Annotated in this window: 55 protein-coding genes and 3 pseudogenes (2 of these 58 only partly in view); 29 read left to right on the top strand and 29 right to left on the bottom strand. The window is 70.7% G+C overall.

The annotated features are described in order from the left end of the window. The 3 genes in view from JAP66_RS27190 to JAP66_RS27180 are tightly spaced (at most 50 nt apart) and all read left to right on the top strand, a layout consistent with a single transcriptional unit that may run on beyond the window. A protein-coding gene (locus tag JAP66_RS27190; protein ID WP_199434696.1) for a (2Fe-2S)-binding protein crosses the window boundary here: on the top strand, positions 1-216 show its 3' end. It extends 282 nt beyond the left edge of the window; the window shows 216 of its 498 coding nt (coding positions 283-498); its start codon lies off the left edge, out of view; it ends in the stop codon at positions 214-216. Beyond that, the gene (locus JAP66_RS27185; RefSeq protein WP_199434695.1) at positions 209-2,545 is read left to right on the top strand and encodes a xanthine dehydrogenase family protein molybdopterin-binding subunit; all 2,337 of its coding nucleotides are present in this window, start codon (positions 209-211) and stop codon (positions 2,543-2,545) included. Before JAP66_RS27190 ends, JAP66_RS27185 begins: the two co-directional genes overlap by 8 nt. Positions 2,546-2,595: 50 nt before the next feature. Next, positions 2,596-3,261: a GntR family transcriptional regulator gene (locus JAP66_RS27180; RefSeq protein WP_235999559.1), complete on the top strand. Its 666-nt coding sequence runs from the start codon at positions 2,596-2,598 to the stop codon at positions 3,259-3,261. A gap of 32 nt (positions 3,262-3,293) precedes the next feature. Here JAP66_RS27180 and JAP66_RS27175 read toward each other — a convergent pair whose 3' ends face one another. The 3 genes from JAP66_RS27175 to JAP66_RS33345 form a co-directional block, all read right to left on the bottom strand. Continuing rightward, positions 3,294-4,775, bottom strand: coding sequence for a sodium:solute symporter family protein (locus tag JAP66_RS27175; RefSeq protein ID WP_199434694.1), 1,482 nt, complete (start codon positions 4,773-4,775; stop codon positions 3,294-3,296). A 4-nt stretch (positions 4,776-4,779) separates the two neighbouring features. Next, a complete protein-coding gene (locus tag JAP66_RS27170) occupies positions 4,780-4,977 on the bottom strand; it encodes a hypothetical protein (RefSeq protein ID WP_199434693.1) in 198 nt (65 codons plus the stop codon). Between the two features lie 168 nt (positions 4,978-5,145). Continuing rightward, positions 5,146-5,316 (bottom strand): BBE domain-containing protein, encoded by a 171-nt coding sequence (locus JAP66_RS33345; RefSeq protein WP_372449014.1) that lies wholly within the window; start codon positions 5,314-5,316, stop codon positions 5,146-5,148. Between the two features lie 5 nt (positions 5,317-5,321). On the opposite strand from JAP66_RS33345, the pseudogene JAP66_RS27165 reads away from it, so the two are divergent. Continuing rightward, positions 5,322-5,615: pseudogene (locus JAP66_RS27165) on the top strand (TetR/AcrR family transcriptional regulator); the annotation flags it as partial. 25 nt (positions 5,616-5,640) lie between these two features. Here the strand turns inward: JAP66_RS27165 and JAP66_RS27160 are convergent. Further along, the gene (locus JAP66_RS27160; RefSeq protein ID WP_199434691.1) at positions 5,641-5,976 is read right to left on the bottom strand and encodes a hypothetical protein; all 336 of its coding nucleotides are present in this window, start codon (positions 5,974-5,976) and stop codon (positions 5,641-5,643) included. 362 nt (positions 5,977-6,338) lie between these two features. Here JAP66_RS27160 and JAP66_RS27155 point away from each other — a divergent pair, with 362 nt between their 5' ends. Next, complete coding sequence (locus JAP66_RS27155; protein ID WP_307849737.1) at positions 6,339-8,024, top strand: glycoside hydrolase family 6 protein; 1,686 nt, start codon at positions 6,339-6,341, stop codon at positions 8,022-8,024. Between the two features lie 78 nt (positions 8,025-8,102). Further along, entirely contained in the window at positions 8,103-9,659 is a 1,557-nt protein-coding gene (locus JAP66_RS27150) for a PQQ-dependent sugar dehydrogenase (RefSeq protein WP_199434689.1), read from the top strand. 145 nt (positions 9,660-9,804) lie between these two features. Here JAP66_RS27150 and JAP66_RS27145 read toward each other — a convergent pair whose 3' ends face one another. Then, positions 9,805-12,408 (bottom strand): glycoside hydrolase family 9 protein, encoded by a 2,604-nt coding sequence (locus tag JAP66_RS27145; RefSeq protein WP_199434688.1) that lies wholly within the window; start codon positions 12,406-12,408, stop codon positions 9,805-9,807. 351 nt (positions 12,409-12,759) lie between these two features. On the opposite strand from JAP66_RS27145, the gene JAP66_RS27140 reads away from it, so the two are divergent. Then, positions 12,760-13,791, top strand: a complete 1,032-nt coding sequence (locus tag JAP66_RS27140) for a LacI family DNA-binding transcriptional regulator (RefSeq protein WP_199434687.1) — start codon at positions 12,760-12,762, stop codon at positions 13,789-13,791. Between the two features lie 36 nt (positions 13,792-13,827). Here the strand turns inward: JAP66_RS27140 and JAP66_RS32455 are convergent, their stop codons facing one another. Both JAP66_RS32455 and JAP66_RS27135 read right to left on the bottom strand, forming a co-directional pair. After that, positions 13,828-13,998 (bottom strand): hypothetical protein, encoded by a 171-nt coding sequence (locus JAP66_RS32455; RefSeq protein WP_235999551.1) that lies wholly within the window; start codon positions 13,996-13,998, stop codon positions 13,828-13,830. Next, positions 13,944-14,636, bottom strand: coding sequence for an alpha/beta fold hydrolase (locus tag JAP66_RS27135; protein WP_235999550.1), 693 nt, complete (start codon positions 14,634-14,636; stop codon positions 13,944-13,946). The genes JAP66_RS32455 and JAP66_RS27135 overlap by 55 nt, the downstream gene beginning before the upstream one ends. Positions 14,637-14,793: 157 nt before the next feature. On the opposite strand from JAP66_RS27135, the gene JAP66_RS27130 reads away from it, so the two are divergent. Next, positions 14,794-15,132, top strand: a complete 339-nt coding sequence (locus tag JAP66_RS27130; RefSeq protein WP_199434686.1) for a YciI family protein — start codon at positions 14,794-14,796, stop codon at positions 15,130-15,132. Continuing rightward, complete coding sequence (locus JAP66_RS27125; protein WP_199434685.1) at positions 15,129-16,370, top strand: RNA polymerase sigma factor; 1,242 nt, start codon at positions 15,129-15,131, stop codon at positions 16,368-16,370. The genes JAP66_RS27130 and JAP66_RS27125 overlap by 4 nt, the downstream gene beginning before the upstream one ends. 386 nt (positions 16,371-16,756) lie before the next feature. Here the strand turns inward: JAP66_RS27125 and JAP66_RS27120 are convergent, their stop codons facing one another. Continuing rightward, complete coding sequence (locus JAP66_RS27120; protein ID WP_199434684.1) at positions 16,757-17,455, bottom strand: hypothetical protein; 699 nt, start codon at positions 17,453-17,455, stop codon at positions 16,757-16,759. Positions 17,456-17,905: 450 nt separating this feature from the next. Between JAP66_RS27120 and JAP66_RS27115 the strand changes: the two genes are divergently transcribed. Both JAP66_RS27115 and JAP66_RS27110 read left to right on the top strand, forming a co-directional pair. Further along, the gene (locus JAP66_RS27115) at positions 17,906-18,550 is read left to right on the top strand and encodes a hypothetical protein (RefSeq protein ID WP_199434683.1); all 645 of its coding nucleotides are present in this window, start codon (positions 17,906-17,908) and stop codon (positions 18,548-18,550) included. Then, positions 18,543-19,925 carry an amidase gene (locus JAP66_RS27110; protein ID WP_199434682.1) on the top strand — a complete coding sequence of 461 codons (1,383 nt, stop codon included), beginning with the start codon at positions 18,543-18,545 and terminating at the stop codon, positions 19,923-19,925. Before JAP66_RS27115 ends, JAP66_RS27110 begins: the two co-directional genes overlap by 8 nt. A gap of 66 nt (positions 19,926-19,991) precedes the next feature. Here the strand turns inward: JAP66_RS27110 and JAP66_RS27105 are convergent, their stop codons facing one another. Beyond that, positions 19,992-21,350, bottom strand: a complete 1,359-nt coding sequence (locus tag JAP66_RS27105) for an MFS transporter (protein WP_199434681.1) — start codon at positions 21,348-21,350, stop codon at positions 19,992-19,994. 129 nt (positions 21,351-21,479) lie between these two features. On the opposite strand from JAP66_RS27105, the gene JAP66_RS27100 reads away from it, so the two are divergent. After that, a complete protein-coding gene (locus JAP66_RS27100) occupies positions 21,480-22,256 on the top strand; it encodes an IclR family transcriptional regulator (RefSeq protein ID WP_199434680.1) in 777 nt (258 codons plus the stop codon). Here the strand turns inward: JAP66_RS27100 and JAP66_RS27095 are convergent. The 3 genes from JAP66_RS27095 to JAP66_RS27085 all read right to left on the bottom strand — a co-directional run bounded on the left by JAP66_RS27095 (position 22,248) and on the right by JAP66_RS27085 (position 24,746). Continuing rightward, the gene (locus JAP66_RS27095; protein WP_199434679.1) at positions 22,248-22,649 is read right to left on the bottom strand and encodes a DUF6578 domain-containing protein; all 402 of its coding nucleotides are present in this window, start codon (positions 22,647-22,649) and stop codon (positions 22,248-22,250) included. The genes JAP66_RS27100 and JAP66_RS27095 overlap by 9 nt on opposite strands. An 81-nt stretch (positions 22,650-22,730) precedes the next feature. Next, positions 22,731-24,011: a choice-of-anchor B family protein gene (locus JAP66_RS27090; RefSeq protein ID WP_199434678.1), complete on the bottom strand. Its 1,281-nt coding sequence runs from the start codon at positions 24,009-24,011 to the stop codon at positions 22,731-22,733. A gap of 261 nt (positions 24,012-24,272) precedes the next feature. Further along, positions 24,273-24,746 (bottom strand): OsmC family protein, encoded by a 474-nt coding sequence (locus JAP66_RS27085; protein WP_199434677.1) that lies wholly within the window; start codon positions 24,744-24,746, stop codon positions 24,273-24,275. A gap of 29 nt (positions 24,747-24,775) precedes the next feature. On the opposite strand from JAP66_RS27085, the gene JAP66_RS27080 reads away from it, so the two are divergent. Further along, complete coding sequence (locus JAP66_RS27080) at positions 24,776-25,420, top strand: GntR family transcriptional regulator (RefSeq protein WP_199434676.1); 645 nt, start codon at positions 24,776-24,778, stop codon at positions 25,418-25,420. A 28-nt stretch (positions 25,421-25,448) separates the two neighbouring features. On the opposite strand, the gene JAP66_RS27075 is transcribed toward JAP66_RS27080, so the two are convergent. The 3 genes from JAP66_RS27075 to JAP66_RS27065 are packed head-to-tail and all read right to left on the bottom strand — an operon-like array spanning position 25,449 to position 28,105. Further along, entirely contained in the window at positions 25,449-26,096 is a 648-nt protein-coding gene (locus JAP66_RS27075; RefSeq protein ID WP_199434675.1) for a hypothetical protein, read from the bottom strand. 39 nt (positions 26,097-26,135) lie between these two features. Beyond that, positions 26,136-27,446 carry a cytochrome P450 gene (locus tag JAP66_RS27070; protein ID WP_199434674.1) on the bottom strand — a complete coding sequence of 437 codons (1,311 nt, stop codon included), beginning with the start codon at positions 27,444-27,446 and terminating at the stop codon, positions 26,136-26,138. Positions 27,447-27,472: 26 nt separating this feature from the next. Further along, the gene (locus JAP66_RS27065; protein WP_307849736.1) at positions 27,473-28,105 is read right to left on the bottom strand and encodes a TetR/AcrR family transcriptional regulator; all 633 of its coding nucleotides are present in this window, start codon (positions 28,103-28,105) and stop codon (positions 27,473-27,475) included. A 134-nt stretch (positions 28,106-28,239) separates the two neighbouring features. Between JAP66_RS27065 and JAP66_RS27060 the strand changes: the two genes are divergently transcribed. From JAP66_RS27060 to JAP66_RS27050, 3 genes are all read left to right on the top strand, one after another. Next, positions 28,240-28,617, top strand: a complete 378-nt coding sequence (locus JAP66_RS27060) for a lipopolysaccharide assembly protein LapA domain-containing protein (protein WP_307849735.1) — start codon at positions 28,240-28,242, stop codon at positions 28,615-28,617. A 236-nt stretch (positions 28,618-28,853) separates the two neighbouring features. Then, on the top strand, positions 28,854-29,054 hold the full coding sequence (locus JAP66_RS27055) for a cold-shock protein (RefSeq protein WP_199434673.1): 201 nt from the start codon (positions 28,854-28,856) through the stop codon (positions 29,052-29,054). A gap of 168 nt (positions 29,055-29,222) precedes the next feature. Continuing rightward, on the top strand, positions 29,223-30,176 hold the full coding sequence (locus JAP66_RS27050; protein WP_199434672.1) for an acyl-CoA desaturase: 954 nt from the start codon (positions 29,223-29,225) through the stop codon (positions 30,174-30,176). 13 nt (positions 30,177-30,189) lie between these two features. On the opposite strand, the gene JAP66_RS27045 is transcribed toward JAP66_RS27050, so the two are convergent. Together JAP66_RS27045 and JAP66_RS27040 are read right to left on the bottom strand one after the other, a co-directional pair. Beyond that, positions 30,190-31,821, bottom strand: a complete 1,632-nt coding sequence (locus tag JAP66_RS27045; RefSeq protein ID WP_199434671.1) for an FAD-dependent oxidoreductase — start codon at positions 31,819-31,821, stop codon at positions 30,190-30,192. Between the two features lie 40 nt (positions 31,822-31,861). Next, positions 31,862-32,773, bottom strand: coding sequence for an AurF N-oxygenase family protein (locus JAP66_RS27040; RefSeq protein WP_199434670.1), 912 nt, complete (start codon positions 32,771-32,773; stop codon positions 31,862-31,864). A gap of 175 nt (positions 32,774-32,948) precedes the next feature. Here JAP66_RS27040 and JAP66_RS27035 point away from each other — a divergent pair, with 175 nt between their 5' ends. Together JAP66_RS27035 and JAP66_RS27030 are read left to right on the top strand one after the other, a co-directional pair. Then, positions 32,949-33,632, top strand: coding sequence for a TetR/AcrR family transcriptional regulator (locus JAP66_RS27035; protein WP_199434669.1), 684 nt, complete (start codon positions 32,949-32,951; stop codon positions 33,630-33,632). Between the two features lie 100 nt (positions 33,633-33,732). After that, a complete protein-coding gene (locus tag JAP66_RS27030) occupies positions 33,733-34,242 on the top strand; it encodes a GNAT family N-acetyltransferase (RefSeq protein WP_199434668.1) in 510 nt (169 codons plus the stop codon). A gap of 13 nt (positions 34,243-34,255) precedes the next feature. On the opposite strand, the gene ccsB is transcribed toward JAP66_RS27030, so the two are convergent. Further along, on the bottom strand, positions 34,256-35,254 hold the full coding sequence (gene ccsB / locus JAP66_RS27025; protein WP_199434667.1) for a c-type cytochrome biogenesis protein CcsB: 999 nt from the start codon (positions 35,252-35,254) through the stop codon (positions 34,256-34,258). A 103-nt stretch (positions 35,255-35,357) separates the two neighbouring features. Next, entirely contained in the window at positions 35,358-35,906 is a 549-nt protein-coding gene (locus JAP66_RS27020; RefSeq protein ID WP_199434666.1) for an ArsR/SmtB family transcription factor, read from the bottom strand. A gap of 75 nt (positions 35,907-35,981) precedes the next feature. Between JAP66_RS27020 and JAP66_RS27015 the strand changes: the two genes are divergently transcribed. Then, positions 35,982-37,217 carry an MFS transporter gene (locus JAP66_RS27015; RefSeq protein WP_199434665.1) on the top strand — a complete coding sequence of 412 codons (1,236 nt, stop codon included), beginning with the start codon at positions 35,982-35,984 and terminating at the stop codon, positions 37,215-37,217. A 296-nt stretch (positions 37,218-37,513) separates the two neighbouring features. Here JAP66_RS27015 and JAP66_RS27010 read toward each other — a convergent pair. Continuing rightward, positions 37,514-38,019 (bottom strand): annotated as a pseudogene (locus JAP66_RS27010) (MarR family winged helix-turn-helix transcriptional regulator). Positions 38,020-38,251: 232 nt separating this feature from the next. Here JAP66_RS27010 and JAP66_RS27005 point away from each other — a divergent pair. Then, a pseudogene (locus JAP66_RS27005) lies at positions 38,252-38,440 on the top strand (nuclear transport factor 2 family protein); the annotation flags it as partial. Positions 38,441-38,480: 40 nt separating this feature from the next. Then, positions 38,481-39,041 carry an LLM class flavin-dependent oxidoreductase gene (locus JAP66_RS27000; protein ID WP_307849734.1) on the top strand — a complete coding sequence of 187 codons (561 nt, stop codon included), beginning with the start codon at positions 38,481-38,483 and terminating at the stop codon, positions 39,039-39,041. Positions 39,042-39,046: 5 nt separating this feature from the next. Here the strand turns inward: JAP66_RS27000 and JAP66_RS26995 are convergent, their stop codons facing one another. Continuing rightward, a complete protein-coding gene (locus JAP66_RS26995; RefSeq protein WP_199434664.1) occupies positions 39,047-39,811 on the bottom strand; it encodes a tyrosine-protein phosphatase in 765 nt (254 codons plus the stop codon). A gap of 214 nt (positions 39,812-40,025) precedes the next feature. On the opposite strand from JAP66_RS26995, the gene JAP66_RS26990 reads away from it, so the two are divergent. Continuing rightward, positions 40,026-40,424 (top strand): hypothetical protein, encoded by a 399-nt coding sequence (locus JAP66_RS26990; protein WP_199434663.1) that lies wholly within the window; start codon positions 40,026-40,028, stop codon positions 40,422-40,424. After that, positions 40,421-40,858, top strand: a complete 438-nt coding sequence (locus JAP66_RS26985; protein WP_199434662.1) for a universal stress protein — start codon at positions 40,421-40,423, stop codon at positions 40,856-40,858. The genes JAP66_RS26990 and JAP66_RS26985 overlap by 4 nt, the downstream gene beginning before the upstream one ends. A gap of 7 nt (positions 40,859-40,865) precedes the next feature. On the opposite strand, the gene JAP66_RS26980 is transcribed toward JAP66_RS26985, so the two are convergent. After that, on the bottom strand, positions 40,866-41,201 hold the full coding sequence (locus JAP66_RS26980; RefSeq protein ID WP_199434661.1) for an ArsR/SmtB family transcription factor: 336 nt from the start codon (positions 41,199-41,201) through the stop codon (positions 40,866-40,868). 149 nt (positions 41,202-41,350) lie between these two features. Between JAP66_RS26980 and JAP66_RS26975 the strand changes: the two genes are divergently transcribed. From JAP66_RS26975 to JAP66_RS26955, 5 genes are all read left to right on the top strand, one after another. Next, positions 41,351-42,130 carry a sulfite exporter TauE/SafE family protein gene (locus JAP66_RS26975; protein ID WP_199434660.1) on the top strand — a complete coding sequence of 260 codons (780 nt, stop codon included), beginning with the start codon at positions 41,351-41,353 and terminating at the stop codon, positions 42,128-42,130. A gap of 17 nt (positions 42,131-42,147) precedes the next feature. After that, positions 42,148-43,545 carry an MBL fold metallo-hydrolase gene (locus tag JAP66_RS26970; RefSeq protein WP_199434659.1) on the top strand — a complete coding sequence of 466 codons (1,398 nt, stop codon included), beginning with the start codon at positions 42,148-42,150 and terminating at the stop codon, positions 43,543-43,545. Positions 43,546-43,548: 3 nt separating this feature from the next. Beyond that, on the top strand, positions 43,549-43,959 hold the full coding sequence (locus JAP66_RS26965; RefSeq protein WP_199434658.1) for a DUF302 domain-containing protein: 411 nt from the start codon (positions 43,549-43,551) through the stop codon (positions 43,957-43,959). A 174-nt stretch (positions 43,960-44,133) separates the two neighbouring features. Further along, positions 44,134-45,045: a universal stress protein gene (locus JAP66_RS26960; protein WP_199434657.1), complete on the top strand. Its 912-nt coding sequence runs from the start codon at positions 44,134-44,136 to the stop codon at positions 45,043-45,045. A 181-nt stretch (positions 45,046-45,226) separates the two neighbouring features. After that, positions 45,227-45,790, top strand: coding sequence for a PEP/pyruvate-binding domain-containing protein (locus tag JAP66_RS26955; RefSeq protein WP_235999549.1), 564 nt, complete (start codon positions 45,227-45,229; stop codon positions 45,788-45,790). A gap of 297 nt (positions 45,791-46,087) precedes the next feature. Here JAP66_RS26955 and JAP66_RS26950 read toward each other — a convergent pair whose 3' ends face one another. The 3 genes from JAP66_RS26950 to JAP66_RS26940 are packed head-to-tail and all read right to left on the bottom strand — an operon-like array spanning position 46,088 to position 47,596. Continuing rightward, a complete protein-coding gene (locus tag JAP66_RS26950; RefSeq protein WP_199434656.1) occupies positions 46,088-46,345 on the bottom strand; it encodes an SHOCT domain-containing protein in 258 nt (85 codons plus the stop codon). A 25-nt stretch (positions 46,346-46,370) separates the two neighbouring features. Then, entirely contained in the window at positions 46,371-46,595 is a 225-nt protein-coding gene (locus JAP66_RS26945) for a PLDc N-terminal domain-containing protein (RefSeq protein ID WP_199434655.1), read from the bottom strand. Next, positions 46,592-47,596 carry an Acg family FMN-binding oxidoreductase gene (locus tag JAP66_RS26940; protein ID WP_199434654.1) on the bottom strand — a complete coding sequence of 335 codons (1,005 nt, stop codon included), beginning with the start codon at positions 47,594-47,596 and terminating at the stop codon, positions 46,592-46,594. Before JAP66_RS26940 ends, JAP66_RS26945 begins: the two co-directional genes overlap by 4 nt. A gap of 140 nt (positions 47,597-47,736) precedes the next feature. Here JAP66_RS26940 and JAP66_RS26935 point away from each other — a divergent pair, with 140 nt between their 5' ends. After that, positions 47,737-49,149 carry a DUF4389 domain-containing protein gene (locus JAP66_RS26935; protein ID WP_199434653.1) on the top strand — a complete coding sequence of 471 codons (1,413 nt, stop codon included), beginning with the start codon at positions 47,737-47,739 and terminating at the stop codon, positions 49,147-49,149. A gap of 69 nt (positions 49,150-49,218) precedes the next feature. Here the strand turns inward: JAP66_RS26935 and JAP66_RS26930 are convergent, their stop codons facing one another. The 4 genes from JAP66_RS26930 to JAP66_RS26915 all read right to left on the bottom strand — a co-directional run. Continuing rightward, positions 49,219-51,528, bottom strand: a complete 2,310-nt coding sequence (locus JAP66_RS26930; RefSeq protein ID WP_199434652.1) for a PQQ-dependent sugar dehydrogenase — start codon at positions 51,526-51,528, stop codon at positions 49,219-49,221. A gap of 98 nt (positions 51,529-51,626) precedes the next feature. Then, positions 51,627-52,481: a sugar phosphate isomerase/epimerase family protein gene (locus tag JAP66_RS26925; protein ID WP_235999575.1), complete on the bottom strand. Its 855-nt coding sequence runs from the start codon at positions 52,479-52,481 to the stop codon at positions 51,627-51,629. A 65-nt stretch (positions 52,482-52,546) separates the two neighbouring features. After that, positions 52,547-53,701, bottom strand: coding sequence for a dihydrodipicolinate synthase family protein (locus JAP66_RS26920; protein WP_199434650.1), 1,155 nt, complete (start codon positions 53,699-53,701; stop codon positions 52,547-52,549). Then, on the bottom strand, positions 53,698-54,760 hold the 3' portion of the coding sequence (locus JAP66_RS26915; protein WP_199434649.1) for a Gfo/Idh/MocA family protein. The gene runs 104 nt beyond the window's last position; the window shows 1,063 of its 1,167 coding nt (coding positions 105-1,167); the start codon falls outside the window, past its right edge; the stop codon is at positions 53,698-53,700. The genes JAP66_RS26920 and JAP66_RS26915 overlap by 4 nt, the downstream gene beginning before the upstream one ends.

Genomic DNA, 54,760 nt, shown 5'->3' with positions numbered 1-54,760 from the left:
AGCAGGCACCACGGCCTGCAGTGCGGGTTCTGCACGCCGGGGTTCCTGATGCTGGCCGAGGCCTACCTGTCCACCGGCCCCGAGGCCGACCCCGACGAGGTGCGCGAAGTGGTCTCGGCCAACCTGTGCCGCTGCACGGGTTACCAGGGCATCGTCGAGGCCGTCACCGAGGTCGCCGCCGAGCGCCGTGGAGAGGCGAAGACGGCACATGACTGACACTCCGGGGCCAGGTGCCGCGCAGGTCGGCAGGCGGGTGCCGCGCAAGGAGGACCACCGGCTCCTGGCCGGCGACGCGCGGTTCGGGGCCGACGTGCAGTTCCCGCGCATTGTGCACGCCAGGATGGTGCGCTCTCCGATCGCGCACGGCACCGTGCTCCGCGTCGATGCGGCGGCGGCGCGCGAGCTGCCCGGGGTCGTCGACGTGGTCACGGCCGAGGACCTGCCCGGTGACCCGCACATTCCGGTGCGGCTCGAGGTCGCGGGAACCGACCTCGGCGAGCGCCTGCAACCGGTGCTCGCCGCCCGCACGGTGCGTTACGTGGGGGAGCCGCTCGCCGTGGTGGTGGCAGAGGACCCGTACGTGGCCGAGGACGCCGCCGAGCTGGTGGAGATCGAGATCGATGAGCTGGAAGTGCTGCTCGACGCCGGCCGCGCGCAGGGCGATGACATCGTCGCGGACTTCGGCCTCGGCTACGGGGACGTGGACTCCGCCTTCGAAGGCGCAGCCCACGTGATCGGGATGGACGTCGCGGTGCAGCGGCACTCGGCCGTGCCGATGGAGCCGCGCGCGCTGACCGTCGGCTACACGCACGCCACGGGCTGCCTGGAGATCTTCGGCTCGACCAAGGTCCCGGCCTTCAACCGCCAGGTCCTCGCCGGGCTTCTCGGCGTGGACGAGGCCACCATCCGGATGCACGCGGTCGACGCGGGCGGCGGGTTCGGCGTCCGCGGCGAGTTCTACCCCGAGGACTTCCTGATCCCGTGGCTGGCCCGCCGGCTGCGGCGCCCGGTGTCGTGGGTCGAGGATCGTGCCGAGCACCTGGTGGCGGTCAACCACTCGCGCGAGCAGCGGCATCGCATCGAGGTCGCGGTGGACGACGAGGGCACGATCCTCGGGCTGCGGGACGACGTGCGCCACGACAACGGTGCCTACGTGCGCACCCACGGCGTCATCGTCCCCGAACTGACACTGGCCATGTTGCCCGGTCCGTACCGGGTCCCCGCCTATGCCGGGCGGGTGCGGGTGGCGTTGACCAACAAGACACCGTGCGGCACCTACCGCGCACCCGGCAGGTTCGAGGGCACCATGGCCAGGGAGCAGCTGCTCGATCTCGTCGCCGCCGAGCTGGGCATGGACCGGGTCGAGCTGCGGCGCCGGAACCTGCTGGCGCGCGAGGAGCTGCCGCTCACCCGCGCGATGCACACCCTTGGCACCGACGTGGTCCTGGACTCCGGTGACTACGTGGGACTGCTCGATCGCGCACTGTCCAGAGTGGACGAGCTCGGCTGGCGCGATCTGCTCGCCAGAGGCCGGGCCGAGGGCCGGGTGCTCGGCCAGGGCGTGTCGATGTTCCTGGAGAAGAGCGGACTCGGCCCGCACGACACCGCGGACGTCGAGATCACCAGCACGGGCCGGATCCGCGTCCATTCCGGTGGCACCTCGCTGGGGCAGGGCATCGAGACCGTGCTGGCACAGGTCGTGGCCGACCAGTTCACGGTCTCGGTCGACCTGGTCGACGTCGTCAACGGTGACACCATGCTGCAGCCCTACGGCACGGGCTCGTGGGCGAGCCGGTCGACGGTGGTCGCGGGCAGCGCGGTGCTCGGTGCGGGCCGGGCCGTCGCCGAGCGCGTCCGCGAGCTCGGGGCGCAGCTGCTCGAGGCGCCGCCGGAGGACGTCGAGATAGCCGACGGCGAGGTCCGCATCCGCGGCGCTGCCACGAACTCCCGCAGCCTCGCCGAGGTCTGGCGGGCGGCGCAGCCGGGAAGCCCGTGGCTGGGGGCGGGCGAGCCCGCAGGGCTGTCGGCCCGCCACCGCTTCAGCGTCGACCACATGACCTACCCCTACGGGGCGCACGTGTGCCTGGTCGAGGTCGACCCCGGCAGCGGCGGTGTGACGGTGCTGCGTTACCTCGTCGCCTACGAGGTGGGCCGGGCCGTCAACCCGGCACTGGTGGAAGGTCAGTTGCGCGGAGGTGTCGCGCAGGGGGTCGGCGGTGCCCTGTTCGAGGAGTTCCGCTACGACGAGTCAGGGCAGCCCCAGTCGACCACGTTCATGGACTACCTGATGCCGACCGCGTCCGAGATCCCGCCCGTCGACGTGGTGCTGTGCGAGGACGCGCCCGCGGCCACGAACCCACTCGGTGCGCGGGGAGCGGGTGAGGGAGGGCTGACCGGTGCGGGGGCGGCGCTGGCGAGCGCGGTGAGCGATGCGATCGGACTTCCGGCGATGACCGGGCTCCCGCTCGACCCCGAGACCCTGGTCGCCGCCATGGCGCGGCCCGCCACGGTACGGGATCGGCTCCGCACGGATGGTATATCATGACATCGCCCACGGGAGATGCGCTCTCGCCAGTCGTGAGAGGAGACCAGGCCTTGCGCTCCAGTGCCGTCGGCGGAATCTCCGGCATGCAGTACTCCTCGAAGAGCGACATCGTCTGCGCCATGTTGCGTGAGCTCATCATCAGCGGAGAGATCGCACCCGCGGAGCCCCTTCGTCAGCGGGATCTGGCGGCACGCTTCGGCGTGAGCCAGACGCCGGTGCGGGAGGCCCTGCGCCGGCTGGAGTCCGAGGGCCTGGTCGTCAACGATCCGCATCGGGGCGCCACCGTCCGGGAGTCCCGCAGCGGCGTCGTGGAGGACAACGCACAGATCCGGGCCGCCCTCGAATCGCTCGGCGCGCGGCTCGCGGCGCGTGCGATCAGTGAGGAGCAGCTGAAGGTGTTGCGCCGGCTCAACGACGAGATGAGGACCGTGCCGGAAGGCGACGAGCGCTACGCCGAGCTCAACCGGGAGTTCCACTTCACGATCTACGAGTCCGCGGCGTCGCCGATGCTGCTGTCGATGATGCGCCTGCTGTGGCAGGCGATGCCCGCGGGGCCGCTGGTGACCCGTAGCCACCGCGAGTCCGTGCGACAGCACGACGAGCTGGTGGACGCGCTCGCGGCAGGGGACACCGAGCAGGCGGCCGCGATCACCGAGAAGCACATCCTGGGCACCACCCACCTGGAGTCGGAGATCGCGCACGGCGTCGGCTCGTGAGTGCGCACGCGATTTAGAACTCGCGTGCGCACTCACGAGGTGGGGATGTGGCCCTTCTTCGCGTGCTGCCTGGCGAGGCTCACGAACTGTTCGGCCTTCTCCGTGGGGGCGGTCGTGAGCAGGCTGACGCCGACGAACAGGGTCAGTGACACCAGCAGCGCCCACACACCCGTGCCCTGCCCGAGCCACGTCGTCGACGTGGACTCCAGGTAGACCACAAGGGATCCGCCGGCGATCACGCTGCTGAGGGCACCGGCCGCGGTGCCCCGCCGCCAGAAGAACGTGCCGACGATGGCCGGCACCATGACGAGCAAGCCCGCCGATGCCGAGACCGACAGGATCGCGATCAGGTCGAGCTGGAGCTGGGCGAACATGTACGCCAGGATCGCGATCACCGGGATCACCAGCTTGCCCAGCGCCAGCTGGCTCTTCTCACCGGCGTCCTTCTTCGCGACGGCGTACACGTCGCGGGTGATGAGCGACGACAACGTCAACAGGATCGAGTCGATCGTCGACACCGCCGCGGCGATGATGCCGATCATCACCAGCAGGCCAAGAGCGGTCGGCACGAGGCCGGACGACAGCAACATCGGCGTCGCCAGGTCCCCGGTCTCCAGGCCGGGGAAGCGGATCGCCGCGGCGAAGCCCCACGTGATGGCGACGAGCGTGTAGATGAAGCCGAAAACCATGAAACCCAGCAACATCCTGCGCAGGTCGACCATCGAGCGAGGGGTGAAGAGACGTTGGCTCACCTGCGGGTTCGAGATGCTGAAGAAGATCCACGGCAGTGTCAGCCCGAGGAACGTGCTGAAGCTGAAGAATCCGTTGCCGGGCACGCTCAGCATCCCGGGATGATCACGTTGGAGGGTGCCGAAGAAGGAGGCGAAGCCGCCCAGCCGGTCGATCACGATCAGCACGACCGCGCTCGCGGTGATCACCATGACGATCGCCTGCAGCGAGTCGGTCCATGCGACCGACCGCAGGCCGGCGACCAGGGAGAACACGATGGCCAGCACCGTTGCCAGGATCGTGCCGGACGTGAACGAGACCGCGCCGTCGGTCATGCCCTGCAGAAGGTAGCCGACCCCGGCCAGCTGGACCGCCGCATAGGGAATGAGGAAGAGGCAGCTCGCCACCGCGGTCACGACGGCGACGGACCTGCTGCCGTACCGCCCGCCGAGGAGCTCGGACGGCGTGATGTAGCCGAACTTCTTGCCCGCCAACCAGAATCGGGGACCGAAGACGACCACGAGTGTCACGCCGCACAGGTAGATCAGTTCGAAGCCGAGCGCGCCGACTCCGCCCTGGTACGCCAGCCCGGCAAGGCCGATCAGCATGAAGGCGCTGTAGGTGGTCGCGCTGTAGCTCATCGCGGACACCAGGCCACCCATGTTGCGGCTGCCGAGGAAGTAACCCGACATGCTCTTCTGGCCACCGCGCCGCGACAGGTAGGCCGTTATGCCCGCGAAGACGACATAGATCGCGATGCCCCACCAGATAATCGATGCGTCCACGATCTCAGTCCTCCCATGTGGAGCTGACGATTGCGTTGATCGCGATCACGACTGCCGTGGACAGGATCCAGAAGAGCATGCTGCCGTACCACGCGTCCACGTCGCTGAGGAGCGTGTACGGAACAGCGAAGCTCGCCAGTATGAGTACCAGTACCAACGTCAGCAGCCATCGCGCCCGCCGGTTCTCCATGGGCTTCTCCATGGGTACTGCCCCTTCCAGGAGGCAAGTTGTATACCAAATTTCATCAATCACACCCGAGATCTTCGTCGCAGTCAATAGCCGCGACACCGAAGTTTCGGCTACCCGGTGGCAGGACCTCTCACCGGAGCATGGAGGGGCCGACGAAGGAGCCGGACCATTGGGCACGGCTCAGGAGGAGTCCGGTGCGGACGGAGCGATCGGGAAGCTGCTGTGGAAGACCTGCTCGGGATCGTAGACGGACTTCAGGGTGCGCAGCCGGTCAAGGGTGGATCCCGGAAGGGCGTCCTGAAGCTGCTGTTCCCCGGTTCTCGTCTCGAAACTGAGGTAGAGGCCGTCCAGATGGGGGCGCCTTCGTCGCGTTGATCCGCAGCGCCGCCTCCGACGAGGACACGGCCAAGCGGCTGTTCACAGCGATGCGCGGTCGCAGCCTCGACGCCTATCGGAGTGTGCTGGACGTGCCCGATCTCGAGAACCGGGTCGAGCTGCTTGCCGCCCACCTGATCGGGGTCACCTTCACGCGCCACGTTCTTCGGGCCGGCCCGCTGGCGGCGATGGCTGACGACGAACTCACCCGCTACCTCGCGGACACCCTCCGAACCATCCTCCTCGGCCCTGCCTCGCCGGGGGCGGGGCCGTAGGCGCACAGCGTGGTAGCCGGTGGAATCACACCCCGGCGAAGCCCTTGACCAGTGTCGTCGCGACCTCGTCGAGATAACTGCCCGAGCGGCGGTGCGTGAAGAGGTTATCCGGTTGCCCGATTGACATGACTCGCACGCACGCGCATTCTGGGAGCGCTCCAAACCGCCGGTAGCCGGAGGAACACGGCATGCGACTGTCCAGAGACGGACCGGCTCGTTCGCGATTGCCGTTCGCCGCGGAGCCACAGCCGAGCGTGGCGCCGTAACCGCGACGTGTTCGCTTCAGGCCGCTTGCCTGCTCGGTGGTCTGGTTCGGCTGTTCGATCTCGTTGCCCGTGCCGGATCGTACGGTGGCGTACACAATTATCGTGCGGCAGAAGCCGGAGCGCGCCGGGCGGCCGGACCGGCGTGACCTGAAGCGGTGCCGAAGGAAGGCGGCCGCGCGAAATGCCGAACCGGATGCTGACCTTGGCGATCCGGCGGGCAATGTGCGCCGAAACTCCGGCGTGAGACTCCCGGTAGGAGTCCTTTTCGGTCAACTTGAGCGCACTTTGCAGAATGACAATTGCTTGGTACGGTCCTGCATGGGAGCGCTCCCAGACTCGCCAGGGAGTAACTCTTCTCCGACACCGTTGTCGAGCGGAACAGTAAGGAGCCGGAATGAAGACAGGTTCTCGAACGCGGAGACGCAGCTCGCGTCAGCCGCATCGCTATCTCGCAGGGGTGTCCGCGGCGATGCTGGCGGCCACCGGTCTCCTCGTCGCCGGGGGTGCGCCGGCGACGGCCGCCGAGCGGGTCGACAACCCGTACGAGGGCGCCGAGGTCTACGTGAACCCGATCTGGGCGGCGAACGCGGCCGCTGAGCCGGGAGGTGACGCGGTCGCCGACGAGCCGACCGGTGTCTGGCTGGACCGGATCAGTGCGATCCACGGTAACGACAGCCCGACGACCGGAAGCTTCGGTCTCCGGGACCACCTCGACGAGGCCCTGGCACAGAACGCCGACCTGGTTCAGGTCGTCATCTACAACCTGCCGGGCCGGGACTGCGCGGCGTTGGCCTCCAACGGCGAGCTGGGCCCTGACGAGCTCGGCCGGTACGAGTCCGAGTACATCGACCCGATCGCGGAGATCCTGTCCGAGCCGGCCTATGCCGAGCTGCGGATCGTGACCACGATCGAGATCGACTCGCTGCCCAACCTGATCACCAACGTGGGCAGCAGGGAGACCGCGACCGAGAACTGCGACGAGATGCTGGCCAACGGCAACTACGTCAACGGTGTCGGATACGCGCTCGCGCAGCTGGGCGCGATCCCGAACGTGTACAACTACGTCGACGCCGGTCACCACGGCTGGATCGGGTGGGAGGACAACTTCGAGGCCAGCGCCGAGATCATGTTCGAAGCCGCCAATGCCAACGGCGCGCAGCCGTCGGACGTGCACGGCTTCATCGCCAACACGGCGAACTACAGCGCTCTCGTCGAGCCGCACTTCGATGTCGACGACGTGGTCAACGGGCAGCCGGTTCGGGAGAACTCGAGCTGGATCGACTGGAACAGCTACGTGGACGAGCTGTCGTTCGCGCAGGCGTTCCGGCAGCAGGCGGTGGAGGAGGGCTTCCAGCCCGACATCGGGATGCTGATCGACACCTCGCGTAACGGCTGGGGCGGTCCGAACCGGCCGGACGGGCCGGGACCGACCACGAGCGCGGACGCCTACGTCGACGGCGGGCGGATCGACCGCCGGATCCAGACGGGCAACTGGTGCAACCAGGAGGGTGCCGGCCTTGGCGAGCGGCCGCAGGCGAACCCGGCGTCCGGAATCGACGCCTACGTCTGGATGAAGCCGCCCGGCGAGTCGGACGGCTCCAGCGAGGAGATTCCGAACGACGAGGGCAAGGGCTTCGACCGGATGTGCGACCCGACCTACGGTGGCAATCCGCGTAACGGGAACAACATGAGCGGTGCCCTGCCGAACGCGCCGGTCTCCGGCCACTGGTTCTCCGCGCAGTTCCAGCAGCTTCTGCAGAACGCCCACCCGCCCATCGGCAGTGACTCCGGTGGTCCCGGTGACCCGGGTGACCCGGGTGACCCCGCAGCTGAATGCTCCGTGGACTACGGCGTGCAGAGCCAGTGGAACAACGGCTACGTCGCCCAGGTGACGGTGCGCAACACCAGCGGCTCGAACCTGTCCAGCTGGACGCTGCGCTTCACCAACCCCAACGGCCAGCAGGTCACCAGTTCGTGGAACGCCACCGTGAGTCAGCAGGGCGACCAGGTGACCGCGACCGGCAGCGGATGGAACGGAGGTATCCCCGCGGGCGGCTCGGTGAGCTTCGGCTTCCAGGGCACTCTCACCGGTGCGCACACCACGCCCTCCGGCTTCACCCTGAACGCGTCCACCTGCGACTGATCCGGCGAGTAGGCGAAGACGGGAGTGGGAGCGCCACCGGGTGCGCCCACTCCCGTCCTGCTTTGACAGGGAGTTCCCATGTTGCGACAAGTTCGAACGGCACTGCTGTCGGTGGGGGTCGGCCTCGCCGTTGCCGGACAACTGATCTCACCCAGCTCGGCGGCCACCACCTCGACGGCGCGGGCCGAGGCCACGGTCCCACCGGAACAGCTGGAGATCACCACCACGGCGGTCGCCTCCGGGCTGCAACGCCCGACCGCCATCGCCACCCCCGACGACGGCAGCGGACGCCTGTTCATCGCCGAGAAGCCGGGCACCGTCCGGCAGTACCATCCCGATACCGGGCTCGCCACGCAGCCGTTGCTGGACCTCAGCGACCGGGTCGACACCTCCGGCAACGAGCGCGGCCTGCTCGGCATCGCCGCCTCGCCCGGTTTCGCGGCCGATCACCAGCTCTACGCCGCCTACACGAGCCTTCCCGACGGAGCCGTGACGCTCTCCCGCTTCACGCTCGACCCCGCAGGTGACGCGGCCGGGTCCGAGCAGGTACTGCTCAGCCAGCCACACAGCGAGTACAACAACCACAACGGCGGGCACGTCACCTTCGGCCCGGACGGCCACCTCTACCTGGCCATCGGCGACGGCGGCCACTCCGGTGACCCGTTCGACAGCGGCCAGGACCTCGGCACCCTGCTCGGCAAGATCATCCGGCTGGATGTCAGCGCGCGGTGCGGTGACCGGGCCTACTGTGTCCCGGAGGACAACCCGTTCACCCGGACGCCCGGCGCGCGCGAGGAGATATGGAGCTTCGGCCTGCGCAACCCGTGGAAGTACTCCTTCGACGCCGCCGACGGTTCACTGTGGATCGGCGACGTCGGCCAGGGTTCGTTCGAGGAGGTCAACCATGTGCCGGCCGGGACCGGCGGGCACAACTTCGGTTGGTCCTGCCGGGAAGGTCCCGCCGAGTTCGACGAGGGCCAGTGCCGGTCCGACGCCGAGTACGTTTCCCCCGTCTTCTCCTACCCCAGTACGGAGGGCTGTTCGGTCATCGGCGGACAGGTCTACCGCGGCGAACGGTACGCCGCGCTGGCGGGCGGTACCTACGTCGCCGCCGACTACTGCTCCGCGACCGTGTGGGGCGTGCGGCCCTCGGGTGACGGTTCGTACGACAGTGCCGTGATCGGCACCTTCCCGGTGCAGGTCACCGCTTTCGGCGCGGACGAGGCCGGCGAGCTGTACGTCGTCAACGACCTGCCCGGCCGGCTCCACCGAGTCTCGTTCGAGGCGGCCGAACCACAGCGCGACTGCAGTGTCCGGTACGAGGTGGACAGCGAATGGGGCACCGGGTTCACCGCCTCGGTGACGGTGCGCAATACCGGGGCCACCGCGGTCGAGGAATGGGAGCTGGAATGGGACTTCCCGGCGGGCCAGCGGATCGCCGGAGCGTGGAACACCAGGGCCGCTCAGCACGATGCGACGGTCTCGGCCAAGGGCGTCGAATGGAACCGTGACCTCCCGATCACCGGGACGGTCTCCTTCGGATTCCAGGCCACGCGGGACGGGCCGAACACGGCACCGACCGCGTTCACCCTGAACGGCGCTCCGTGCGTGAACCTGGCGAGCTCGATGGGCTAGCAACCCGGGAGCGCTCCCATTGTCCTCGTCGGACCTCGGACCCACCACGCGAGGGGCCGCCTGCCAACGTCAACCGGCCGCCAGCAGGTTCTGACGCGGCGAATGGGGGCCTGTCCGGCCGGACAGGCCCCCATTCCTTTCCGTCTCAGCCGCAGGGGACGCCGTTCACGGTGAACGAGCCGGGCGGCGGGCTGCCGCCGTGCCGTGTTCCCTGCACGCCGAAGCGCGCCGAGTCGCCCGGTTCGATGGTGCCGTTCCACGCCGGGCTCTTCGCGGTGACGGCCCTGCCGGCCTGGGTCACCTGTGCGTTCCAGGCGCTGGTGACCCGCTGGTCGCCTGCGTATTGCCAGGCCACGGTCCAGTCCCGCATCGGCGCGGTACCGGTGTTGGCCACGACGACCTCCGCCACGAACCCGTCCGCCCACTCGCTCTGCACCCGGTAGGAGACCGTGCAGGAGCTGCCGCCGGGAGGTTGCGCCGTCGCCAGGTCATCGGTGAACGACGCCATCCAGGCCAGTGGCGCGTTCCAGTTGATGGTCACCTCGTTGGTGGCCCAGGACCCGATGTCGTCGATGTAGCAGAGCGCAGGCGCGCAGCCGGCCAGATGCTCGGCGGCGACCGGATCCTGGATGCCGGTGTTCGGTCCGCCCGCGAGCGACCCGGCCGGTGGGTTGGGCAGCGAGGTGTCGAGCTGGTTCGCCCAGAACCGGTGGTGCTGGTTGCGGGCGTCGTGCTCGCCGTAACCGGTCACGTAGGACCGGTTCAGTGGGTTGCGGCCCAGCAGGTAGTCCCAGCCGGTCAGCACCGCGTCGGCGAACTCGCCGCGCCCGGTCAGGTCATGGGCCGTGGCCAGCACGACCATGTTGTTCAGGACCTGGCTGTTGGAGCCCCAGACGTAGTCGTACCCGGCAGGGGCGTACGGCAGGTCGTAGGCCTCGGCGTTCGCGGTCGCGACGTAACGCTGCGCACCTCGCACCACCGCGTCGCGGACGAACGTGAGCCGCTCGGCGGACAGCTCGCTCGGTACCGTGGCCAGGTTCAGCATGCCGAGCGCCGCCACGGATGCCCAGCCGAAGCCGCCGTCGGTGAACACGTCCGCGTCGTGGTGCTCGGAGGAACTGACCTCGGTCCAGTACTCGCCGGAGCCGGTGGTCAGGTACAGCTCCGCCGCGGCCCAGTAGAACTCGTCGGTCACGTCGGTGTCGCTGTAGGCACCACCACCGACACCGTCGTCCGGGTCGGCGTAGCGTGCCGGATGCGCCTTGGCCGCGCCCCACGCCGTCTCGGCCGCGCGGAGGCACCGCGCCGCGAAGTCGGCGTCGTACCGGGCGAACAGCCGGGCACACTGCGCGCCAACGGCGGCGAGGTTCAGCGTCGCCGCCGTCGACGCCGGATGCAGTTCCCGCCGCTCCGGGTCCTCGTGCGGAAGCAGCGGCAGGCCGGTCCAGTTCTCGTCGTGCACCTTGTGATGTGCCATCCCGGCCAGCTCCTGGCCGGTGGGCACCTGCATGCTCAGCAGGAACTCGACCTGCCACCGCGCCTCGTCCAGCACGTCGGGTACGCCGTTGCCCTGCTCGGGAACCGCCAGTGAGCCGTCCCCGAGCCGCGCCGGGTCGGCGCGATCCGCGTGCAGGGTGCGCTCATAGGTGCTCAGCACCTGGGCGGCCGAGATTCCCCCGTTGACGACGTACTTGCCGTGGTCGCCCGCGTCGTACCAGCCGCCGCTCACGTCGAGGGTGTAGTCGCAGACCCCCGGCTGGCAGGGAACTTCGACATCGCCCTGGTTGGGGGGCATCTGGAGGTGCCCGGCCGGCCGGGCGTAGGAGTCACCGACGTACTCCGGTTCGATCTCGACGCCACTTCGCTGGTGGTAGAAGAAGGCGAGCGAGTCGGTGCGCAGGGACGAGTAGATGTCCGCCCGGATGTCGAACGGGTGGCTCGTCTCGCCGTCAGCGGTGAGGGTGTAGCCGGCGCCGCCCCGGCGGTAGTCGCTGAAGTCGATGCGGTGCGTCGACTGGTTCGAGGTGGGGTCCACGCCCTGGGGGCTGCTGGTCCCCTTGTCCACCACCGTGCCGTCGGCATCGGCCAGCTGCCACGTGACGGGCTCCGCCGAGTCGGTCACCAGGTTGGCGTGCTTGGGACCTGCCGGCAGGTAGCCCACCTGGTTCACCCGCACCCGGGGACCGGTGTCGGGCTCGTAGGGCGGGGGCGCCTCGCCGCCACGCAGCGATACGTCGTCGAGGCAGAAGGTCCACGGCTCCGCGCTGCCGCCCACCTGGAAGGCGACCTGACCGGTGTCCGTCGTGAGCGCCGAGGTGAAGCTGTAGCTGAACTGCGTGGCCTCGGCGCCCAGCGCGACCCGCTCCGAGAGCGCCGAGGTGTAGGGCTCGGCGGCGAGCTGCACGTTGGCGCTGATGGTCGCCGGCACGGAGGCGGTCGCGGTGAAGGACAGTTCGTAGGACTCGCCGCCGACAAGCGCGATGTCGTTCTGGCCGATGATGGCGTCCCACGGGTTCGCCGTGTCGCCGGGGACATCGGCGCACAGAGTTCCGTCCAGCACCGTGGCCGGTGTGTTCTCGGTGTGCCACCAGGGCGGTAGCCCCTCGGCGAAGTCACCGTTGCTGACCTGCTCGGCCGGCTGCTGTGCGGCGGCGACGGAGGCAGGCACACCGGCCAGCGGCACGGCCAGTGCCGTGGCGAGCAGTGGAACGAGCAGGTTCGGATTCGGGCGGCGTCTCGATCGGCGCATTTCGGGTTCCTCTCGCTCAGCGGGATGTGCACTGTCGCCACGTCGACCGAAGCCGGAGCCATGGGAGCGCTCCCAGGCGACGCCCTGGGAATTTTCCTCCGGATCGGCGCGGTGTCAACAGGTAACCGACCGGCGGGATCGGCCGGATCGGTCGTTTCACCACGTGCGTGATCGGCCGAGAGGGGCGCCGCGGGGGAATGTCCTTTACGGACAGCCGCCGCGTGTGTGCCGCCGGTGACCGCGCGCGGTCATGTGACACCCCTAACGGGCATGTCGGGGCCGTTTCGTGAGCGTTCCCAGTACGATGTGCCTGGTCGGGGGATCATGAGTCGATCAAGGGGAGTGGGCGGCATGCCGAGTTCAAGCCGGATGCGGACGGCTGGTCGACCGACGCTTGAACAGGTCGCCGCGGAGGCGGGCGTCTCGCGTGGCACGGTCTCCCGGGTCGTCAACGGATCGCTCGAGGTGAGTGCCGGCACGCTCAAGGCGGTACAGGACGCGATCCGGAAACTTGGCTACGTGCCGAACCACGCAGCGCGCAGTCTCGTGACGCGGCGCAGCGACACCGTGTTGTTCGTGGTGTCGGAGTCGGACGCGCGGGTGTTCAGTGAGCCGTTCTTCGCCGCGCTCGTGCGCGGACTCAGCCAGGAACTGTCGATGACGACCCTGCAGTTGAACCTGATGATGGCGAGCACGGCACGACAGCACGAGCGGGTCGAGCACCTCGTGCGCAACGGACATGTGGACGGTGTCGCGCTCATCTCCCTGCACGGCGACGACCCGCTGCCTCGTAACCTGGCGGCCGCGGGCACGCCCGTGGCGCTCAGCGGCAGGCCGATGTCCGATATGGATCACGTTCCGTACGTCGACGCCGACAATCTCGGTGGCTCCCGGGCCGCGACCGAGTACCTGTACCAGCAGGGCCGCCGCCGCTTCGCCACGATCACCGGGCCGCAGGACATGGCCGCTGGTATCGACCGGCTCGCGGGCTTCCGCTCGGCGTTGAAGGGGCGGCGTGGCGTGACCCGGCGGGTGGCCCAGGGCGACTTCGGCCAGGCGAGTGGTGAGCACGCGATGCGCGAGCTCCTGACCGTGGATCCCGAGATCGATGCCGTGTTCGCGGCGAGTGACCTCATGGCGGCCGGCGCCCTGCGTGCGTTGCGCGCCGAGGGCCGCCGGGTGCCCGACGACGTCGCGCTGGTCGGCTTCGACGACTCGGACGTGGCACGCAACACCGAGCCCTCGCTGACCAGTGTGCGGCAGCCGGTGCACGAGATGGGCCGGGAGCTCGCCAGGCTACTGATGACCCAGATCGACCGGCCAGGGCAGAGGCTTCCGCCGGCGATCCTGCCGACCGAGCTGGTGCGCCGCGAGTCGGCGTGACCGGCTGGTACCCCGGCGTGCGCGCGTAGGGTCCGGTCAGTCGTCGTCACCGCCGAGGAAGGCGTCCACGGCCTTGGCGGTGGCCTCCGGCGGGATGCCGTGGTCGGCCCCGCCCGGCACGTCGACGTACCGCGCACGGGCCAGGTGCCCGGTCAGCGTCCGGGCGGCGTCGCGCAGTCCCGGCCAGGAGTCGTTGCTGCTGAGCACGAGGGTCTCGATGCCGAGCCGCGCCATCGGCGCGATGGGCAGGTTCGGCGCCCTGGTGATCGCCGCGTCGTACACCACGGTCTGTGCGACCGCTCGAGTCTGGACCACATGGGTGACCGCCGGATCTCCTCCACCGTGTGGGCCGGGAGGCCGATGCCGTCGATCTGCATGGTCGCGACGGCGTCGCCGGGCCTGCCGTCGGCGATCAGCGCGGCCAGCCGTTCGGGGAGGTCCTCCGGCCCGGGGCGGGCGAGGCCGCCGATGGCGAAAGGCGGCTCGTACAGTGCCAGCCGGGTGATGCGGGATCCCGCGACGGCGGCCCGCAGTGCCAGGATCGCGCCCGAGGAGTAGCCGAACACCGCGGCCTCGCCGCCCTCGGCCGCGATGACCGCGTCGAGGTCCTCGATCTCGCGCTGGACGTCGTATGTCGCGGCGTCGGCCGGGGTGATCGCGTCACCGCTGCGGCCGCGGCCACGCCGGTCGGGACAGACGACCGTGTAGCGGTCCTCGAGCTGCTCCGCCAGCGGCGCGCACGTCGTGGCGTCGTTGAAGGCGCCGGGCACGAAGACGACGACCGGGCCGCTGCCCGCCCGGTCGTACGCGATGGTGGTGCCGTCCGCCGAGGTCACGGTCTGCATGGCTAATCTCCTTCACCGATGGGTCGGTCCACCCGGTCGACGTACGGCACGGCCGGTGATGGACAGCCATCCGCGAGAGATTGTCCGCGAACCGGGTGTCCATCGGCGGCGGTTCCGTACGTCGGAGAGGTGACGGCCGGTACGAGAGGAGAGGCGCATGCGATACCTGCTGATGATCAGCGCGGACGAGACAGAGGTAGACGAGGTGCCGAACGAGGAAGGCATGAGGGCCTTCACCGCCTGGATGGACGACCTCGTGGAACGGGGCGTGATCCGCGCGCACGAGGGGCTGCAGCCCAGCCGGACGGCGACGACCGTACGAGTGCGCGGCGACGAGGTACTGCTGACGGACGGGCCCTACATCGAGGCGAAGGACCAGATCGGGGGCTTCGCGTTGATCGAGGTCGATGACCTGGACGAAGCGGTCGAGATCGCCGCGGGACATCCCGCCTGCTCGGTCGGGCAGGTCGAGATCCGGCCCCTGCGCGAGCCATGACCGATGTCGCCGGGGCCGTCGCGGCCGCGTTCCACGAGGAGTGGGGGCGGCTCGTCGCGACACTCATCGGCCGCACCGGTGACTGGGACCTGGCCGAGGAATGCACGCAGGAGGCATTCACCCTCGCCTGGCGGACCTGGCCGCGTGACGGCGTGCCCGACCGGCCCGGCGCGTGGTTGCTCGCCGCCGCCCGCAACCGGGCGGTGGACCGGTTGCGCCGTGAACGGGTGGGTGAGGCCAAGCTGAAGGAGCTTGCGGTGATCGGTGACTCCGGATCGCGGGAGCCGGATCTCGACGCCCTCGACAGCGGCGTCGAGGACGAGCGGCTGCGGCTGATCTTCACCTGCTGTCACCCGGCGCTCGCGTTCGAGGCGCAGGTGGCGCTCGCGCTACGGACGCTCACGGGGCTGTCGACGGCCGAGATCGCCAGGGCGTTCGGGGTGCCCGAGGCGACCATGGCCAAGCGCCTGGTGCGTGCCAAGCACAAGGTCCGGGACGCCGCGATTCCCTACCGGGTGCCGCCCGCGCACCGGCTGCCCGAGCGGATCCGCGCTGTCCTCGGAGTCGTCTACCTGCTCTTCAACGAGGGTTACGTGGCCACGTCCGGCGCGGACCTGCACCGCCCGGTGCCGGCGCTGGAGGCGCTGCGGCTGGCGGCACTGCTGGTCGAGCTTGTGCCGGACGATCCGGAGGTGCGTGGACTGAATGCGCTGATGCAGCTGCAGCATGCGCGGTCCGCGGCGCGGGTGTCCGCGGACGGGGTCCTCGTGCCGCTGGAGGAGCAGGACCGTACGTTGTGGGATCGTTCGCTCATCGCGGCGGGCCTCGCGGAGCTGCGGCGTGCCGCACTGCGGGAGCAGGTCGGGCCGTACCAGCTGCAGGCGATGATCGCGGCCTGTCACGTGGCCGCGGCGTCCGCAGTGGACACCGACTGGGGGCGCATCGTCGAGCTGTACGACGCACTCCTGGCCCAGGTGCCCTCGCCCACGGTCGCGCTGAACCGGGCGATCGCTGTGGCGATGCGGTCGGGCCCGGAGGCGGGGCTGGGTCTGCTGGACGACCTCGCCCGGGACGGCGGTCTGGAACGCAGCCACCTGCTGCCGGCCGCGCGGGCGGACCTGCTGCGCAGGCTGGGGCGGTCCGGTCCGGCCGCCGAGGCGTACCGGGTAGCGCTCGGACTTACCTCGAACGCGGCGGAGCGCGCGTATCTGCGGCGCCGCCTCCACGAACTCGGTTGATGCCGAGCGGTGAGCCGTCGATGCGAGCCACTCGACGTCATCGATTCCGATGTGATCCTTGTCGGGAAGCGCCGCAGGGAGTACGACTCGGCGGCGTTCTACCGAATGGTGCGCCGCTGACCGTGGACGTTCTCCCTCGCCGGAGAGTGAGCGCCTTGGCGCAGGTCCGTCCGACCGCTCGTGCGTTGCTCGGTTGTTGTCGCCGCTGTTCCAGGATGGCCGGTGAGGGGTATCCCGATCCGCAGCGGGTGTATACAGACGGGAATGCCGTTGCGTTGCCGCCACAGGCCGGTGCCGAACGTCTCGCCGTTACGTCTGGTAGTTACTTCGAACTCTCCGACAGCGAAAACTCTGACTGGGCAGACGATGCACGGCACCCGTGGTGTTCAAACGGACTCGTGGTTCTTCTGCACATACTGGTACTGTTCCTCGAACATTCGATCGAAGAGGTCGAAAACGTCGTCGACGATCTTCAACGCGCGTCTTTCCTGTTCGTTGGTGAGCGATACTCTCGCTAGTTCGGTTTCAACGTCGTCGGTGCCCATGGCATGACCGGTCTCCAGTTCGCAGTGCTCGTCGCCGAAGTACCGGAGCGTGTGCCCGGTTTGCTGTTCATAGTCATGTGCTGCTTGCCGGAACGCGCCGAAGGCGACGGCGCCGGTTCCCTCGATTGCTTCGACCATGACCAGGGTCATGACGGAGCCCAGGCCGGCGGCCAGGCTGATCAGTTCGTAGCTGACCCTGCGGCTGTGCTGGGAGTCGTCACTCCACAGGGCCGACATCAGGGTGGTCGGCGTTGTGTTCCCGTCGAACCCGAGGGTCCTGAGATCGTCGAGGAACATCTGCCAGTGGTTGGCGTCCTCCTCGGTGTGGTTGTTGATGATCTGCTGCACCAGGTCGGTTCTGTCGACGTTACGCAGGACGTACTTGTTGAGATCGGAGAAGGTCATCACGAAGTGCGCGATATTCAGTGAGAAGGACAGCCGTTCACCCGGAGAGACACTCCTGTCGGTCATGAAGGAGATGAGTGGATTTTCGGACAGATCCAGCTGGCATTTCTGGATCCGGTCGTCAACGGCCTGCATGACGTTCTCCTCGTGGTTACGTGATGCGGAAAGGCGATGTTCAGCCCGATCCACCGTAACCACGGAGGTGGACCGGAAAGCAAGCATGCGCGGGGATGGATGTGTTAAAACGACCGTGATGTTTAGAATCGGTTCCTGGTCCGCTTGGCCGAGTCGCCGACGAATTGCTGAGAGCTTTCCTGCACGGTGCCGAGCCGCGGCAGCCGGCGCCCGCGAGTGCCACGGTCCCGCGCGCGGTCCACAGGAGGATCGGTGGCGACCCCAGCCGACCGGCTTGTCGTGGCCGGGCACGGGTGGCCTGTCCGGTCCAGCGCCGACCGTCTCGCCCGACAGCTGTTCGGACGGTGCAGGCGGTCGCGCCGGTGCACCACGCGGCGGCCGGGCCGCGCGGGCCTGCGCCGCGCATCACCTGCCTTCCGCGACCGGCCGCGATGCGCGACAATCCGTCACGTGCTGACCGCCGAGATGCGTTTCCGGGGGCCGCGGGGGCTCGTGGAGATGGGCTCCGCGGTCTCGCAGGCCCTCGTCCCGCAGCGGCTGACGGCCGAGGCCGGCCGGTTCCGTGCGGTGGTGACCGCGGTCGGTCTGGGTGAGGTCCGGGCGGTGCGGGCCGCGGCGGCGCCGCTGCGCGCGGTCCGTGCGGTCCCGCGGGGCTCCGACGGCAGCCTGTTCGTGCTCCTGGGCCTGGGTGCACGCGGCGAGATCACGCATGCGGGCGGACGTGCGCCGGTCGACCCCGGGCACGACCGGGGAGGCGATCGGGGAGCTGGTGCGGCGCCTGGGAGTGGAGTCGGTGGCTCGCGAGACGCCGACCTGGCTGTCGCCGAGGCGGCCTTCGCCAGGATGACGCCCGAGCCACTGGCCCGCACGGCCGAACCGGTGGACGTGGCCGGGTTCGACGGGCTGCCCATCCCACGCTCCTTCCTGCACGCGGTCGACGACAACGCATTTCCGGCGCACGAGTTCACCTGGCATCCCGGCCAGTCGCGAAGGCTGGGTCGGTTCCGGCTGGTGCGGATGGCCGGCGGCCACGAGGTGCTGTTCACCGACCCTGCCGGGCTCGCCGCGAGGCTGGTGGAGGCAGGTCGTGACTGAGGCCGCCACCCTGCTCGACGGCACGATCGCCGAGGCGGCGGCCGCCGTGCGCACGGGCACCGTGAGCCCGGAAGCCCTCGTCGAGGCCGCGCTCGAACGCATCGCCGAACGCGATCCGCGGATCAACGCGGTGGTCACCCTGGATGCCGGCGCGGCACTGGCGGCCGCCCGGTCGGGGCCGGCCGGAGGACCGCTGTGCGGGGTGCCGTTCCTGGTCAAGGACCTGCACGCCGAGGTCGAAGGGCTCCCGCTCGCCAGGGGAAGCCGGCTGTTCGAGGATGCACCGTCGCCCGGCACGTCCACGATCGTGAGCCGGTTGCGCGCGGCAGGCGGCGTGGTGCTGGGCCGCACCAACAGCCCCGAGTTCGGACTCAACATCACCACCGAGCCCCGGCTGTGGGGGCCGACGCGCAACCCACACGATCCGGTGCGCTCGGCAGGCGGATCCAGCGGTGGATCGGCCGCGGCGGTCGCCGCAGGCATGGTGCCGTTCGCCCACGCGACCGACAGTGGCGGGTCGATCCGGATTCCGGCGGCGTGGTGCGGGCTCGTCGGGTTCAAGCCCTCGCGTGATCTCAACCCGCTGGGCCCGTTCCGGCACGACGGCTGGGACGGCCTGGGACACGAGCACGCCCTCACCCGGACCGTGCTGGACTCCGCGCTCCTGCTGGCCGTGACATCGGGCGCGGCGACGGGCGACGCGCGTCCCCGGCCGCCGCTGCGGCTCGCCGACCTGCCCGCACCGGGAGTGCTGCGCGTCGGGCTCGTCGAGGCGACCGCGGACGGCACTCCGGTGCACCCGGCGTGCCGCTCCGCCGTGCTGCGTGCCGCCGCCGACCTGCGCACCGCCGGGCACGAGGTCGTGCCGCTGGCGCTGCCCGCCGAGGCCGCCGGGCTCGGCTCGGTGCTGGGGGCGGTCATCGCGGGAAACGTGGCGGCGCTGGTGCGGCAACGAGAAACCGAGCGTGGGCGCCCCGCCGGCGAGGACGAGCTGGAACCGGCGGTAGCCGACCTGGTGGAGCGGGGCAGGCGCATGTCCGCGGCCGACCACGTCGACGCGGTGGCCGCGCTGCATCGGCTCGGCCGCCGGCTGGCCGTGGCGTTCTCCGTCGTGGACGTGATCCTCACCCCGACCACCGCGCAGCCGGCGCCGCCGGTCGGTGTGTTGCACACCGACCGGCCCGCGGCGGAGCTGTTCGCCGAGATCGTCCGGATCGCGCCCTTCACCGGCCTGTTCAACGTGACCGGCGGCCCGGCACTGAGCCTGCCCTACGGCGACGACGACGGCGTACCGCTCGGGGTGCAGCTCGCCGCGGCGAACGGGCAGGACGCGACGGTGCTGCGCCTGGCACACGCCCTCGAACGGGCCCGGTAGCCGGGGGCGTGATTGTCCACTCCGGACGGGCGATGGCCGGAACCTCGCTGGCCGGCCTCCCGCGGCTCAGCGATCGGTGCTCCCCGAGGTGGCGGCGGGAGTCGCGGCCTTCGCCGTTCGGGCGCCGCCGGGGCGCAGCCCCCGGACCGCGGCGCCGCCGAGGACGACGATGACCGCCACGAGGAGGTACACCTGGGTGGGACTCCAGCTGGCGTCGAGCAGTTGCCCGATGAGGACCGGCGACAGGATCGCGCCGATACGGCCGATGCCGATGGCCCATCCGACGCCGGTCGCGCGAACGGACGGAGCGTAGATCGACGGCGTCAGGGCGTACAGGCCCGCGATGCAGCCGTTGATGAACAGCCCGATGAGCACGCCGACGCCGAACGCGGCCGCGAGTCCGGACGTGGCCGGGACGAAGGCGGCGAGCAGCACGGCCGTCAGCAAGGTGTAGGCGACCAGCACGTTCCGCAGCGCGAAGCGGGTCGCCAGCAGACCCAGCAGGGTGGTGCCGAAGATCCCGCCCAGGTTGAGCAGCACACCGCCGGTGATGCCTTCCGTTGTGGACAGACCCGCCTCCACCAGAAGCTTCGGCGTCCAACTCGTCACGAAGTAGAACCCGAACATGATCATGAAGAAGCCGGCCCAGGTCAGGATCGTGTTCCGGCGCATGTCCGGGGACAGGATGTGCTGGAGCTTGCCCAGGGCGCGCCGCCGCGCCGGGGTGTCCACCGCCGGCATGGCCTCCACCGTCGGCTGGCGCATCGAAGCCAGCAGCCTGTTGAGCCGGGGGAGCGCACCGGCCGACCGCTGGGTCAGCAGGAAGTCCAGCGATTCCGGCAGGCGCCACAGCACGGCCGGGATCAGCAGCGCGGTCGCGATGGCGCCGAAGAGGAACACGGAGCGCCATCCGCCGTCCTGCTGGAGCACGGCGGCGACGACCCCGCCGGCGGTGGCGCCGATGGCATAGCCGGTCGAGTTGAGACTCACCGCGAGCCCGCGCCAGCGTGCGTTCGCATACTCCGCGGCGATGACGTTGCTGCTCGCCAGGATGCCCCCGATGCCGACTCCGGTCAGCAGCCGGGTCAGCCCGAGCTGGGTCGCGTCCTGGCTGGCCGCGGACAGGAACATGCCACCCGAGGAGACCACCAGGCAGATCAGGATCATCGCGCGGCGGCCGATCCGGTCCGCGAACGGGGCGAGAAACATCGATCCCAGTGCCATTCCGACCAGTCCGGCGCTGAGCAGCAGCCCGAGTTGCGACGCGGAGATCTGCCATTCGTCCGACACCCCGCTCGCGGTGAACGCCATGACCAGCACGTCGAAGCCGTCGAGGACGTTGAGCAGGACACAGATGCCGACCGCGGACCACTGGAAGAACGACATCGGACTCGCGTCGATGCGCTCCCGAAGTTGAATGCTCATGTCTGCCTCACTCCGATTCGGCGGAAGGTAGCTGCCGAGAGTGGGCGGGCACCCGATTCGCGACAATGCGATTCCCATTGAATGGGAGTGTGATCGACAGATCGGCCCGGCGCGGCTCATGATGCGTGGGTGGCAAGGTCGCCGAGCGGGGAGTCAGTGCTGAGCCGGGCCGTGCGCATCTTCGGCGCCTTCGATCCGGAGAACCCGGCGCTCACGCTGACCGAGATCAGCCGTCGCGCGTGCCTTCCGCTGGCCACCACCGGCCGCATGGTCGACGAGCTGGTGCGGCACGGCCTGCTGCAGCGCGACGCGCGACGCTACGTGCGTATCGGTGTCCGCATGTGGGAGCTGGCGCAGCGGGCGTCGCCGACGCTGGACCTGCGCGAGGCGGCGATGCCGTTCATGGAGGATGCGCAGGCCGTGGTCGGCCACTCCACCCAGCTCGGGGTGCTCGACGGCGAGGAGGTGCTGTTCGTCGAGCGACTGAGTGCCCCCGGTGCGGTCGTCAACATCACCAAGATCGCCGGCCGGTTGCCGCTGCACGCGTCCTCGGCGGGCCTCGTGCTGCTCGCGCACGCCCCGGCCGAGCTCCAGGACCGCATCCTCACGAGACCGTTACCGGCGATGACTCCGGACACGATCACCGACCCCGCGATGCTCAGGGCGACCCTCGCCGAGGTCCGCCAGCGCGGCTGCGCCTTCTGCCCCGGCCATATCCACCCGGACGCCACCGGGATCGCCGTGCCGGTACGCGGCGCGGGCGACCGGGTGGTCGCCGCACTCGGCTTCGTCGTCCCGAACGACGAGCAGGCGTGGTGGCGTACCGGCCTGTTGCAGGCCACGGCCCGCGGCATCGGCCGCAGGCTGGGCGCGGGTGCGGCTACGGTGACCCGGCCGTCACCGTGAGGCGCGGACCTGGGCGAGGTCCACGACGTATCCGACGAACGAGAGGCCGTCCTCCTCGCTGTCCCAGCCGTCGGCGGAATGGACGAGCGTGATCCTGGCGGATCCGGGGACGGGGTGCCGGGCCCGCGGATCGTCGCCGGGGCGCGGGGCCATCTTGCACCGGACCGCGTGGATGGCGGTGACGACGCCGCGCGTCACCGCGGTGTGCTCGGGCGCGCCACCGTGTTCCTCCTGACGACGAGTCACCGTCGCCGCGGTGTCGGGTCCGGCCACCTCCCGCAGCCAGTCGCCGTCCACATCGGCCACGAGCGTCCAGTCGACCGTGTCCCCGTCGGCGAACGGCGTGCCACAGCACTGCATCTGCCAGTCGTCCACCCATACCCTGACGTCCACGAGTCCCAGTTTGGCAGACGTCGCCGCCGAAGTTACCGTGCCAGGTCGCTTCGGCGGCGACGTTCGTGCCTGTTTCCGGCCTTACCTGTGCTTCAGGATGAACAGGCCCCTGTCCATGGTGCTGACGGCGACGACGTCCTGCTTGAAGTAGGGGTAGTTGCTCCACGTGCCGCCCTCGAACGACGCGTTGTCGTTCTCCGGGTAGACGTCGAAGTGGGCGACCTCCTTGAGTTCGCCGCGGCCGACCTTGCCGGTGTGGTAGATGCGCAGGCCGGACGTGTAGTTCGACGCGTAGGCGAGCTTGCGTTCGGTGTAGATGTTGTGGTCGATCGACGTGGTGTCGTTGTCGAAGGAGCCGATGTGCCGTGGATCGTCGAGATCGTTCATGTCCCAGATGCGGGTCCTGGTGTTGATGCCGTGGTCGAGCTCGTCGAGCTCGTCACCGTGCAGGAAGTACCGCTGGTCCGGGGTGAGCGAGCCCTGGTGGCTGTAGCCGCTGTCCGCGTACGGCATGCGTGCCACCGGCACCGGGGCCGACTTGTCCGTGACGTCCACGATGGACACATAGTTGCCGTCGTCGGCGGCGTTGGAGTTGAAGCAGATCTCCCGGCCGGCGTAGTCGGCGTCCGGTCCGGCGTAGTTCACGCACTGGGTGTCGTGGATGTAGCCGTGCCCAGCGAAGCAGCCCGCGAACGAAGGGCTGGCCGGCGTCGAGATGTCGACCATGTGCAGGCCACCGGAGCACGTGTTCGACCCGATCACGTAGGCGGTCCCGCTGTCCTCGTTGATGTTGATGTTGTGCGCGTTGCCGAACTCAGCGTAGTGCGCGTCCTCGGTGAACGTGCCACGTTCGTCGCGCAGCCGGGTCAGGTCGAACACCTGCAGGCCGTGCGGAATCTGCTCGGACACCACGAACACATGGTCGTCGAACACCTTGAGGTCACGCCAGAACGGACGGTTGGGGTCCAGCACGTGGGCGGGGAGCATGCCGACGACGGTCGCGTTCGTCGGGTCACCGATGTCCACGAACACGGTGCCCTCGGTGCCACCGATGATCGCGTAGTCCGTGCCCGTCGCCGGGTCGGTCCAGCCCCACATGTCGTTGGCGAAGCTGAGCCCGAGGTCTTCCAGCCACAGGTGGTCGAGCATGTCGATGCCGTCGCAGGTGTAGGTGTCGGCGGCCACGCCGTTCACGCACTTCGACTGCCCATCCGGTGCCGCGGTGAGTTCCGCCTGCCGCTGTTCCATCGTCGGCGGTGAGACCTGGTCGTAGGCTTGTTCGTGCGCCGAAGCCAGTGGCGCCGCCACGATCGTCGCGGCAAGTAACGCGATCGTCGCGGTGGCGGCGAGTGTCGCTCTCATTTTCTTCCTCCGGTTCTCCGCGATTCGCGGGTTTCCCGATTCGCGCCCGTCACCCAAGCCGCTGGAAGGCTTCGCGGCAAGGGCTGTTCGGGCGAACGTTTCAGTCCGGAACGGAAGAATCGGCAAGTTCTTCACTTGCGCGGGGGCAGCTGCGTCAATCGCCAACCACAATCGTCCTCAGTGGATCAACGGGGCTCACGCTCTGTGCCCGGATCGGACGCCGCGTGACGCCCTGCGCGGTTCGACGTGGCGGCCAGGGCGTCAGGTGCCCGCCACGGTGATCAGTGGCTCGTGCCGCACCGGGAAGTTCACCGACGACGCGATGAAGCACCGGGTGGATGCCTCCGCGTGGAGCTGTCCGGCGCGCTCGGTCATGCTCGCGTCGGCCACCGTGACCACGGGCCTCAGCACGACCTCCTCGAAACGGCCACCGCCGCCGTCCTCGGTCATGACGCCCTCGCCGGTGTCCCGGTAGTCCAGCACCGTCACCCCGTTGACGGAGCAGAGGTGCAGGTACCACAGCAGGTGGCACTGGCTCAGGGCCGCGACGAGCAGGAGTTCGGGGTTCCACCGGTCGGCGTCTCCCCGGAATGCGGGATCCGACGAACCGTGGAGCGTGGGCCTGCCTGGCGCGACGGTGTCGTACAGCCGGTCGTAGGAGCGGTAGTCGACCGTGCCGCCGTCCCGCGCGCCGGTCCAGACCGAGGTGACCTCGTAGCGATGCCTCCGACTCATCCGCGTTATATTGTCAGACAATGTCTGTCATGTCGAGCACGTACCGCAGGCTCCACGAACTCGTCGTCTCGGGCACGCTGCTGCCCGGAACCCGGCTGGGCGAGGTTCCTCTCGCGTCCCGGCTGGGTGTCTCCCGGCCGACGATGCGCGAGGCACTGCGCCGGCTGGAGGGGAGCGGCTTGGCGCATTCGGACGGGCGCAGCCTGCGGGTAGCGCGGATGAGCGCCGCCGAGCTGCGCAGCGCGCTGTTGATGCGGGCAAGCCTCGAAGCACTGCACGCGGAGCTCGCGGCGAAGCGGGTCGCCGACGGCGAGGTTGCCCCGGCGCAGCTGGGCCGGCTGCGCCGGCTCGCCGACGACGCCGAGCGCGCCACGGAGACGGGGGACACCCATCTCGCCGTCGTTCACAACCGCGCCTTCCACCAGGCGATCGACGGCCTGGCCGGCAGCCAGGTCAGTGCGGCCGCCGTCGACACCCTCTGGGACCGGGTGCTCGTCGCCACCAGGCACTCGCTGGCGACCGGCGAGCGAAGGGAATCGGTCGGCCCCGAGCACCGCGAGCTGATCGAGGCGATCACGGCCGGGCGCGGCGCCGACGCGGCGGACCTCGCGCTGCGGCACGTACGAGCCACGCTCGGCGTGCTGGATCTTCCGCTGGTCGCCGGTCGTGAGTGAGGAGCCGTGTTCTAACCCGGCCGAACACTCACGAGCGGTGACCAGGCACGCGGACCATGGGAGCCTCGGGCACGAGGAAGCAGGCGAGCAGCTTGAGGAAGAACAGGACGGGGAACCAGAGGAGCGGTTCCGGCAGCGGAAGCCAGGTGAGGTTGACCAGCACCGCGCTCAGGTAGAGCGCCATCGCGGCAGGGCGCTTGAGCTGAACCGGCAGCGCCTCGATGAGCGCGGCCGAACCGAGCAGCAGCGCCGCGTTGCCCAGCAGCCAGGGCCATCCACCCGCATGCAGCAGCAGTGGAACGGCCACCAGGTACGCCAGGTGCGAGCCGATGAACAGCAGGCGGCGGTGGCGCGAGCCCGGTCGGTGGTACCAGCGCTTGGCGGGGTTGGTGGAGTTCGTCAGCACACCGCCGACGAGGTCGAAGACGATGATCGCGAGCAGGGCGATCTGCAGCGGGGACCGGCCGGTCCAGCCGTCGGTGCTGGTGATGTAGGCGGCCAGCAGTGACATGCCGACGACCTGGCCGCCGAACTCGACGAGATTCTCCCCGCGGGTGCGGCCAGGTCCCAGGAAGCGCCGCAGCGCTCCGGCCGGTCCGCGTGGCGTCGGCGGGATCCGCCAGTCGAGCGTGACACCGGCCGGTGCGCCGGTCTCCGTGGTGGTGGGGCGGGACATGGCTCCAACTCTCGGACGGCGGCGGCCGGTCGGGTGCGTTCAGGCGATGTCGATGAGCAGCCCGTGCCTCGGGCGCATCGCGGCGAAGCCGGTGGCGGACAGACGTTGTGGCGGGATCCGGTAGTCGTGGCGGGCGAGCAGGCGGGCCAGCATGACGCACAGTTCGGTGGTCGCCATCGTCGAGCCGATGCAGCGGTGCGCGCCGCCACCGAAGGGAAGGTACTCGTGGGGCGGAGGACGGCGCGGCTCGTCGTCCGCGGTCAGCCAGCGTTCGGGGCGGAAGTCCCGTGCGCCGGGGTACACCTGCTCGCTGCGGTGGGTGAAGTACGGGCTGTAGAGGACGGTCGTCCCAGCCCGGATGTGCTGCCCGGCCAGCTCGAAGTCCGCCGCCGCGTGCCGGGCGGAGAGGACCGCGGGCGGATACAGGCGCAGCGCCTCCGAGACGGCGGCCTGCAGGTAGGGCAGTCGCTTGAGGTCCTCGGGCTCCGGCGGCCGGTCGCCGAGCACGATGGTGACCTCCCGCCGGGCCCGTGCTCGTGCCTCGGGGTGGGTGCCCAGGGTATAGATGGTCCAGGCCATCGCCGCGCTCGTCGTCTCGTAACCGGCGGCGATCAGGGTCACCATCTGGTCGCGTACCTCGTCGTCGGATAGCCCGGTGCCGTCACCGGTACGGCCGTGCACCAGCTCGGCCAGAACGTGCTCGTCCGCGTCGGTTCCGTGCGCCCGGGCTCGGCCGATCTCGGCATGGATCCGCGCGTCGACCCGTGCGCGCGCCGCCGCGGCCCGGCGCCACAGCGGGGTGCGCAGGCGGCGGTGCAGCGTGATCACGTCCGGGAGATGATCCACCAGGTCGAGCAGGGGTTGCAGGTCCGCCGCGAGCTCGTCGGCGGCGAGGGCCAGGCGCGGACCGAACAGCGACCGCAGGGTGCTTCGCCGGATGGCCGCGCGGAATGCCAGGTAGGCGTCGATCCGTTTGCCGCTCGCCCAGCCGCCGACCGCCGCGTCGGCGTTGTCGGCCATGATCCGCAGGTAGCCGCCGACCCGCCGGTGGTGCATGGCGGGCTGCACCAGGCGTCGCCGCCGCCGGTGGTCGGCGCCGTCGGACACGATCAACGAGGTCGGCCCGTCGACCGGCACCAGGCCCGCGAAGGCCTCCCGGACGCGGAAGAGGTCGTCGTTGGCGAAGACGAACCGGTTGGCCTCCGGCCCGAGCAGGTAGGCGAAGCGCCGGGATCCTGCCGCGAGCCGCACCACCGGCCCGCGCCTGCGGTGTGCCCAGGCCAGCGCCTCGGCCGGGGGATAGTTGATCGTGCGGGCGAGGCCGTTGGTGGCCGGTCGCCTGAGCGGCATGTCCGCGATCCTTCCTGGGGTGGGGGTCATCCGGCGTCGGTCCCCGGGGCGAGCATGCGCCGGAGCGTGTCGAGCTGGGCCACGACGAGACGCTGGGCCTGTTCCGGGGCGAACTCGTGGTAGTGCCGCAGCGTCCATTCGTCGAATGCACGCAGTACCGCGAACGTGACGTGCCGCTGCAGCTCCACGGGCAGGTCGTCCCGGACGGCGCCCGCGGCCCGGCCGGCGGCCAGTGTCCGATCCAGCCAGCCTTCGGCGGCCGCGAGGGCCGTGCCGACGGCGGTGTCCGATCCGGCGGGCGCGCCGGGCAGATAGAACATCCGACCGAGGTCGGTGAACAGCGGCTCCCGTTCGGCCAGCGCCATCAGCCGTTCGAGGAGCCGGCTCGCGCTCGTCCAGAACTCGGCCGCGAAGTCCTCGGGTGCCGGTATCCGCAGCTCCCGGACGAACTCGCCGGCGAGGTGGTCGACGACGAGTTCGAACAGCTGCTGTTTGGACGGAATGTAGTAGTAGAAGGAACTCTTGCTCATCCCGCACGCGCGGATGATCCGGTTCAACGACGCCTGCCGGTACCCGGCCGCGGCGAACTCCCTTGCCGCCGTCTCCAGCAGGCGCTGCCGTCGCCACGGTGGCAGGACTCCTGCCGGTACCTCGGTCACGCGGCCATCCTAAACGGTGTGGACCGGGCGGTCCACACCGGTCGGTCCACCGTTTTCGGGTGGATCGGCCGGTCCGCGGGGGGACCGGGCCTGCTCGCGTGGCGAGCAGGCCCGCGCGGGGGGATGATGTGCGGGTGAGTACTTCATCGGATGACAACTCGCCGGTCCCGTCGCGTGCCGAGGGGGAGAGCCCCGCCGAGACGGCCGAGCAGGACCGGGCCACCGAGCAGGACCGGAACAGGGACGTGATGACGCGCACCCGGCTCAGCGGCATCTGGGCGAGTGCGATCATCGGCGCGCTGCTGCTTGTCTTCCTGCTCGTGTTCATTCTGCAGAACACGGCTTCGGTGACGGTGCGCTTCCTCGGGTTCTCCGGGGCGGTGCCGCTGGGGGTCGCGCTGCTCTTCGCCGCCGTCGGCGCGGCGCTGCTGGTCGCGCTCCTGGGAGTGGCGCGCATCCTCCAGCTACGGCGCCGGGTCCGGCGGTCGAGCCAGGCGCAGCCGAGGTCCTGACCGCGTGAGGTGGTGACGCCCGTCACCATGGCGTCCCTCCGGGGAACGAAGGCCGCGTCCCCGTGGTTATACGGGATGGTCGTAGTTTTGTGTGTTCGTGTCTCGCACGCTCGCAGGGAACCATGTTGCGGGCGTCTCTTCTTTCTTGCAGGACAAGCTGGAGAAGCCGTCTGAACCGGCCGAGGAGCCAGGCGACCCGCCACTCCGGAGATATTCAGCAACTGTAAGGAAATTTCATGACGCAAGGCACCGTTAAGTGGTTCAACGCGGAGAAGGGCTTCGGCTTCATCGCCCGCGAGGACGGCCCCGACGTGTTCGTGCACTACTCCGAGATCGACGGCTCGGGCTTCCGCAGCCTCGAGGAGGACCAGCGCGTCGAGTTCGAGCTGACCCAGGGGCACAAGGGCCCGCAGGCCAGCGGCGTGCGCGCTCTCTGACCTGTCAGTGACGGCGACGCCCCGGCACCCGTTGCCGGGGCGTCGCCGTCTCCAGCCCCTGGCGGCCCCGTTCGGCCGATCGGGCGAAGGCCCGGGTTTAGCGCCGGCGCACCGGGTCACTCCACTGACAGGCCCGGCGACGAGTCAGTTACCGGAGAGAGAACGACTATGACAAGAACACTGGAACGCCCGGACACCCGGCCCCGCGGTGACGCGGAACCGATGCTGTCGGGCGAGAAGAGCGGTACCGAGACCTTCCTCGTCAAGCTGTTCGCCATCGTGCCGCTGCTGGCACTGATCGCGGCGGTCCCGTTCGCGTGGGGGTGGGGCCTCGGCTGGGTCGACATCGGCCTTGCGGTCAGCTTCTACTTCCTCACCGGCCTCGGCGTGACGATCGGCTTCCACCGCTACTTCACGCATGGCGCGTTCAAGGCGAAGCGCGGATTGCGGATCGCGCTCGCGGTGGCCGGCAGCATGGCCATGCAGGGGCCGGTGATCGGCTGGGTGGCCGACCATCGCCGGCACCACGCCTACGCCGATCGCGACGGCGACCCGCACTCGCCGTGGCGGTTCGGGACCACACCGGCCGCGCTGGCCAAGGGCTTCTGGTTCGCCCATATGGGCTGGCTGTTCCAGCGCGAGCAGACGAACGCGAAGCGCTTCGCCCCCGACCTGCTGGCCGACACCGACATCCAGCGGGTCAACCGCCTGTTCCCCGTGCTGAGCGCGCTGACCCTGCTCGCACCCGCGGTGCTCGGCGGGCTCATCACGATGTCCTGGTGGGGCGCGCTGACCGCGTTCTTCTGGGCGAGCCTGGTCCGGGTCGCCGCCCTGCACCACGTGACGTGGTCGGTGAACTCGCTGTGCCACATGATCGGTGACCGCCCGTACGCGGCGCGGGACAAGTCGGCCAACTTCTGGCCGCTCGCCATCGCGTCGATGGGCGAGTCCTGGCACAACTCCCATCACGCCGATCCGACCGGTGCCCGGCACGGCGTGCGCCGGGGACAGCTGGACATGTCCGCCCGGCTCATCTGGTTGTTCGAGAAGCTCGGCTGGGTCAGCCAGGTGCGCTGGCCCAAACCGCAGCGACTCGCTCGCAAGCTGAACCCGGGCCGCTGACCGCACCCCGGTATCAGCGAGCGCCGAGGCGGCGTCCCGCCTTCAGTAGTTCGGCAACGGTGGCGAACTTGACCCTGGGCCGTCCCGCGTCCCGGCCGCGCCGCCGCTCGGCACGATCGATCGCCAGCATCTCGCGGCGGCCGAGCGTGTCGGGCTTGCGCCGGCGGACCAGCCGGGCGAAGTCCTTGCCGGTGCCGGCCGGAACGGGCAGGCGGCCGGCCGCGGCGTCGTCGAGGACGCTGTCGACCGTCTCGGCGGAACACGTGCGGTTGGCGCCGATCCCGCCCGACGGCCCGCGTTTGATCCACCCCACCACGTAGGTGCCGGCGACCTGCCCGCCGGCCGCCGTGCCGAGCACCCGCCCGGCCCGGTGCGGCACGGTCGCGGTCGCCGCGTCGAAGGGCAGGCCCGCGACCGGGACACTGCGATAACCGATCGACCGGATCACCAGTCCCGCGGCGATCGTGTCGGCCTCATCGGCGCGGTCCACCCGGACGGACTCGACGCGGCCGTCGCCGTCGAGCTCGAGCGGGGAGGACAGGAAGCGGAACACGATGCGCCTGCCCTCCGGCGGTGGCCCGGCCCAGTCCACCTTCTCGGCGGGCACCCCGTCGAGAAGCGCGGCCTTGGAGCCGGGTTCCGCGGCGGCGATCGTGTCCCCGACCGCCGGATCGTCGTCGACGACCACGTCCACTCCGGGCAGCTGGTGCAGCGCCAGGAACTCCGGGCGCGTGTAGGCGGCGTGCTCGGGCCCCCTGCGCCCGAGCACCACCACCTCCCGCACCCTGCTCCGGCGCAGCGCCGCCAGCGCGTGGTCGGCGATATCGGTCCCGGCCAGCCGATCCGGGCCGGTGACGAGGATGCGCGCGACGTCGAGCGCGACGTTTCCGTTGCCGATCACGGCGACTCGCTCGGCGGACAGGTCGATCGCGGTCGCCGGGATGTCGGGGTGGGAGTTGTACCAGCCGACGAACTCCGTCGCCGAGATGCTGCCCGCCATGTCCTCCCCTGGAATGCCCAGCATCCTGTCGTTCGCGGCGCCCACCGCGTAGATGACGGCATGATGGTGCGCGGCGACCTCCTCGTGCGTCACGTCCCTGCCGACATCGACGTTGAGATGCAGCGTCAGCCGGGGATGCCGGTACAGCGCGGAGAAGCTGTCGCCGACCTTCTTCGTCGAGGGATGGTCCGGCGCGACGCCGAAGCGCACGAGGCCGCCCGGCACCGGCATCCGGTCGAGCATCGTCACCTCCGCGCTGGTGGAGCGCAGCAGCGACTGGGCCGTGTAGCACGCCGCCGGACCCGTGCCGACGATGGCGATCCGGAGCGGGCCCACGTCCCCGGGCACCGAACGGGGATACCGCGGCTCGCCCCACGTGTGATCGGCAGGGCGCGTCTCGTAGTACTGCCGGTTGAGGTCGGCGTAGACACTGTCCGGCCCCACCAGCCGGTCCACCGGGAAGATCGCGTCCACCGGGCACGCGTCGGCGCAGGCGCCGCAGTCGATACAGGCCTGCGGATCGACATAGAGCATGTCGGTGCTGCCGAAGTCCGGGTCGTCCGGAGTCGGGTGGATGCAGTTGACCGGGCAGACCGACACGCACGACGCGTCGTTGCAGCAGGTCTGGGTTATCGCGAAGGCCATGGTCCGTGCCTGTCCTCGTGGTCGGGTGCCGGACGGGCACTCAGAGCATGTTGACGCGCTTGTAGATGGCGATCGCCGGTTTCGTCAGCAGCCCGGACTGGGCGAGGAAGTCCATCAGGTGCGCGCAGCTGGACCTCACCATCGCCTTGTGGTGCTCGTTGCGGCGCACCTCGTCGAGCGCGCGCTCGGTGTCCAGCCCCACGGCCGCGTAGACGCCGTGGTTGACCAGGTTCTTGATGATGAAGTACGCACCGGCCGCCACGGCGATGCTGCTCGTGTGCCTGCGGGCGGCGCCGGCCCCGGCCATCCGCTCGCGGATCTCCTGTCGCGCGAACTTCATGTGCCGTGACTCCTCGACGACGTGGATCTTGCTGGTCGTCCGCACGATCGGCAGCACCTTCTCGCCGCGCATCCAGTCCCGCTGCATCACGTCGAGAACCTCTTCGGCGACGAGGATGCCACCGTAGGCGACTTCCGCGGAGGCGACGGTCTTGAACATGCGGCCGAGCTCGACGGTGCCCCGCCGGGGGAAGTAAGCGGGCACGCCCATCTTCTCGCACGCCCGGGCGAACATGATCGAATGCCGGCACTCGTCCGCGATCTCGGTCAGCGCGAACTGGAACTCCGGGTTCGCCGGGTCCTTGACGTACTGGTCGCGCAGGACCATCTGCTGCAGGATCATCTCGAACCAGATGCCGGTGCTCATGATCGAGCACACCTCGTGCCTGGTGAGGGCGACCCGCTGTTCCTCGGTCATCTGGTCCCAGAGCGGCGTCCCGTAGAGGGTGCTCCACTCGGGGTTGAGGCCGTACAGCTCCGGTGGGAGCGGCGCCTCCCAGTCGACCTCGGTCGCGGGGTCGTAGGACAACATCGCGGCCGAGTCCAGCAGGCGCCGCGAGACGTCCTCGTCCGGGCTCGTGCGCTGGCGGTGATCCGCCGCGGAACTGGTCATGATGTCGGTACCTCCGTGCGGTGCGGCTCCGTTGGTGTTACTCGAAGTAACAGCTACACGAATGTATCACATAGATCGGGCGGCTGTACGTTCGAGCACTCGGCGTACCCGGCCGGGCGACCGGCGGTAGCGAGTGGTGTGCGGGCGGGTGTCCGGGCGGTCGTACGCTGGGGGAGTGCCCGATCAAGGTTCGACGACGAGGCCTCCGGACAGGCGCGCCGCCCGGTGGACGGGCCAGCGCACCAAACGGCGGGCCGAGTTCGTGGAGGCGGCCATCGCCGCCATCGGCGAGTACGGGCCTGCCGTGTCCACCGAGCAGATCGCGGCCCGCGCGGGAGTCGCCCGCCCCCAGCTCTACCGGCACTTCCGGGACGCGGAGGAGCTGCATCGCGCGGTCGGCCGGCGGGCCGCGGAGCTCATCGTCGCGGAGATGGCGCCCCTGCTGAGCAGGCCCGGCGGCGCGCCGGCGCGGATGATCGACCAGGCCGTGCGCACGCTCGTACGCTGGCTCGCCGAGCACGCGAACCTGTACCGGTACGTCACCCAGCGGGCGATCGCCGGAGCCGGGGGGCGTCAGGACGTCGTCGCCGACATCAAGACGACCCTCGGTACGCAGCTCAGCGCCCTGCTGGGCGGCTACCTCGCGGCCTTCGACCTGGATCGGCGCATCGCGGAGCCGATCGCCTTCGGGCTGGTCGGTTTCGTGGAGTCCGCGACCGGCCGGTGGCTGAGCGAGCCCGGTTCGCTGACCGAGGAGGAGCTCGCCGACTACCTCGCCAGCTGGGTCTGGGGGACCCTCGATCACGTCCTGCGCTCCGCAGGTGTCAGCGTCGACCCCGACCAGCCGTTCCCGCTGTAAGGCCAGTTGCCGTCGCCTGGTCACCGCTCGTGAGTGGGGACACGAGTTCTAACTCGTGTCCGCACTCACGAGCCTCTGCCGGCACGCTATCCTCGGCGGCATGCCGGCCGACGATCAGAACGTGACGCTGCGCCCCGCGCGCCCGGCCGACGCGAGCGAGGTCGCCACGATCTGGCACGACGGATGGCGGGACGGCCATCTCGGCCACGTCTCCGACGAGTTGCTCGCCGTGCGGACGCCGGAGTCGTTCGCGTCGCGGGCGGCGCAACGGGTGGACGACACGGTGGTGGCGGTCGCCGGCGGGGCCGTGGCCGGATTCGTGATGGTGGTGACCGACGAGGTGGAACAGGTCTACGTCTCGGCCCGGCACCGCGGGACCGGTGTGGCGGCCGCCCTGCTCGCCGAGGCGGAACGCCTCGTCGCGGCGAAGGGGCACGGGCAGGCATGGCTCGCCGTCGTCGCTGGCAACGAACGAGCCCGCAGGTTCTACCGGCGGAACGGATGGACCGACGAGGGGCTCTTCGACTACCGGGCATCGAGCGCCACCGGGCCGGTCGACGTCGCCGCGCACCGCTACGTGAAGCGAGTCGCCGCCGACCAGGCCGGTTGAGGCGCGGACGCGGTCAGTCCAGTCCGGCGTAGGAGTGCAGCCCCGAAACCACCAGGTTGATGAAGAACAGGTTGAACAGGACCGCTGCCAGCCCGACGATATTCACCCAGGCGGCGCGGCGCTTCCGCCAGCCCGACGTCGCCCGGGCATGCAGGTAGGCGGCGTAGCAGACCCAGGAGACGAACGCCGCGGTCTCCTTCGGGTCCCAGCCCCAGTAGCGGCCCCAGGCCGCCTCGGCCCAGACGGCGCCGGTGATGATCGCGAAGGTCATCGTGACGAAGCCGAAAACCCCGGTCCGGTAGGCCAGCCTGTCCAGGAGCTCCGGCGAGGGCAGGCGGCTCCGCCGCACCGGGGCCGGGGCCTCGGCCCCGGCGTGCCCGTCAGCCGGAGCCGATAACTCGGCGTGCCTCGTGCTGAGCAGGTGCAGGCCGCTGGCGATGCCGGAGACCAGGAACACGCCGCTGGCCATGATCGCGGCGGCGACATGGACGACGATCCAGTAGGACCGCAGGCTCGGCTGCACCGGCGCCGCCTGGGTGTAGAGCAGGTTCCCGGCGACGAACAGCAGCATGGCGATGGGCAGCAGCACGAACACGGCGGCGTTGCGCACCGGATGCCTGCGCAGCATGTATAGCCAGCCGACGACGGCCGCCAAGCCCACCATCGAGATGTACTCGTACATGTTGCCCCACGGCACCCTCGACGCCGCCAGCCCGCGCAGGACCACCGACGCGAAGTGCAGCACGGCGCCGAGCACCGTCAGTGACACAGCGAGCCGGCCGCACCTGTCCGGCAGCGTGCGGCCGCGAAACCCCGGGTGCCCGTTCTCGGTGTTCTGGGCCGTAGCCGCGGCACCCGGCGCGACCAGCTGGGGGACGGGGGCGCTGCGCCGGATCGGATAGCGCCCGAGCGCGTACTCGACCGCGGCCAGCAGGGCGGCCAGCATGTAAATGCCGTAGGCGCTGATGAACGACCAGTCGCTGAGCAGCGCCGGGCCGGGATCGATGGGCACGCGGGACACCTCCGACGCGGATCACGAGACCTAGCGCGACGTATCGTAGTACTACGAGTGGTAGTTACTACTGTCGGCCGTCGTTCTCAGCGATCGGCGGGTGTCAGTCGGCGAGCCGGTGCACGATGAACATGCCCCCGTGCAGCGGCCGGTCGAGGCGCTCGTGGTCGGTTCTGACGTACTCGTCGAGGATCGCGTGGATCCGCAGGTCCAGTTCCACGACTTCCTCGGGGGAGAGATGCAGGGCGAACCGCTCGTATCTCCGCACGGAGCTCGGACCCGCCTCGCGCAACTCGTCGTGGAACGCCTCGATGGGCGCGAAGGCGGCATCGGCGTCCAGTTCACCCAGCGGGTTGTCCAGCCACCACGACCGGCGATCGGCCCGGTAGGGCTTCTCCAGAGCGCCGCTGTCGCCGGTACGCACCGGTGCCTGCTCCAGCAGGCCGGCATCGACAAGCTGACGTACGTGGTACAGCACCGTTCCCGGGTCGCGGCCGAGCCGGTCGGCCAGTTCCTTGTTCGTGAGTTCCCGGTGCCCGCACAGACGCAGGATGCGCAGGCGGAGCGGATGTGCCAGGGCCTTGGCCTCCCGCACCGTCGCCTCCCGCCGCTCCCGTACGGGGCGGGCGGCTTCACCGGGCTGCTCGCTCATGACCGCAGGATAGTCCATCGATAGACGTCCGCATCATCGATGGAGTTTTCTCCATCGATGTGCGATTCTCCATTGATGGCACACGAACCGACAACCGCCCGACCCCCGCTGGGCGGCGCCTACTGGCGGCTCTGGGCCTCCTCCGGCCTGTCCAACCTGGCCGACGGGGTCGTCAAGGTCGGCCTGCCGCTGGTGGCCGTCCAGTTCACGCGGTCTCCGGCGCTGATCGCCGGGCTGGTGTTCGCGGTGACGCTTCCGTGGCTGTTCTTCGCACTGCCCGCGGGGGCGCTGGCCGACCGGCTCGACCGCCGCGGGGCCATGCTGGGGGCCAACGGCGCCCGCGTGCTGCTGCTCGCCGGGCTGGCGCTCGCCGTCCTGCTCGACGCCGGATCGATCTGGCTGCTCTACGCCGTCGCGGTCGGCATCGGTGTCGCGGAGACCGTCTACGACACCTCGGCGCAGTCGATCCTGCCGCAGGTCGTGCGACGGGATCAGCTCTCGCGTGCCAACGGGCGCCTCTACGCGGCCGAGCTGACCGCCAACGAGTTCGCCGGCCCACCACTGGCGGGCTTCCTGGTGGCGGCCGGCGCGACCGTCGCCTTCGCGGCACCGGCGGCACTGTGGGCGGTGGCGGCCGCGGCGCTGCTGCTGGTGCGCGGTCCGTTCCGGACCGCCCGCGAACCGGCCACGACCTTGCGCGCCGACATCGTGGAAGGCCTGCGCTTCCTGTGGCGTCACCGGCTGCTGCGCACGCTCGCCGTGATGACCGGGGGATTCAACTTCGCCACGAACGCGACGTTCGCCGTCTTCGTTCTCTACGCGGTCGGCCCCGCCTCCGCCATGGGGCTGTCCGAACAGGCCTTCGGGCTGCTGCTGGCCGCCATCGCCGCCGGAAGCCTGCTCGGCTCGTTCGTCGCCGAGCGGATCGAGCGGGCGCTCGGCCGGGCCCGTTCCCTGGTGCTCGGGGTCGTCGGCGGCGCGCTGACGGTCGGTGTCCCGGCCCTGACCGCGGATCCCTTCGCGATCGGTGCCGCCTTCTTCGCCGGAGGCGTCGGCATCGTGATCTGGAACGTCGTCGCCGTGTCGCTGCGGCAGCGGATCACCCCCGACCGGCTGCTCGGCCGGCTCAACAGCGGCTACCGGCTGATCGCATGGGGAAGCAGGCCACTCGGTGCCGCCGCGGGCGGGGTGCTGGCGGAGGTGCTCGGGCTCCGCGTCGTGTTCGCCGTCATGGGGCTGCTGACGCTGGCCATGCTCGCCGGAATGCGGACGGTGACCGACGACGCCATGGACGCGGCCGAGCGCGACTGAGGCCACCGCGGTCCGTCACTGAACACGATGAGCACGCCGTCGAGCGTTGACGGCGCGGCGTTTGCGGTTTGGCCGCGGCAGGTGCGCGGCCGGGAGAACATCACCCCGGACACGGTCGGGACCTCGAACTGAAGTGGCCTACACCTACGCCGCCATGCGCTGACGAGCTCGTTCATGGCTACCCTCTCGTTCCCGGCTGGTTTGGTACCTCAAGGCTCGGCCGGGTCGGGTCACCAGGTCATGAGCCGGGAATCACGCGGGGCGTGGGAACCTTTCCGGGACGCGATGTACCCGAATCAGTCGCGTGTGGACGGATTCGTGGGCTCCGCTGGTGTCCCGGCCGGTCCCGCGACATTGGCCCGCATCCGGTCGAGCAGGCGCTCCAGGAGCGCGATCTCGTCGGCGTCGATGCCGGCCCGCAGCGTGCGGTCGAACTCCTGCGCGGCGCCGCGCATCCGGTGGAAGGCGGCCTCGCCGTCGTCGGTGAGCTCGACGAGGTGGACCCTGCGGTTGGCCGGATCGCGGCGGCGGGTGAGCAGGCCCTCGGCCTCCATCACGCCGAGGTGGTGGGTCAGCGTGGCCCCTGGATGCCCATGGCCGCCGCGAGCTCGCGCTGGTTGGCCACCGAGCGGGTCTTGAGGGTGAGCAGGACGAGCCAGGTCGGCCGGGAGCCGCCGACGGCGTGCAGCGCGTCGTCGAAGGCGCGGCCGATCGCCTTGGCGGCGGCGGAGAGCGTGATGCCGATGGGTGGCTTGCTGGGTGGTCCTGGCACGGCATCGAGCGTGGCATAACCGATAGGCATCTAACCGTTCGTAACCTAATCGAAGGAGTGGTGTGCGATGCCGGAACCGGATACAGCGCGGAGATCCAGTCCTTCCTGCAGGACTGGGCCATCGCCGAACTGAAGGGAGACGCCACGGCACTGCGGTCGATGCTGGCCGACGACTTCGCCGGGATCGGCCCGCACGGCTTCCAGATCGACAAAGGCGCAGTGGCTCCAGCGCTACGAGTCGGGCAACCTCGTCAACGAGGACTTCCGGATCAGCGACACCACGGTGCGCTCGTACGGTCCGGTCGCCGTGGTCAACGGGGTGCAGGAGCAGACCGCCGCCTACCAGGGCAACCCGTTTCCCGGCCGCTTCCGGATGACCCTCGTGGCGGTGCGGCAGGAGCAGGGCTGGCGGATCGTCAACGTGCAACTGTCGTCGATGGCCGAAGGGTGAGCCCCGCCGTGCGCATCAGTCTCAGCATCACCAACTACTCGTGGCCGGGCCGGCCGAGATGCTCGAAGCCGCCACGACGCTCGGCTTCCTCGCCGCGCGCACCGAGCGCGTGCGGCTCGGCACGATGGTGACGTACCGGCCGCCCGCGGTGCTGGTCAAGGCGATCACCACACTCGACGTCCTCTCCGGCGGCCGGGCGTGGCTGGGGGTCGGCAGCGGCTACAGCGAGCAGGAGTCCCGGGCGATGGACGTGCCCCTGCCCCCGGTCGCCGAGCGGTTCGAGCGGCTCGACGAGACGCTGCGGCTGGTGGCACGCTACGGCGACGCGTGCAATCTCTTCGACGTTCCCGACGGCGGAAAGATGCTGCGGCACAAGCTCAACGTGCTGGCCGAGCACTGCGCCGACGAGGGCCGCGACTTCGCCGGCATCGACAAGACCGTGAGCACCAGGCTGGACGACGGCGACTCGAAGGACGACTTCGTGCGGCGGTGCCGCGAGCTCGCGGAGCTCGGGGCCGACCACGTCGTCGCGATCACCGCGGGGCCGTGGGACGAGAAGAAAGTGGCCACGCTCGCCGCGGCGGCGGGCGAGCTGCGGTAGGCCGCTCACGACCGGAGCTTGCGCCGCAGCGCGGTGATCTCCGCGGCGGTGAAGCCGTGCCGCGAGAGCCAGCCGGACACGCCGCCGTGGCGCCTGTCTAGCTGGTCCAGGAACTCGGCCATCGTCTCCGCCCTGGGCAGATGTTCGCGCTCGGGCACGCGGTCGACGTCCGCGGCGTAGGTGGCCGAGGCGCGCAACCGGTCGAGGATCGCCGTGATGCGCTCGGCGGTGGCGGCGTAGTCGCGGACGACGTCCTCGCGGCGGGCGCCGGCCACGCTCAGCGCGAACGCGACGATGACGCCCGTGCGGTCCTTGCCCCCGGCGCAGTGCACGAGCACGGCGCCGGGGGACCGGGCGATCGCGCGCAGGGCTCCCGTGACGCTCCCCGGCCGCTCCTCCAGATAGCCGAGGTAGTTCGCGCACGCGGCATCGCCCGGGTAGCGGTCGGCCTCCCGCCTGCGCCGCAGCGCCAGCGCCTCGGCGGCGATGTTCCAGGCGTCCTCCGGAACCAGCGAGTGGTGCACGTGCGCGACCTCGCCGATCCCGGCCAGCGGCGTCGGCCCCGCCGCGCGCACCTCCGCGGCCGTGCGCAGGTCGACGACGGTCCGCAGCCGGACGGTCTCCAGCAGGTAGGTGACGTCGGCGGGGGAGAGGTCCTGCAGGTTGTCCGCGCGCAGCAGCCGCCCCCGTGCGGTCCTCCCGCCGTCCACGGTCGGGATGTCCCCGACATCGCGGACGTTGACGGCGCCGTCCAGCTCATGCCACAGCACCGGGCCAGTGTCGCAGGGCTGTCCCTGGCCCCATGCAGGTGCGGCGTTGTGCCTGGTCACCTCTCGTGAGTGCGCACGCGAGTTAGAACACTGTTACGCACTCACGACCGGCACCCCGGGAGCGGGAGGTCCCCGCCGATCGGGGAACTTCGTCCCTACCGGATGCGTGCCCTTCAGGTCACCGTTCACGGTAGGAGACGAAAGAAGGTGCGCGATGCACGTACTGGTGACCGAGGCGCGGTTCGGCGACGCCGCCGCGACCGCGCGGGAACTGAGGGAGTTCGGCTGCGAGGTCAGCACCTGCCATACGGAGATCGGGCTGTGCAAGGCGCTGGCGCCGGGTTCGCGCTGCCCGCTCGACCTGGTCGCCGGCGTCGACCTGATGGTGGACGTCCGGTCGGCCGACGAGGTGCTGACCGCGCGCGAGTTCGGCACCGTGTGCGCGGTCCGCGCCCGGGTGCCCGTCGTGGTCGTCGACGCCGATCCCGACCGGTGGCCGACATTGCCGATCGGGCTGGAGAACCGCGCCGCGGCGATCCGCGGACGGCGGCTGGCGGCGACGTGCGGGAGCTGGATGCGGGCCAGGCGGATGAGTGGAGGTGAGCCGAGATGAGCACCGCCGGACGGGAGAATCGGCCGGTCGTCGTGGGGGTGGACGGAACCGACGCATCCCTGCGGGCGCTGGAGTGGGCGATCGAGGAGGCACAGCTGCGTGGCTGCGCCGTGCACGCGGTGACCGTGTGGTCGGTGGACCCGGCGCGGGACATCGCGGGCACGTCCCCGGCGGAGGCGCGGGAGACGCATCAGCAGCAGCTGACCCGGTCGGTGGCGAAGGTGATCGACGGCCGGACCGGCTTGCCGCAGATCCTGCCCCGCCTGATCGAGAGCACGCCCACGGCGGGGCTCGTCGAGGCCGCCGAGGGAGCGGCGCTGCTGGTCCTGGCGAGTCACGGCGGCGAGCGGCTGCGCAAGTTCTTCGTCGGGTCGGTCAGCGCGGGATGTGCCCGGCACGCGACGGTCCCGGTCGTCCTGGTGCCACCGGCCTGACCGCCGGTCAGGCCCGCAGGGCCGCGGCCAGCTCGGTGTGCTGCTCGCGGAGGCGGCCGCAGACCAGGTCGCACAGCTGGAACACCGTGTCGTCACCGATGGCGTAGTGCACGGCCGTGCCGTGTTTGTCCCGGGTGAGCAGGCCGGCCTGGTACAGCACACCGAGATGCTTGGACACGTTCTGCTGCGACGTGCCGAGCGCGGTGGCGAGCTCGCCGACCCCGGCGGGACCGTCCCGCAGGCGTTCGAGGAGCCGGATGCGGGTCGGTTCGCCGAGAACGCGGAACTGGTGGGCGATCAGCTCCACGAGCGGCTCCGGCAACGGATGGGGAACGTCGGGCATGGTGCCTATCATAGTGAACAACTGTTTGGTTGTGAATGAGTATGGTTTAGAGTAACGGGCCGGTGGCAACTCGGCCGGTGACGGGCCGGCAGGAAGGATGACCCGCGGATGTGTGCTTGTGGCTGCGCCGGCACGGTGCAGGTGCGCTGATGCTCGTACTCGCCGTGCTGTCGGGGCTGGCCACGGGTGTCGCGCTCGGCCTGGTCGGCGGCGGGGGTTCGGTGCTCGCGCTGCCCGCGTTCGTCTACGGACTCGGCCTGCCGGTGAGCCAGGCGGTTCCGGCCTCCCTGCTCGTGGTCGCGTTGTCCTCGGCGGCCGCGCTGTTGCCCCGGTTGCGCCGGGGCGAGGTCCGCTGGCGGGTCGCCGCGGTGTTCGGAGCGGCGGGAACGATCGTGGCCTTCGCCGGGGCGGCGGTGAACCGGGCACTGCCGCCGCGGTTGGTCCTTGGCGCGTTCGCCGTGGTGCTGGTGGTGGTCGGCGTCCGGATGCTGCGCTCGCCGGAACCGCGCGGCGGAGCGTGCGCCATGGTGGACGGGGCGGTGAACTGGCGGTCCTGCCTGCCGAAGGCACTGGCAACCGGTGCCGGTGCAGGCTTCCTGACCGGGCTGCTGGGAGTGGGCGGCGGGTTCGTCGTGGTACCCGCGCTGGTGTGGCTGCTCGGGCTGACGATGCCGGTGGCCGTGGCCACCTCGCTGGTCATCCTCGTGATCAACTCGCTGGCGGGCCTCGCCGCCCATGCCGGCCAGGTACGGCTGGACCTCGCGGTCGCGGGCACGTTCGCCGTGGCGGCATTGATCGCTTCGCTGCTGGCGGGCAGGTTCGCGGGCCGGCTGCCGGCGGCGGCCTTGCGGCGCGGTTTCGCGGTGCTGGTGTTCGGCGTGGCAGCGCTGGTCGGCACGCAGACGGCCCTGAACGCCGCGCCGGTGTAGTCGAAAGGTGGTTTTCCTTGTTCTTCCAACAGTTCTATCTGCCGTCCCTCGGGCACGCCTCGTACCTTATCGGCGACGAGCGGACCGGGCAGGCGCTGGTGTTCGACCCGCGCCGGGACGTCGATGCCTATCTCGGCGCGGCCAGGGACAACGGCCTGCGGATCGCCCATGCCGCGGACTCCCACGGGCACAACGACTACCTCTCGGGGCTGACGGAGCTCACCGAACGCTCCGGGGCGCGGGTGTGGGGCTCGGCCGCGGGCGAGCTCGGGTACTCCCACCAGCCGCTGCGCGACGGGCAGGTCGTCGAGTTCGGCGACGTCGGTATCGAGGTGCTGCACACGCCGGGCCACACCCCCGAGCACATCAGCCTGCTCGTGTACGACCGCGCCACGAGCGCCGACGTGCCCGCCCTGCTGCTCTCCGGCGGCGCTCTTCTCGTCGGCGACCTCGCGCGACCTGACCTGCTCGGCGGCGAGGAGCAGGCACGGCAGGCCGCCCGGATGTTCTGCGAGACCATCCAGACCAAGCTGCTGTCGCTGCCCGACCACGTGCAGGTGTACCCCACTCACGTGGCCGGGTCGCTGTGCGGCGGCAACATCGGCTCCCGGCTGTCCACGACCGTGGGCTACGAGCGGCGGACGAACGCCGTCCTCGCCGAGGTCGACTCCACCGACGGGTTCGTCCGCGAATGCCTGCGCCTGGACAACCTGCCCGCGGTGCCGCCGTACTGGCGGCGAATGCGGTCGCAGAACATGGCCGGGGTCGCTCCGCTCGGTCTCCTCGCCGAGCCGCCCGCTCTGGACGTCACGGATTTCGAGCGGCACCGCGAGGCGGGCGCGGTCGTGCTCGACACCCGTTCCCCGGAGGCCTTCGGCGGCGCCCACGTGCCCGGGGCGCTGAACGTGGGTCTGGGCAACGCGTTCGCGACCTGGGCGGGCACGGTGCTTCCGGAAGAGGCGCGCGTGCTGCTCGTGCTCGACGACCCCGCGGACCTGTGGGACGTCACCTGGCAACTGCTGCGGATCGGCTATCCACCCCCGCTTGGCTGGCTGCGCGGCGGGTTCACCGCGTGGCGCACGGCCGCGGAGCCCGTCGCCGGCGCCCCGCAGATCACGGTCGATCAGCTTCGGCGGCGCAGGGAGCAGGCTGAGGTCACGCTCCTCGACGTCCGCCAGCCCGGTGAGTGGCACGCGGGCCACGTGCCCGGTGCCACCCACATCACCGGTGCCGAGCTGCCGGACCGGATCGGCGAACTGCCCGCGGGCACACCGATCGCCGTCATGTGCGGCAGCGGCTACCGCTCGTCCGTGGCGGCGAGCCTGCTCGCGCGGCACGGCCTGCCCGACATCAGCAACGTCACCGGCGGCATGACCGCATGGACGCGGGCGGGCCTGCCGGTCGAGAAGGGATGAAACATGGAGTACGCCCGCACGATCACCCTCGACCTGCCCTACGAGGACACGGTGCGACAGGTCAAGGACGCCTTCCAGGAGCAGGGCTTCGGGTCGCTGACCGAGATCGACGTCAAGGCCACGCTCAAGAACAAGCTCGGCGAGGACATGGAACCCTACGTGATCCTCGGCATGTGCAACCCGGGGCTGGCGCACCGGGCGCTCGGCGTCGAGCGCGAGATCGGCCTGCTGCTGCCGTGCAACGTCGTCGTCCGCCGCGCGGACGGGGAGACGGTGGTGCAGGCACTGGAGCCGCGCGTCATGGTCGAGGTCCCCGGCCTCGACGAGCTCACGCCGGTCGCCGAGGAGGCGGGCCGGCGGATCCAGGCCGCGCTGGACACGCTGACCGGATCCGTGCCTGGTCACCGGTCGTGAGTGCGTACACGAGTTAGAACACGGTTCTTCACTCACGACCCTTGACCAGCACTGGCCGGGCGTCTCCACGTCCGTGGCCGAAAGACCCCACCACCGGGGACCAACGACCACAGCGGACGCGGAGTGCCCGCCCCTACGTTCGGAAACGACAGGTACCGGACGAGGGAGTGACACATGAGTGCCACGGACATCGCGGCGGACCCGATCGTGGTCGGCGTCGATGGATCCGCCGCCGCCACGGAGGCCCTCCGCTGGGCCGCGCGTGCCGCGGTCCAGCGGAACGCCGACCTGCGCATCGTGCACGGATACGGTTACGCCGCCGACGAGTTCTACCGTGGCGAGCTGCCTCCGGCCGCGGACATCTACGCCGCGCTGGACGCCGACAGCGAGCGCATCCTCGCCGCGGCGGCCGAAGAGGCCGGGACCGTCGCGGACGGCCTGGTGGTCCGGACGGCGATGCCACCCCTGCCACCGGTCCGGGCGCTGGTCGAGGAATCCCGCGCCGCTCGGATGGTGGTGCTCGGTTCGTCGGGACGGGGCGGCTTCACCGGCATGCTGACCGGATCCACCGCTGTCGCGGTGACGAGCCACGCGGCATGCCCGGTCACCGTCGTACGGTACCGCGAGGGCGAGGCGCGGCCGCCGGTGGAAGGTCCGGTCGTGGTGGGTGTGGACGGCAGCCCGGTCGGCGAGCGGGCGATCGCCGCGGCGTTCGAGGAGGCGTCGCTGCGCGAAGCGCCGCTCGTGGCCGTGCACGCGTGGCTGGACGTCGAGTACGACAGCGCCTTCAACCAGGCCCGCGTGTACTTCGAAGGCGGGCCGCACGAACAGGACGAGCAGCGGTTGCTCGCCGAGCGCCTCGCCGGCTGGCCGGAGAAGTACCCCGACGTCCAGGTGGAACGCGTGGTCGTACTCGACCGGCCGCGGCACCAGCTGCTGGAACGATCCCGTACGGCACAACTGGTCGTGGTCGGCAGCCGCGGCCGTGGTGGTTTCCGCGGCATGCTGCTCGGTTCGACCAGCCAGGCGCTGATCCATCACGCCGAGTGCCCGGTGCTGGTCGTGCGGCCGGGCGAAGTGACGTAACCGCCCCGCGCTCGCGGGAATGGCACTGCGATCCGGCGTTCGCCGGTCGCGCCGTCAGCACGTCCTGAACGGAGACAGCTCATGGCACACGTCCAAGACCTGGCCGCGGAACCGGAGCGGCTCGCCGCCCACTGCGAACGGATGCGGACGCTGGTGGGCAAGGCGGTGCTCGACGACGGGGTTGCGCGGCGAGGTGCTCGCCGCCTACCACCGGCTGGGGCCCGCCGCCGCGGTCGCCGTCCGGTCCTCGGCGACCGGTGAGGACAGCGCCGACGCCTCGTTTGCCGGGATGAACGCCAGCTTCACCAACGTCTCCGGCGACGACGCCCTGCTCGAACGGGTCGCGGACTGCTGGGCGTCCCTGTTCTCTCCCCGTGTCGTGGCCTACCGCGCCGGGCGCGGGTACACCGCCGAACCGGCGATCGCCATCGTCGTGCAGCGCATGGTGCGGACGGAGCGCGCCGGCGTGATCTTCACGGCTGACCCGCGAACCGGCGACCGGTCGCTGGTCGTGGTGGAGGCGTCCTTCGGGCAGGGCGAAGCCATCGTCAGCGGCGCGGTGGAGCTCGACACCTACGTCGTCGCCAAGGACGGCCCGCACCTGCGCGCGTGCGCATCGGTGACAAGCGGTTCGAGATCGTGCGCGGCGATGACGGCCGGGACCGGCGGGTCGAGCTCTCCGGCCAGGCGGCCGGGCGGCCGGCCACCGAGCGGGACCAGCCCGCCACGGCGGAGCCACTCGTGACCGGGCTGGCGGCCTCGCCCGGCATGGCGACCGGGCCGGTCCGCGTCCTGAGCGCACCCGAGCAGGGTGCCGAGCTGTGCGACGGCTCGAACTGGCTCGGTGCGGTCCTGGCCTCCGCCGGGACGTTCCTTCTTGCGCGCAGGGCCCTCGACCGTCTCCGGCTCCGCCAGTGGCAGCAGGACTGGGAGCGATTCGACGGCAGGCGCGAGGATCCCGGCAGGGGACGCACCGACCTGCACGTGAGCGTCCGGCCGGGCCCGCTTGGTCGGCCCGGCCGGGCCCATCGACGACGGCCCTTCAACGACGTAGCGCGGTGCGCCGCCGCTCGTACTCCTCCTCGTCGATCTCCCCACGGGCGAAGCGCTCGTCGAGAATGCGCAGCGCGTCATCCTTGCCGCCGTCTCTGCCGCCGCTGCCGCCCGGGTGCGTGAAGCGGCGCAGGAGGATCACCACCACGGTGATCAGCCCGCCCCAGAGCAGCACCATTGAGATGAGCATCAGCAGCCCGCCGAGCCAGCCGCCGCCGTAACCGTGACCCCAATCCTGATAAGGCATGACATGTCTCCGTTCGATATCGGGTTCAGTCGAGGGGAACCAGTGCCGGGCCGCGCCTGCCGAAGCGCCAGTAGAGGAGCGGCCCGGCGAAGTTGACTCCGATGGTCAGTCCCCAGAGCCATTTTGGCCCGCGTACCTCGTCGGCGCCGCGGTGAGCGAGGTCCGCCCACGCGGAGGCGGCGAGCGCGACCTGGACCGCCACGGCGGCCGCCAGAACGGCCCGCCGCGTCGAAGGGCCCGGGCCCGTCACCGGGTCACCTCGCGTTCGCCGAGGCCGCTCGCGATCTCGGCGAACGGACGCCGCGGCGTCGCGGGCAGCGGGTCGGCGTTCACGTGCGTCCAGCCGGTGCGCAGCACCATCTGCGGGAAGTTCCCGCCGGTGACCCGATCACGGAGCAGCGCGCGGGTGTCGGCGAACTCGAGCGGCTCGGTGAGCGGGCAGCAGGCCAGGCCGCCTGCGGTCGCGGTGAGTAGTGCGGCGCTGGTGGCCTCGCCGGCGCGCAGCCGGGAGAGGCGGTCGTCGGACGCGGTGCTGAGCACCAGCAGCACGGCCGCGTCCGGCTCGGTCGCCGAGCCGGACGGCTGCGCGAGGCGGGGATCGGTGAACTCGCGCATCGGCGCGGCATCGGAGACATCGACGGCAGGCGGGACGTTCCTGGCCGGCACGCCGTCGGCCGAACCGTGCCGTCCGCTCCACACCGCGAGCTCAATCCGGTAGGCGGGGTCCGCCGCGTGCCTCTGCGACGCCTCGATCATCGCCCGCACCAGCTGGTGCCGCTCGGCCGGGCCGTCCACGGCTCGCAGCAGGGCACCCTCGTCGGCGGCCCGGGCCGCGATGGCCGCCACCTGTGCCGGGTGCACCGGCCATGAGCTGTAGCGCCGCCGGTCCGTGCGGCGGCGCGGAATCGCCGCCGCCAGCGTGATCTCGTCCGGTCCGGGGTCTTGCCGGTGCAGCTCAACGGCGGCCAGGTGGTCCGGTTCGGCGGGATTGGGCAGCCGGTGGACGTCGGTGCGCCAGCCGAGTGCCGCGAAAGCGACCCTGAGGTGGTGCAGCGCCGCGCCGCAGCTGAGCACGAGATCGTGGCCGTCCGGGTCGGCCTCCCGCAGCCGCCGCCGCGGGTCGGCGTAGAGGTGCAGTGTCCGGCCGCCGATTCGCCACTGCCAGGGCTGCGAGTTGTGCACAGAAGGCGCCCGGCCCGCGAGCGCCAGTGCGGTGCCGACGGTGTCGTCATCGGGAAGTCGAGGGTCCATGGCACCAAATGTGCGCCCGGCGCCCGCGGAGTCAGCAGGGCCGGAGGCCACCGGCGGAAGGGACTTTCGCTCCTGCCCTGCCGCCGGGGCGGCGGCGCACCCTCGGATGGCACCAGGAACATTCGAAGGAGATGACCGGCATGACGACCGCCAAGCGGTACCCGGTCCGGGTCGAGGCCGAGCTGGATCCCGGCCTGTCCCGGTGGCGGTGGCTGGTGAAGTGGCTGCTCGCCTTCCCGCACTACGTGCTGCTCGCGTTGCTCTGGACCGCGTTCGGCGTGCTCAGCGTCGTCGCGTTCTTCGCCATCCTGTTCACCGGCCGCTACCCCCGCGCGATCTTCGACTTCAACGTCGGGGTGCTGCGCTGGACCTGGCGCGTCCAGTACTACGCCTACGCCGCGCTCGGCACCGACCGCTACCCCCCGTTCACCCTCGCCGACGTGCCGGACTACCCGGCCCGGCTGCAGGTCGACTACCCGACGCGGCTGTCCCGCGGGCTGGTGCTGGTGAAGTGGTGGCTGCTGGCGATCCCGCACTACCTCGTCGTTGGCCTGTTCGCCGGTGGCGGCCTGTGGCTGGCCTGGCGGCCCGCCGAAGACGGCTTCACCTGGGGTGCCAGCGGGCTGATCGGCATCCTCCTCCTCATCGCCGGTGTGCTGCTGCTGGTGACCGGGCAGTACCCGAGGCCGGTGTTCGACTTCGTGCTCGGCATGGACCGCTGGATCATCCGGGTCGCGGCCTATGCCGGGCTGATGACCGACGAGTACCCGCCGTTCCGGCTGGACATGGGTGGCCGTGATCCCGCGGGCCCGGTCGAGGACCGGCCGGCCGCGCCTGCTCCCATGGTGCCGGCCGAACCGCATGCGCATCACTGGACGCCCGGCCGCGTCGCCTCGGTGGTCGTGGGCGCGGTGCTCGCGTTCGCCTCGATGGGCCTGCTCACCGGCGGTGCCGCACTGCTGTGGGCGGACAGGGTCGAGCGCGGCGCGGACGGGTACCTCTCGCTGGAGAGCACCATCGACACCGGTGGCTACGCACTCACGACCGAGCGCGTGGCCCTCACGGAGCAGTCCGTGCGGTGGCTGCCGGGCACCGTCGGGGACGTCCGCGTCCGCGTGGTGGGCACCGACCCGCTCGATCCGGTGTTCGTCGGCATCGCGCCGGCCGACGAGGCCGCCCGCTACCTGGCCGGCGTCGAGCACGCCACGATCCGCGACGCCGCCGACGGTTCCCTGACATTCCACAGTGGAGGACCGCCGGAGACCGCACCGGACGCGGCGGGGATCTGGGCGGCGCGGTCCAGCGGTCCCGGTACGCAGACGGTGAGCTGGCCGGCAGGTGCTGGTGACTGGACCGTCGTGGTGATGAACGCCGATGCCGCGCCCGGCGTCAGCGTGCGCACGGAGGCCGGGGCCACCGTTCCCGCGCTGCCCTGGATCGGCGTTGCCGTGCTCGCCTCCGGCGCGCTGTTCCTGGCGGCTGGGGCCGCACTGCTCGGGGTCGCGGCGCACCGGGCGTCGCGGCCGCCGGAGCGCGCCGCGGTGCCGGGCTGAGCGATCGCGGCACGGCGCGCGGACACGCGTGCGGGGTCCGGCCGGACCCCGCACGCGTGCGTCCCGGTGTCAGTGCTTCAGGAACCGCCGGTACTGCTGCCCGATCGTGTCGGCGTCCGCCGACGTGTTCAGGAACATCAGCGAGTCCATCCGGCAATTGCACGGATTGCGTTCCCTGTCGTTCTGCGGGAAGCTGCCGCCGATCTTGATCCCGCGCGGGTTGCTCGCGGTCGTTCCGGACCCGTCGACCTGCCACGGGTCGCCCGCGTTCGTGTAGAACCCGGGAACCGGCTTGCCGTTGCGGTAGAGCGCCATCTCCCCGGTGGTGTAGTCGAACGTCGCCGCCAGATGCACCCACTCGTCAAGCGGGAGCAGCTCACGCCAGTCCTGCTGCGCGGCGAACGTCTGCGAGCTGCCGCCGTCGATCCGGCGGCCCAGCGCCACCAGGCGCAGTTCCCCGTCCACGTTGATCAGTTCCAGCAGTGCCCGGACGCCGTGGCCGTCGGAGTCCCCGCTGAGGATCCCGGCAAGGCCGACCGCGTTGTAGTAGTCGTCCGGGTCCGGTGTCGTGGAGTTGGGGCTGGGGTTCTCGCCGGTCATCTTGAACCAGCCCATCACCGTCGCGCCCTCGGTGCCGTTGAACGCGCTCAGCGACTCCACGCCGTCGGCGTCGCCGTCCCAGACCCCCGCCTTCCAGTCGTCGTTCCCGGCCTCGCCAGGGTTGACCTGCCGCAACTGGAGGGCGTTGTTGCTGCCGGGGAAGGCGCCGTCGGCGACCCGCATGTCCTCACCACCGTTGACGAGGTCCAGCAGCGTCCGCGACGATCCGCGGTCGAGCTCCTTGGCGTCGTTCGCCGCGAACGGGTGCTCGAAGTCGTAGTGCGCCACCAGGTCGCGCTGCACCTTCCTGGTGACCTCGGACCCGGCGCCCCAGCGGGTGCCGGTGACCTTCCAGATCTTGCCGTTGGCCTTGGCGAGCAGGTAGAGATCACCCGCGGAGTCGGTGCCGAAGCGCAGGTCGATGCGCCCGTCGCCGACGAAGTCGGGCATCCGCATCCGCTCGCCGTCACTGTTGAACAGCTGCAGCTCGTGGATCGGCGCCCGGTCCTTGCCGCGCCTCATCTTGTGGACATCGGTGTAGAAGACGCTGCCGTCGACCAGGTCGCCGAAGATGTACTTGCCGCGCAGCAGGGGCAGGTCGGCGCCGCGGTACACCTGGCCACCGGAGATCGCGTGGCCGCTGTCGGAGTTGCACGGCCAGTTCGGCGGCGGGTCGTGGTCGTAGGCCGCGACGGGATAGGTGTAGCCGTACTTCTCGTCGTCCTCCGGCAGCGGGTACAGGTAGCACTGGTTCTCCGGGTCGAACCGGAAACGGCCCTCGCGCTCGCTCCAGCCGAGGTTGTCGCCGGCCCGCACCTCGTACACCGCCTCGATCGCGTGCTGACCGATGTGCCCGAGGTACATCGCATTGTTCCCGCCGCGGTCCCAGGTGAACCGGTGCGGGTCGCGCATGCCGACGGCGTAGATCTCGCCCAGCGTGCCGGGCGTGCCGACGAACGGGTTGGCCGGGGGAATGCCGTACCGGCCGTTGGGGCCGTCGGTGCCCTGCGGGTCGATCCGCAGGATCTTGCCCGCCGGTGTGCTCATGTCCTGCGGCACGTCGGTGTTCACGCCGATGCCGCCGTCTCCGACCGCCAGGTAGAGCAGGCCGTAGTCCGCGTCACCCGGCCGTGCGGTCGGGTTGAAGTCGATCTGCTGGATCGCGTGGATCTGCGTGGTGAACCCGAAGCGGAAGATCTCCCGCTGCGTTCCGGAGAACACGTCGGCCGAGGGATCGTCCGCGGTCCACTCGGTGACGACGCTCTGCACGAACGCGTTCGGCTGGTTCGGGTAGGTCGGCTCCTTCTCGGCGATGGCGTCCCGGTCCTCGGTGTGCACCGTGTAGAGCTTGCCGTTGCTCTCGAACTCGGGGTGGAAGGTGGCGAAGCCGAAACCGCTGCCGAGCCCGCGGCCGGAGAAGTAGTCCTCGAAGCGCTCCTTGAAGTTCAGGTAGACGTGCTGGCGGTCGCCGTCGAGGAGGTAGAGGGGACCGTTGAGGTCGGGAACGTACATCCGGCCGGAGCCGTCGGGGACCTCGCCGATGTAGTTGATCCGGTTGTGCCGCATCAGCCTGCGGTCGGTCGGCTCCGGGGTCGGCTCGGACTCGGGGAGCTGCGCGTACTCCTCGAGCACCAGGCCGAGCCGGGACTGCTTCGGCTCCTCCGGAATCGGGTCGGTGATCTGCTGCTCGCCCTGGGCGGCCACCACCGGTGGTGCCACCAGGGTCGCCGTGAGCACCGCCGCGGTGATCACGGGGACCCACCATCTCTGTTTGCCCATCGTTGGACTCCATCCCTACTTCGCGGGTTGGTCGGCGCTGCCGGTCGTGCGGCAGCCCGGTCGGCCCCGGTCCGGTCGTGCCCCCGGGGCGGGAGCCGTCACAGGTGCGGCTCCACGATCTCGGCGTAGCGGCGGGCCAGCGTGGCGACGACGTCGGCTCCGGGGGCGGCCCAGACGTCGGCGTTGAAGATCTCGACCTCGACATCGCCGGTGTAGCCCGCCGCCGCGACGGCGCGGGTGAGCGAGCCGAAGTCGATGTGGCCGTCGCCCATCATCCCGCGGCTGAGCAGGCTGTCCGCGGGCAGCGGGGTGATCCACTCGCACACCTGGTAGCTGACGATCCGTCGTCCGGCGCGGGCGATCTGCTCCAGCACGCCGGGCTCCCACCAGACGTGGAAGGTGTCCACCACGACCCCGACCACCTCGGCCGGGTGCTGCTCGGCGATGTCGAGCGCCTGGCCCAGCGTCGAGATCACCCCGCGGTCGGCGGCGAAGATCGGGTGCATCGGCTCGATGCCGAGCCGGACCCCGCGCTCGCGGGCGCCCGGCACGAGCGCGGCGACCGCTTCCGCCACCCGGTCGCGGGCACCGGCGATGTCGCGGTCCCCCTCCGGCAGCCCGCCGGGCACCAGCACGAGCACGTCGCAGCCGAGCGCGGCCGCCTCGTCGAGGGCGGCCAGGTTGTCGTCGTGGGCCGCCGCGCGCGCGGCCCGGTCGGCCGAGGTGAAGAAGCCGCCCCGGCACAGCGACGAAACGCGCAGTCCCGCATCGCGGATCATCCGCGCCGCCGCTTCGAGTCCCGTGTCGGCGACCGGCTCGCGCCAGACGCCGATCGAGCCGATCCCGGCGGCGACGCAGCCGTCCACCGCCTCGCGCAGCGACCAGCGCGCGGTGGTGCGCTGGTTGAGCGACAGCCTGGCCAGCCGCGGGTCGCCCGGCAGCGGGGTGGCCATCCTGGCCGGCGCGCCGGAGGGGACGTCGTGCTCACGCGCCGACGCGGGGGAGAGGCGGGTGTCCGTCATCGGACCGCCCCCGCCGCTTCCAGCCACAGGCGCATCCGGTGCGCGGCGAACTCGGGGTCCGGCAGCAGCCGTGCCTCGTTGGCGAGCGCGAAGATCCGTGCCAGGTGCGGGACGCTGCGCGCCGACTGCAGCCCGCCGAGCATGGTGAAGCCGGGCTGGTGCCCGCTCAGCCAGGACATGAAGGCGATCCCGGTCTTGTAGTAGAACGTGGGCGCGGTGAACACGTGCCGCGAGAGGGGCAGCGTGGGTGCCATCTCCGCGTCGTACGTCGCGAGGTCGCCCTCGTCGAGCGCGGACAGCGCGGCGGACGCGGCCGGAGCGACGAGGGAGAACGCGCCGAGCAGCGCGTCCGAGTGGCGCTCGCCGTCACCGCGGATCAGTTCCGGGTAGTTGAAGTCGTCGCCGGTGTAGAGCCGCACACCCTCCGGCAGTGCGGCGCGCAGGCCACGCTCGTGCTCGGCGGAGAGCAGCGAGACCTTCACCCCGTCGACCTTCGCCGAGTGCTCGCGGACCAGGTCGAGGAACGTCTCGGTCGCGGTGGCTACGTCGGTGGAGCCCCAGTAGCCGGCCAGCTGCGGGTCGAAGGCCTCGCCGAGCCAGTGCAGGATGACCGGTTCGGCGACCTGCCGCAGTATCGCCTCGTACACCCGCCGGTAGTCGTCGGCGGAGCGGGCGACGCGGGCGAGGTGGCGCGAGGCCATCACGATCACCTGTGAGCCGCATGACTCCACGAAGCCGACCTGCTCCTCGTACGCCGCGATGACCCCGTCGACGTCGGCGATCTCGTCGAGGTGGTCGGTACCGGCGCCGGAGGCGATCCGGGCGTCGTAGGCGCGGGCCTCCTCCGCGCTGCGGCGGACCAGTTCCCGCACGGCGGGCCAGTCGAGGCCCATGTTGCGCTGGGCGGTGTCCATTGCCTCGGCGATGCCGAGGCCGTAGCGGAGCAGCTCGCGCCGGAAGGCCAGTGTGGACTCCCAGTCGACCGCGGCGGGCGCGCCGGGGGTGTTGTCGCCGAGTGGATCGGCGACCACGTGCGCGGCGGCGAAGGCGGTCCGCGACGAGTGGGGCTGCGGGTGCTCCCTCCACCGCCGCGGCTCCCGCAGCACGATCTCGGCCCAGGTGCCGTCGGCCGTGGGCAGGTGCAGGTTCATGCTGTCTCCTTTCCGAGCTCACCCGCGGGTAGCTCGATCCGGCGGCCCTGCGCGGACGAGGTGAGCCCGGCATCGACGAGCTGGAGCCCGCGCACTCCGGCGGCCAGGTCGTAGGGGTGCGGCCTGCCGTGGTGCACGTCGAGCAGGAACCGTTCCCACTGGGCCCGGAAGCCGTTGCCGAACTCCTGGTTGTCCGGCACCTCGTCCCACTGGCCGCGGAAATCCTCGGTGGTCGGCAGGTCGGGGTTCCAGACCGGCTTCGGCGTGCGCACGCGCGGCTGCACCCGGCAGCCGAACAGGCCGGCGACCGCCGAGCCGTGCGTCCCGTCCACCTGGAACTCCACGAGCTCCTTGCGTTCGACGCGTACCGCCCACGAGGAGTTGACCTGCGCGATCACCCCGCCGTCGAGCTCGAAGATCGCGTACGCCGCGTCGTCGGCCGTGGCGTCGTAGCGGGCGCCCTGCTCGTCCCAGCGCTCGGGGATGTGGGTCACCGCCTTCGCCGTCACCGCGCGCACGCGGCCGAAGAGGTTGCCCAGCACGTAGTCCCAGTGGCAGAACATGTCCAGGACCATTCCGCCGCCGTCCTCGGCGCGGTAGTTCCAGCTCGGCCGCTGCGACGGGATCAGGTCGCCCTCGAAGACCCAGTAGCCGAACTCGCCGCGCACCGAGAGGATCCGGCCGAAGAAGCCGGAGTCGATCAGGCGCTTCAGCTTCTGCAGGCCGGGCAGGTAGAGCTTGTCGTGGACGACGCCGTTGACGATCCCGCTCCGCTCGGCGGCCCGCACGAGTTCCATCCCCTCGGCGACCGAGGAGGCCACGGGCTTCTCGGTGTAGACGTGCTTGCCCGCCAGCACGGCCTTGAGAATGGCCTTCTTGCGCTCGCCGGTGATCTGGGCGTCGAAGTAGATCGGCGCGTCGTCGGTGGCGAGGAGCGTGTCGAGGTCGGTGCTCCAGTCGGCGATACCGTGCTCGTCGGCGAGCCGGGCCAGCTTGCCGCCGTCGCGGCCGATCAGCACCGGTTCCACCTGGATCCGGCCGCCGTCGGGGAGGGCCACG

Origin of the sequence: Qaidamihabitans albus (assembly GCF_016464705.1) — a bacterium.
Classification (GTDB): domain Bacteria; phylum Actinomycetota; class Actinomycetes; order Mycobacteriales; family Pseudonocardiaceae; genus Qaidamihabitans; species Qaidamihabitans albus.
The sequence above is the reverse complement of the archived record's forward strand: the minus strand, read 5'-3'. Positions and strand labels throughout refer to the sequence as shown.

Excerpts from the sequence above, each read along its gene's own strand:
- JAP66_RS27070 (WP_199434674.1), bottom strand. The coding sequence starts at position 27,446 with ATGCCGCTCAGGCGACCGGCCACCAACGGCCTCGCCCGCACGATCAAC.
- JAP66_RS27150 (WP_199434689.1), top strand. The coding sequence starts at position 8,103 with ATGTTGCGACAAGTTCGAACGGCACTGCTGTCGGTGGGGGTCGGCCTC.
- JAP66_RS27170 (WP_199434693.1), bottom strand. The coding sequence starts at position 4,977 with ATGGAGAAGCCCATGGAGAACCGGCGGGCGCGATGGCTGCTGACGTTG.
- JAP66_RS27015 (WP_199434665.1), top strand. The coding sequence starts at position 35,982 with ATGGCACACGAACCGACAACCGCCCGACCCCCGCTGGGCGGCGCCTAC.
- JAP66_RS27130 (WP_199434686.1), top strand. The coding sequence starts at position 14,794 with ATGCGATACCTGCTGATGATCAGCGCGGACGAGACAGAGGTAGACGAG.
- JAP66_RS27040 (WP_199434670.1), bottom strand. The coding sequence starts at position 32,773 with ATGACCAGTTCCGCGGCGGATCACCGCCAGCGCACGAGCCCGGACGAG.
- JAP66_RS27085 (WP_199434677.1), bottom strand. The coding sequence starts at position 24,746 with ATGAGTCGGAGGCATCGCTACGAGGTCACCTCGGTCTGGACCGGCGCG.
- JAP66_RS27125 (WP_199434685.1), top strand. The coding sequence starts at position 15,129 with ATGACCGATGTCGCCGGGGCCGTCGCGGCCGCGTTCCACGAGGAGTGG.
- JAP66_RS27030 (WP_199434668.1), top strand. The coding sequence starts at position 33,733 with ATGCCGGCCGACGATCAGAACGTGACGCTGCGCCCCGCGCGCCCGGCC.
- JAP66_RS27055 (WP_199434673.1), top strand. The coding sequence starts at position 28,854 with ATGACGCAAGGCACCGTTAAGTGGTTCAACGCGGAGAAGGGCTTCGGC.
- JAP66_RS27080 (WP_199434676.1), top strand. The coding sequence starts at position 24,776 with ATGTCGAGCACGTACCGCAGGCTCCACGAACTCGTCGTCTCGGGCACG.
- JAP66_RS27185 (WP_199434695.1), top strand. The coding sequence starts at position 209 with ATGACTGACACTCCGGGGCCAGGTGCCGCGCAGGTCGGCAGGCGGGTG.
- JAP66_RS26960 (WP_199434657.1), top strand. The coding sequence starts at position 44,134 with ATGAGTGCCACGGACATCGCGGCGGACCCGATCGTGGTCGGCGTCGAT.
- JAP66_RS27120 (WP_199434684.1), bottom strand. The coding sequence starts at position 17,455 with ATGCAGGCCGTTGACGACCGGATCCAGAAATGCCAGCTGGATCTGTCC.
- JAP66_RS26920 (WP_199434650.1), bottom strand. The coding sequence starts at position 53,701 with ATGAACCTGCACCTGCCCACGGCCGACGGCACCTGGGCCGAGATCGTG.
- JAP66_RS27105 (WP_199434681.1), bottom strand. The coding sequence starts at position 21,350 with ATGAGCATTCAACTTCGGGAGCGCATCGACGCGAGTCCGATGTCGTTC.
- JAP66_RS27050 (WP_199434672.1), top strand. The coding sequence starts at position 29,223 with ATGACAAGAACACTGGAACGCCCGGACACCCGGCCCCGCGGTGACGCG.
- JAP66_RS26950 (WP_199434656.1), bottom strand. The coding sequence starts at position 46,345 with ATGCCTTATCAGGATTGGGGTCACGGTTACGGCGGCGGCTGGCTCGGC.
- JAP66_RS27020 (WP_199434666.1), bottom strand. The coding sequence starts at position 35,906 with ATGAGCGAGCAGCCCGGTGAAGCCGCCCGCCCCGTACGGGAGCGGCGG.
- JAP66_RS26965 (WP_199434658.1), top strand. The coding sequence starts at position 43,549 with ATGGAGTACGCCCGCACGATCACCCTCGACCTGCCCTACGAGGACACG.
- JAP66_RS27140 (WP_199434687.1), top strand. The coding sequence starts at position 12,760 with ATGCCGAGTTCAAGCCGGATGCGGACGGCTGGTCGACCGACGCTTGAA.
- JAP66_RS26940 (WP_199434654.1), bottom strand. The coding sequence starts at position 47,596 with ATGGACCCTCGACTTCCCGATGACGACACCGTCGGCACCGCACTGGCG.
- JAP66_RS27135 (WP_235999550.1), bottom strand. The coding sequence starts at position 14,636 with ATGCAGACCGTGACCTCGGCGGACGGCACCACCATCGCGTACGACCGG.
- JAP66_RS26935 (WP_199434653.1), top strand. The coding sequence starts at position 47,737 with ATGACGACCGCCAAGCGGTACCCGGTCCGGGTCGAGGCCGAGCTGGAT.
- JAP66_RS26975 (WP_199434660.1), top strand. The coding sequence starts at position 41,351 with ATGCTCGTACTCGCCGTGCTGTCGGGGCTGGCCACGGGTGTCGCGCTC.
- JAP66_RS26980 (WP_199434661.1), bottom strand. The coding sequence starts at position 41,201 with ATGCCCGACGTTCCCCATCCGTTGCCGGAGCCGCTCGTGGAGCTGATC.
- JAP66_RS27075 (WP_199434675.1), bottom strand. The coding sequence starts at position 26,096 with ATGTCCCGCCCCACCACCACGGAGACCGGCGCACCGGCCGGTGTCACG.
- JAP66_RS27145 (WP_199434688.1), bottom strand. The coding sequence starts at position 12,408 with ATGCGCCGATCGAGACGCCGCCCGAATCCGAACCTGCTCGTTCCACTG.
- JAP66_RS27045 (WP_199434671.1), bottom strand. The coding sequence starts at position 31,821 with ATGGCCTTCGCGATAACCCAGACCTGCTGCAACGACGCGTCGTGCGTG.
- JAP66_RS26985 (WP_199434662.1), top strand. The coding sequence starts at position 40,421 with ATGAGCACCGCCGGACGGGAGAATCGGCCGGTCGTCGTGGGGGTGGAC.
- JAP66_RS27090 (WP_199434678.1), bottom strand. The coding sequence starts at position 24,011 with ATGAGAGCGACACTCGCCGCCACCGCGACGATCGCGTTACTTGCCGCG.
- JAP66_RS26930 (WP_199434652.1), bottom strand. The coding sequence starts at position 51,528 with ATGGGCAAACAGAGATGGTGGGTCCCCGTGATCACCGCGGCGGTGCTC.
- JAP66_RS26990 (WP_199434663.1), top strand. The coding sequence starts at position 40,026 with ATGCACGTACTGGTGACCGAGGCGCGGTTCGGCGACGCCGCCGCGACC.
- JAP66_RS26925 (WP_235999575.1), bottom strand. The coding sequence starts at position 52,481 with ATGGCCACCCCGCTGCCGGGCGACCCGCGGCTGGCCAGGCTGTCGCTC.